This is a genomic window from Xenophilus sp. Marseille-Q4582, from assembly GCF_916700565.1.
Classification (GTDB): domain Bacteria; phylum Pseudomonadota; class Gammaproteobacteria; order Burkholderiales; family Burkholderiaceae_C; genus Xenophilus.
The window spans coordinates 1-56,257 of the sequence record NZ_CAKAKO010000006.1 but is presented as its reverse complement, the minus strand read 5'-3'; the positions used below and the strand labels follow the sequence as shown (position 1 = coordinate 56,257).

The 56,257-nt window shown below is 63.4% G+C and carries 55 protein-coding genes and 7 pseudogenes (1 of these 62 cut by a window edge); 38 read left to right on the top strand and 24 right to left on the bottom strand.

Annotation, left to right across the window (positions count from 1 at the left end; all coding sequences use genetic code 11):
- From LG388_RS20150 to LG388_RS20045, 22 genes are all read left to right on the top strand, one after another.
- Nucleotides 1–1,824, top strand: partial view of a hypothetical protein gene (locus tag LG388_RS20150; RefSeq protein ID WP_225784467.1) — the 3' portion only. 327 nt of this gene lie to the left of the window's left edge; 1,824 of the gene's 2,151 nt are visible here — the last part of the coding sequence; its start codon lies beyond the left edge, outside the window; it ends in the stop codon at nt 1,822–1,824.
- Complete coding sequence (locus LG388_RS20145) at nt 1,821–2,030, top strand: hypothetical protein (RefSeq protein WP_225784466.1); 210 nt, start codon at nt 1,821–1,823, stop codon at nt 2,028–2,030. Before LG388_RS20150 ends, LG388_RS20145 begins: the two co-directional genes overlap by 4 nt.
- A 30-nt stretch (nt 2,031–2,060) precedes the next feature.
- Nucleotides 2,061–2,873 (top strand): hypothetical protein, encoded by an 813-nt coding sequence (locus LG388_RS20140; RefSeq protein ID WP_225784465.1) that lies wholly within the window; start codon nt 2,061–2,063, stop codon nt 2,871–2,873.
- Between the two features lie 16 nt (nt 2,874–2,889).
- Nucleotides 2,890–3,927, top strand: a complete 1,038-nt coding sequence (locus LG388_RS20135) for a N4-gp56 family major capsid protein (RefSeq protein ID WP_225784464.1) — start codon at nt 2,890–2,892, stop codon at nt 3,925–3,927.
- Between the two features lie 43 nt (nt 3,928–3,970).
- A complete protein-coding gene (locus LG388_RS20130; RefSeq protein WP_225784463.1) occupies nt 3,971–4,327 on the top strand; it encodes a hypothetical protein in 357 nt (118 codons plus the stop codon).
- A 65-nt stretch (nt 4,328–4,392) separates the two neighbouring features.
- Entirely contained in the window at nt 4,393–4,845 is a 453-nt protein-coding gene (locus tag LG388_RS20125; protein ID WP_225784462.1) for a hypothetical protein, read from the top strand.
- A gap of 1 nt (nt 4,846) precedes the next feature.
- Nucleotides 4,847–5,527, top strand: coding sequence for a DUF6682 family protein (locus LG388_RS20120; protein ID WP_225784461.1), 681 nt, complete (start codon nt 4,847–4,849; stop codon nt 5,525–5,527).
- Nucleotides 5,528–5,767: 240 nt separating this feature from the next.
- Nucleotides 5,768–6,979, top strand: a complete 1,212-nt coding sequence (locus LG388_RS20115; protein WP_225784460.1) for a hypothetical protein — start codon at nt 5,768–5,770, stop codon at nt 6,977–6,979.
- On the top strand, nt 6,979–7,389 hold the full coding sequence (locus LG388_RS20110; RefSeq protein ID WP_225784459.1) for a hypothetical protein: 411 nt from the start codon (nt 6,979–6,981) through the stop codon (nt 7,387–7,389). The genes LG388_RS20115 and LG388_RS20110 overlap by 1 nt, the downstream gene beginning before the upstream one ends.
- 10 nt (nt 7,390–7,399) lie before the next feature.
- Nucleotides 7,400–7,843 (top strand): hypothetical protein, encoded by a 444-nt coding sequence (locus LG388_RS20105; protein WP_225784458.1) that lies wholly within the window; start codon nt 7,400–7,402, stop codon nt 7,841–7,843.
- 101 nt (nt 7,844–7,944) lie between these two features.
- Nucleotides 7,945–8,484 carry a hypothetical protein gene (locus LG388_RS20100; protein ID WP_225784457.1) on the top strand — a complete coding sequence of 180 codons (540 nt, stop codon included), beginning with the start codon at nt 7,945–7,947 and terminating at the stop codon, nt 8,482–8,484.
- On the top strand, nt 8,471–10,300 hold the full coding sequence (locus tag LG388_RS20095; protein ID WP_225784456.1) for a hypothetical protein: 1,830 nt from the start codon (nt 8,471–8,473) through the stop codon (nt 10,298–10,300). The genes LG388_RS20100 and LG388_RS20095 overlap by 14 nt, the downstream gene beginning before the upstream one ends.
- 2 nt (nt 10,301–10,302) lie before the next feature.
- Entirely contained in the window at nt 10,303–10,800 is a 498-nt protein-coding gene (locus LG388_RS20090) for a hypothetical protein (RefSeq protein WP_225784455.1), read from the top strand.
- A 2-nt stretch (nt 10,801–10,802) separates the two neighbouring features.
- Nucleotides 10,803–12,488 carry a hypothetical protein gene (locus tag LG388_RS20085; protein WP_225784454.1) on the top strand — a complete coding sequence of 562 codons (1,686 nt, stop codon included), beginning with the start codon at nt 10,803–10,805 and terminating at the stop codon, nt 12,486–12,488.
- Nucleotide 12,489: 1 nt separating this feature from the next.
- Nucleotides 12,490–13,860, top strand: a complete 1,371-nt coding sequence (locus LG388_RS20080) for a hypothetical protein (protein ID WP_225784453.1) — start codon at nt 12,490–12,492, stop codon at nt 13,858–13,860.
- A 68-nt stretch (nt 13,861–13,928) separates the two neighbouring features.
- The gene (locus LG388_RS20075) at nt 13,929–14,336 is read left to right on the top strand and encodes a hypothetical protein (RefSeq protein ID WP_225784452.1); all 408 of its coding nucleotides are present in this window, start codon (nt 13,929–13,931) and stop codon (nt 14,334–14,336) included.
- 8 nt (nt 14,337–14,344) lie between these two features.
- Nucleotides 14,345–15,001, top strand: a complete 657-nt coding sequence (locus LG388_RS20070) for a hypothetical protein (RefSeq protein ID WP_225784451.1) — start codon at nt 14,345–14,347, stop codon at nt 14,999–15,001.
- A 729-nt stretch (nt 15,002–15,730) separates the two neighbouring features.
- Nucleotides 15,731–16,504: a hypothetical protein gene (locus LG388_RS20065; protein ID WP_225784450.1), complete on the top strand. Its 774-nt coding sequence runs from the start codon at nt 15,731–15,733 to the stop codon at nt 16,502–16,504.
- A 9-nt stretch (nt 16,505–16,513) separates the two neighbouring features.
- Nucleotides 16,514–16,828 carry a hypothetical protein gene (locus LG388_RS20060; RefSeq protein ID WP_225784449.1) on the top strand — a complete coding sequence of 105 codons (315 nt, stop codon included), beginning with the start codon at nt 16,514–16,516 and terminating at the stop codon, nt 16,826–16,828.
- 50 nt (nt 16,829–16,878) lie between these two features.
- Nucleotides 16,879–17,214: a hypothetical protein gene (locus LG388_RS20055; protein WP_225784448.1), complete on the top strand. Its 336-nt coding sequence runs from the start codon at nt 16,879–16,881 to the stop codon at nt 17,212–17,214.
- Nucleotides 17,211–17,720 carry a lysozyme gene (locus LG388_RS20050; RefSeq protein ID WP_225784447.1) on the top strand — a complete coding sequence of 170 codons (510 nt, stop codon included), beginning with the start codon at nt 17,211–17,213 and terminating at the stop codon, nt 17,718–17,720. Before LG388_RS20055 ends, LG388_RS20050 begins: the two co-directional genes overlap by 4 nt.
- A complete protein-coding gene (locus tag LG388_RS20045) occupies nt 17,717–18,211 on the top strand; it encodes a DUF2514 family protein (protein WP_225784446.1) in 495 nt (164 codons plus the stop codon). Before LG388_RS20050 ends, LG388_RS20045 begins: the two co-directional genes overlap by 4 nt.
- Nucleotides 18,212–18,406: 195 nt before the next feature.
- Here the strand turns inward: LG388_RS20045 and LG388_RS20040 are convergent, their stop codons facing one another.
- Entirely contained in the window at nt 18,407–19,495 is a 1,089-nt protein-coding gene (locus LG388_RS20040) for an IS5-like element ISCte5 family transposase (protein ID WP_225781276.1), read from the bottom strand.
- Between the two features lie 248 nt (nt 19,496–19,743).
- On the opposite strand from LG388_RS20040, the gene LG388_RS20035 reads away from it, so the two are divergent.
- Together LG388_RS20035 and LG388_RS20030 are read left to right on the top strand one after the other, a co-directional pair.
- On the top strand, nt 19,744–20,778 hold the full coding sequence (locus LG388_RS20035) for an IS630 family transposase (RefSeq protein WP_225781239.1): 1,035 nt from the start codon (nt 19,744–19,746) through the stop codon (nt 20,776–20,778).
- Between the two features lie 24 nt (nt 20,779–20,802).
- A pseudogene (locus tag LG388_RS20030) lies at nt 20,803–21,666 on the top strand (class I SAM-dependent DNA methyltransferase); the annotation flags it as partial.
- A gap of 410 nt (nt 21,667–22,076) precedes the next feature.
- Here LG388_RS20030 and istB read toward each other — a convergent pair.
- From istB to LG388_RS20015, 3 genes and pseudogenes are all read right to left on the bottom strand, one after another.
- Nucleotides 22,077–22,892, bottom strand: coding sequence for an IS21-like element helper ATPase IstB (gene istB, locus LG388_RS20025; RefSeq protein ID WP_225782451.1), 816 nt, complete (start codon nt 22,890–22,892; stop codon nt 22,077–22,079).
- Nucleotides 22,885–24,411, bottom strand: a complete 1,527-nt coding sequence (gene istA, locus LG388_RS20020) for an IS21 family transposase (RefSeq protein WP_225782461.1) — start codon at nt 24,409–24,411, stop codon at nt 22,885–22,887. The genes istB and istA overlap by 8 nt, the downstream gene beginning before the upstream one ends.
- 159 nt (nt 24,412–24,570) lie before the next feature.
- Nucleotides 24,571–26,268, bottom strand: a pseudogene (locus tag LG388_RS20015) (Tn3-like element IS1071 family transposase); the annotation flags it as partial.
- Between the two features lie 82 nt (nt 26,269–26,350).
- Between LG388_RS20015 and LG388_RS20010 the strand changes: the two are divergent.
- Nucleotides 26,351–27,439 carry an IS5-like element ISCte5 family transposase gene (locus LG388_RS20010; protein WP_225781276.1) on the top strand — a complete coding sequence of 363 codons (1,089 nt, stop codon included), beginning with the start codon at nt 26,351–26,353 and terminating at the stop codon, nt 27,437–27,439.
- A 151-nt stretch (nt 27,440–27,590) separates the two neighbouring features.
- Here LG388_RS20010 and LG388_RS20005 read toward each other — a convergent pair.
- From LG388_RS20005 to LG388_RS19960, 10 genes and pseudogenes are all read right to left on the bottom strand, one after another.
- Nucleotides 27,591–28,811 (bottom strand): annotated as a pseudogene (locus LG388_RS20005) (Tn3-like element IS1071 family transposase); the annotation flags it as partial.
- A gap of 294 nt (nt 28,812–29,105) precedes the next feature.
- Entirely contained in the window at nt 29,106–29,255 is a 150-nt protein-coding gene (locus tag LG388_RS20000) for a hypothetical protein (RefSeq protein ID WP_225782783.1), read from the bottom strand.
- A gap of 323 nt (nt 29,256–29,578) precedes the next feature.
- Nucleotides 29,579–30,502: a hypothetical protein gene (locus LG388_RS19995; RefSeq protein ID WP_225782490.1), complete on the bottom strand. Its 924-nt coding sequence runs from the start codon at nt 30,500–30,502 to the stop codon at nt 29,579–29,581.
- Complete coding sequence (locus LG388_RS19990) at nt 30,499–31,329, bottom strand: hypothetical protein (RefSeq protein ID WP_225782489.1); 831 nt, start codon at nt 31,327–31,329, stop codon at nt 30,499–30,501. The genes LG388_RS19995 and LG388_RS19990 overlap by 4 nt, the downstream gene beginning before the upstream one ends.
- Before the next feature lie 551 nt (nt 31,330–31,880).
- The gene (locus LG388_RS19985) at nt 31,881–33,203 is read right to left on the bottom strand and encodes a TRAP transporter large permease (RefSeq protein ID WP_225782488.1); all 1,323 of its coding nucleotides are present in this window, start codon (nt 33,201–33,203) and stop codon (nt 31,881–31,883) included.
- A 1-nt stretch (nt 33,204) separates the two neighbouring features.
- Nucleotides 33,205–33,651, bottom strand: a complete 447-nt coding sequence (locus LG388_RS19980) for a TRAP transporter small permease (RefSeq protein WP_225782487.1) — start codon at nt 33,649–33,651, stop codon at nt 33,205–33,207.
- Between the two features lie 135 nt (nt 33,652–33,786).
- On the bottom strand, nt 33,787–34,359 hold the full coding sequence (locus tag LG388_RS19975; protein WP_225782486.1) for a hypothetical protein: 573 nt from the start codon (nt 34,357–34,359) through the stop codon (nt 33,787–33,789).
- A 66-nt stretch (nt 34,360–34,425) separates the two neighbouring features.
- Complete coding sequence (gene pcaF / locus LG388_RS19970; protein WP_225782485.1) at nt 34,426–35,628, bottom strand: 3-oxoadipyl-CoA thiolase; 1,203 nt, start codon at nt 35,626–35,628, stop codon at nt 34,426–34,428.
- Between the two features lie 21 nt (nt 35,629–35,649).
- Nucleotides 35,650–36,294, bottom strand: coding sequence for a 3-oxoacid CoA-transferase subunit B (locus LG388_RS19965; RefSeq protein WP_225782484.1), 645 nt, complete (start codon nt 36,292–36,294; stop codon nt 35,650–35,652).
- Between the two features lie 14 nt (nt 36,295–36,308).
- The gene (locus tag LG388_RS19960) at nt 36,309–37,025 is read right to left on the bottom strand and encodes a 3-oxoacid CoA-transferase subunit A (protein WP_225782483.1); all 717 of its coding nucleotides are present in this window, start codon (nt 37,023–37,025) and stop codon (nt 36,309–36,311) included.
- A gap of 98 nt (nt 37,026–37,123) precedes the next feature.
- Here LG388_RS19960 and LG388_RS19955 point away from each other — a divergent pair, with 98 nt between their 5' ends.
- Nucleotides 37,124–38,212, top strand: a complete 1,089-nt coding sequence (locus LG388_RS19955) for an IS5-like element ISCte5 family transposase (RefSeq protein ID WP_225781276.1) — start codon at nt 37,124–37,126, stop codon at nt 38,210–38,212.
- Nucleotides 38,213–38,449: 237 nt separating this feature from the next.
- On the opposite strand, the gene LG388_RS19950 is transcribed toward LG388_RS19955, so the two are convergent.
- From LG388_RS19950 to LG388_RS19935, 4 genes are read right to left on the bottom strand one after another with little or no spacing between them, the layout of a single operon-like run.
- Complete coding sequence (locus LG388_RS19950; RefSeq protein WP_225782482.1) at nt 38,450–39,526, bottom strand: maleylacetate reductase; 1,077 nt, start codon at nt 39,524–39,526, stop codon at nt 38,450–38,452.
- On the bottom strand, nt 39,523–39,912 hold the full coding sequence (locus LG388_RS19945; RefSeq protein ID WP_225782481.1) for a Dabb family protein: 390 nt from the start codon (nt 39,910–39,912) through the stop codon (nt 39,523–39,525). Before LG388_RS19945 ends, LG388_RS19950 begins: the two co-directional genes overlap by 4 nt.
- Nucleotides 39,866–40,165 (bottom strand): YciI family protein, encoded by a 300-nt coding sequence (locus tag LG388_RS19940; RefSeq protein WP_225782480.1) that lies wholly within the window; start codon nt 40,163–40,165, stop codon nt 39,866–39,868. Before LG388_RS19940 ends, LG388_RS19945 begins: the two co-directional genes overlap by 47 nt.
- A gap of 4 nt (nt 40,166–40,169) precedes the next feature.
- Entirely contained in the window at nt 40,170–41,006 is an 837-nt protein-coding gene (locus tag LG388_RS19935; protein ID WP_225782479.1) for an intradiol ring-cleavage dioxygenase, read from the bottom strand.
- Nucleotides 41,007–41,114: 108 nt separating this feature from the next.
- Here LG388_RS19935 and LG388_RS19930 point away from each other — a divergent pair, with 108 nt between their 5' ends.
- Complete coding sequence (locus LG388_RS19930) at nt 41,115–42,035, top strand: LysR family transcriptional regulator (RefSeq protein ID WP_225782478.1); 921 nt, start codon at nt 41,115–41,117, stop codon at nt 42,033–42,035.
- Here the strand turns inward: LG388_RS19930 and LG388_RS19925 are convergent.
- Nucleotides 42,028–43,533: an FAD-dependent monooxygenase gene (locus LG388_RS19925; RefSeq protein ID WP_225782477.1), complete on the bottom strand. Its 1,506-nt coding sequence runs from the start codon at nt 43,531–43,533 to the stop codon at nt 42,028–42,030. The two genes, LG388_RS19930 and LG388_RS19925, sit on opposite strands and share 8 nt — an antisense overlap.
- A gap of 296 nt (nt 43,534–43,829) precedes the next feature.
- Between LG388_RS19925 and LG388_RS19920 the strand changes: the two genes are divergently transcribed.
- From LG388_RS19920 to LG388_RS19910, 3 genes and pseudogenes are all read left to right on the top strand, one after another.
- Nucleotides 43,830–46,745, top strand: a complete 2,916-nt coding sequence (locus LG388_RS19920; RefSeq protein ID WP_003049965.1) for a Tn3-like element IS1071 family transposase — start codon at nt 43,830–43,832, stop codon at nt 46,743–46,745.
- A gap of 296 nt (nt 46,746–47,041) precedes the next feature.
- A pseudogene (locus LG388_RS19915) lies at nt 47,042–47,218 on the top strand (transposase domain-containing protein); the annotation flags it as partial.
- 57 nt (nt 47,219–47,275) lie between these two features.
- Nucleotides 47,276–47,476 (top strand): annotated as a pseudogene (locus tag LG388_RS19910) (IS3 family transposase); the annotation flags it as partial.
- Between the two features lie 161 nt (nt 47,477–47,637).
- Here LG388_RS19910 and LG388_RS19905 read toward each other — a convergent pair.
- The 4 genes and pseudogenes from LG388_RS19905 to LG388_RS19890 form a co-directional block, all read right to left on the bottom strand.
- Nucleotides 47,638–48,696 (bottom strand): YeiH family protein, encoded by a 1,059-nt coding sequence (locus LG388_RS19905; RefSeq protein ID WP_225782476.1) that lies wholly within the window; start codon nt 48,694–48,696, stop codon nt 47,638–47,640.
- A 206-nt stretch (nt 48,697–48,902) separates the two neighbouring features.
- Nucleotides 48,903–49,241, bottom strand: a complete 339-nt coding sequence (locus tag LG388_RS19900; RefSeq protein ID WP_225782475.1) for a transposase — start codon at nt 49,239–49,241, stop codon at nt 48,903–48,905.
- 149 nt (nt 49,242–49,390) lie between these two features.
- A pseudogene (locus LG388_RS19895) lies at nt 49,391–49,840 on the bottom strand (Bug family tripartite tricarboxylate transporter substrate binding protein); the annotation flags it as partial.
- A 104-nt stretch (nt 49,841–49,944) separates the two neighbouring features.
- A complete protein-coding gene (locus tag LG388_RS19890; protein ID WP_225782474.1) occupies nt 49,945–50,085 on the bottom strand; it encodes a hypothetical protein in 141 nt (46 codons plus the stop codon).
- Between the two features lie 125 nt (nt 50,086–50,210).
- Here LG388_RS19890 and LG388_RS19885 point away from each other — a divergent pair, with 125 nt between their 5' ends.
- From LG388_RS19885 to LG388_RS19855, 7 genes are all read left to right on the top strand, one after another.
- Nucleotides 50,211–50,666 (top strand): transposase, encoded by a 456-nt coding sequence (locus tag LG388_RS19885; protein WP_225782473.1) that lies wholly within the window; start codon nt 50,211–50,213, stop codon nt 50,664–50,666.
- 15 nt (nt 50,667–50,681) lie between these two features.
- Nucleotides 50,682–51,092, top strand: coding sequence for a transposase (locus LG388_RS19880; RefSeq protein ID WP_225782472.1), 411 nt, complete (start codon nt 50,682–50,684; stop codon nt 51,090–51,092).
- 201 nt (nt 51,093–51,293) lie between these two features.
- Nucleotides 51,294–51,704 carry a transposase gene (locus LG388_RS19875; protein ID WP_225782472.1) on the top strand — a complete coding sequence of 137 codons (411 nt, stop codon included), beginning with the start codon at nt 51,294–51,296 and terminating at the stop codon, nt 51,702–51,704.
- The gene (gene tnpB, locus LG388_RS19870) at nt 51,701–52,033 is read left to right on the top strand and encodes an IS66 family insertion sequence element accessory protein TnpB (RefSeq protein WP_225782471.1); all 333 of its coding nucleotides are present in this window, start codon (nt 51,701–51,703) and stop codon (nt 52,031–52,033) included. Before LG388_RS19875 ends, tnpB (LG388_RS19870) begins: the two co-directional genes overlap by 4 nt.
- Nucleotides 52,034–52,099: 66 nt before the next feature.
- Complete coding sequence (locus LG388_RS19865) at nt 52,100–53,683, top strand: IS66 family transposase (RefSeq protein WP_370630124.1); 1,584 nt, start codon at nt 52,100–52,102, stop codon at nt 53,681–53,683.
- Nucleotides 53,574–53,951, top strand: coding sequence for an IS66 family insertion sequence element accessory protein TnpB (gene tnpB / locus LG388_RS19860; protein ID WP_225782470.1), 378 nt, complete (start codon nt 53,574–53,576; stop codon nt 53,949–53,951). The genes LG388_RS19865 and tnpB (LG388_RS19860) overlap by 110 nt, the downstream gene beginning before the upstream one ends.
- Before the next feature lie 66 nt (nt 53,952–54,017).
- Nucleotides 54,018–55,601 (top strand): IS66 family transposase, encoded by a 1,584-nt coding sequence (locus tag LG388_RS19855; RefSeq protein WP_370630124.1) that lies wholly within the window; start codon nt 54,018–54,020, stop codon nt 55,599–55,601.
- A 27-nt stretch (nt 55,602–55,628) separates the two neighbouring features.
- Here LG388_RS19855 and LG388_RS19850 read toward each other — a convergent pair.
- Nucleotides 55,629–55,730 (bottom strand): annotated as a pseudogene (locus tag LG388_RS19850) (MerR family DNA-binding protein); the annotation flags it as partial.
- 154 nt (nt 55,731–55,884) lie between these two features.
- Between LG388_RS19850 and LG388_RS19845 the strand changes: the two are divergent.
- On the top strand, nt 55,885–56,257 hold a 373-nt coding region (locus LG388_RS19845; protein WP_225784445.1), incomplete at its 3' end, for a DUF4158 domain-containing protein.

Below are 56,257 nucleotides of genomic sequence, written 5' to 3'. Positions count from 1 at the left end.
CCGACCGATGACCGGGCCTGGGAGATCAAGCCCACGCCTCTGCCGGAACTGGACAGCACCATCGTGCAGGCGTTGGGGGGGCCAGAAGCCGCCGCCGACGTGCTGGAACAGACCATAGAGCAGGCAAAGGCTGCAGCCGCCGGCATGCAGGAAGAGATCGACGACTGCCTGGTCGAGGCCAACTGGCACGGCGAGGTGCGCAAGATGATCGAGGACGCTGCGCGCCTGGGCTCGGGTGTGCTCAAGGGCCCGTACCCCGTCAAGCGCAGCGGGAAGCTGGTCAAGCGCGACGCCATGGGCGTGGTGCAGCAGATCAACATCAGCGAGATCAAGCCGGGCTCACGCCGCATCGACCCCTGGAACTTCTTCCCCGACGGGGCCTGCGGTGAGGACATCCATCAGGGCAGTGGCACGTGGGAGCGCGAGTACCTGAGCCGCCGCCAACTGCTGGAAATGGCAGCGATGCCGGGCTACGACCGCGAGCAGGTGCTTCTGGCGCTCAAGGAAGGCCCCAGCAGCATGGGCGCGCGCGAGGCCCAGGACGGCGCCGTGCAGCGCCACGAGGACCAATGGGCCATGTGGATCTTCCACGGCTACTGCGACGCCGAGCAGATGCGCGCCGTGGGCGTGAAGGACATGGAAGAGGTCACCGACGAGAAGGTGCCGGCGATGGCCGTCCTGATCAACGACCGCTTGGTGAAGGTCACGCTGTCGGCGCTGGACTCGGGCGACTTCCCCTATGACGTGCTGGCCTGGCAGACCCGGCCGGGCCTCCCGTGGGGCATGGGCATCAGCCGGCAGATGCGCAACGTGCAGCGCATGCTGAACGGCGCCGTGCGCAACATGATGGACAACGCGGCGCTGTCGTCGGCCCCGCAGATCGTGATCGGCAACGGCGTGACGCCGGCCGACGGCGCGGCCGACCTGAGCCTGCGCCGCGGACGAGTGTGGCGCCTGGACCCGAGCTCCGATGCGTCGGACGTGCGCGCCGCCTTCAATGCGTTCGTGGTGCCATCGGTGCAGAACGAGCTGATGAACATCGTGGAGTTCGCCTTGCGCATGGCCGAGGACACCACGGGCATGCCGGCCATGCTGCAGGGCATCCGCGGTGACGCGCCCAAGACGCTGGGCGGCATGCAGATGCAGAACAACAACGCTTCGAGTGTGCTGCGGCGCCTGGCCAAGCGCTTCGACGACTACATCACGCGCCCGCACATCCGCCGGTACTACGACTGGATGATGCAGCACAGCGACAAGGACGAGATCAAGGGCGACATGGAGATCGACGTGCGTGCGTCCTCGGCTCTGGTCGAGCGCGACGCGCAGCAGCAGTTCCTGCTGGGCTTGGTCAATGTCGTGGGCGATCCGCGCTACGAGGTTCATCCCGGCCGCTTCATGGGCGAACTGCTCAAGGGCCAGCGCATCGACCCGAAGCGCATCCAGTACACGGCCGAAGAGAAGGCCCAGCAGTCGCAGCAGCAGCCCGACCCGCTGAACGAGGCCAAGGCCGCCGTGGAGACAGCGCGCGTGGACCTGATCGCCGCTCAGACCGCCGAGACGCAGGCCAAGACCGCGACCAAGAACGTCGAGGGCATGTTCAGCGCCACGCAGGCCGCCGCGAACGTGGCCATGTCGCCCGGCATCGCGCCGGCGGCTGACGCGATGTGGATGGCCGGAGGCGGGACCGACCAGACACCGCAAGACCCGGCCATCCCGAACGTGGACGTGCCCGACGCGCTGCCGCCCGAGACGAACACCAACCCGCTGACGCCGGCCAATCCTGCCACCGGCATGAACACGGGCATTGAAGGGGGCCAGCCGTGAAGCCGGAACTCGATTTCCGCTCGCCCACGTGGCGCGCCATCGAGACCCACGCCACCGAGCGCCTGGCGGCCCTGCGCCTGTCCAACGACCGGAGCGCCCCCATCGAGGCAACCGAGAACACCCGAGGCCAGATCAAGGCCTGGAAAGAACTGCTGGCTCTGGCCAAGAAGCCGGACCCGGCGCAACCCGCTGGCGATCAGCCATGACCCCCAGCGAATCCCCGGAGAAGAGCGCACATGGATGAACAGCTTGAGCAGCAACAGCAGGAAGACGCGGCCTTTGAAGCGAGCTTCAACGCTGCCGCCGGCATTGCAGAGCCCCCCGCCGTCCCCGCCCAGGAAAAGCCTGCGGCCGAGGCGAAGGATGTGGCCGAGCAGCCGGCAGCAGAAGAAAAGCCCGTCGAAGCCGCTGCAGCTCCCGCCGCGGAGGAACCTCGCTTCGCAGGGTTCACCGAGTCGGAGCTGAAGAACCTGCTCAGCCGCGCCGCGAAGGTCGATGACCTGGAAGCGCAGCTGCGCAAGGTGCACGGGAAGCTGGGTGAGCACGGTGGCGTGCTCCAGGAACTGCGGAAGGCCCCGGCGCCCAAGGCGCTGACGCCCGAGCGCATCCAGGAGATCGAAGCCGCGTTCCCCGACGCCGCCCACCTCATCCGCGAGCGACAGGAACAGCAGCAACAGCAAGCCGCCGAGACGGCCCCGCAGCGCGAGCAGGCGCAGCCGAGCCCGACGGACACGCAGCTGGAGCTGATGGACCACTTCCACGAGGGCTGGCGCGAAAAGATCCAGGGGCAGGACTTCCGCCTGTGGATCGCAGCCCAGCCGGAGGATGTCCGCACGACGTTCGAGACCACCGAAAAGGCCAAGGACTTGCACGCGGTCATCTCCAAGTTTGACGCCTGGAGTGCTGCCCAGCAGACACGCCAGGCTAAGAGCAGCTCGCGGCTGCAGAACGCTCTGACGCCCACCGGCACCGCCGGGAAGCCGAAGACTGCACCGACCGAGAACGATGCATTCGAGGCCGCTTTCAACGCGACCATTCGGGGCCACTGAGCCCTAGGAGATCCACATGGCTGGAGCAACCTACGACACCCCCGCACAGCGGATTGGCAAGATCAAGGGCGAGATCCTCGCCCATGCCGTCGCAACCGAAGTGCTGGGCATCACCGGCATGCAGCGCTCGCTGCCGAAGAACCAGGGGCAGGAGATCATCTTCCGCCGCTGGCTGCCCTACGGCGCCACCGCGACCGACTTCAACACGCAGAACCGCCCCCAGGCCGATCCCGTGGGCCATCTGCTGGTGGAGGGCGTCACGCCGTCGCCCGACAGCCTGGTGCCCCAGGACATCCCGGCGCGCGTGCATCAGTACGGCTGCCTGTACCAGTTGACCGACTGGGTGTCCGACACCTACGAGGACGACGTGCCGGCCGAGATGAAGAAGCAGTGTGGCGAGCGCATCGCACTGGTGCGCGAGATGATCCGGTACGGCGCCCTCAAGGCCTGCACCAATCGCTTCTACTCGGGCGGCTCCGACCGCACGGGCGTGAACGCGAAGATCAGCCTGAACCTGCTGCGCCGCATCAGCCGCAACCTGCAGGCGAACCACGCCGAGCGCGTCACGGGCATCCTGTCGCCGTCGATCAACATCAAGACCTCGCCGGTCGAAGCCTCCTACCTGGTGTTCGTGCACACGGACGCCGAGTCGGACGTGCGCGACCTGACGGGCTTCGTGAAGGTCGCCGAGTACGGCAGCCGCAAGGTGGTGAGCCCCTACGAGATCGGCAGCGTGGAGAACTTCCGGTTCATCACGTCGCCCGAACTGGCCCCGTACCTGGGTGCCGGCGCTGCCATCGGCTCCACCGGCCTGCTGGGCGGCACGAACGTGGACGTGTACCCCTTCATCGTGGTGGGCGAGAACGCATGGGGCCAGCTCGCACTGCGCGGCGCCGACTCCATCGACCCGACGTACATCCCGCCGGGCACTAAGGACAAGAGCGACCCGCTGGGCCAGCGCGGCTACATCGGCGCGAAGTTCTGGATGACCTGCGTGCTGCTGAACGAGGGCTGGATGGCCGTCGCCGAGGCGGGCGTCTCGTCCCTGGCCTGATCAACCGCGGGGGCTTCGGCCCCTGCACACGAAAGGAATCACCATGGCTGACAACACCGCGGGCCAGACCCGCACCACCAGCGTCGACCGCGCCATCCCGGGCGTGGCCATCGGCAAGATCGTGCTGGACGCGACCACCATCGTGGCCGGCAACGACCTGTACATCAACTGCGGCTTCACGCCGCGCTACGTCCGCGTGCAGAACAGCAGCGGCGTAGCCATCGAGTGGTATGCCGGCATGACCGAGAACAGCGCGTTCAAGGCCGCGGCCGATGGCGCACGCACGCTGTCCGGCTCGGCTGGCATCAAGACCGACCCGCGCGGCTTCCGCATCTCGCAGAACGCCACGCTGGCCGCCGTGACCGCCTCCAGCACGGTCTACTTCTTCGCGCAGTCCTGATCGCGCGTTGAACCTTCCCGCCCTGGCAGCCGCTGGGGCGGGCCCATCACCGGAGAAACATGCACATGGCCACCAAGCGCAGCATCGACGCAGGTTCGGAATACCTCGGCGCGGACACCACCCTGGAGATCGGCGAGCGTCCCGCTCCCTCAGAGATCATCGACATGCCCGTGCCCACGGACGCCGCCGCTTACGAGGCGTTCATGAGCGAGATGCTGACGATCATGATCCCCGAGTCGCGGAACGAGAACGACACGCCGCTGGTGGAAGTGGGCGTGAACGGCCGCAAGCTCTACATCCGCCGCGGCATCGAGCAGCAGGTGCGGCGCAAGTACGTGGCCGCCCTGGCGCGCTGCAAGTCCGCCGACTACAGCCAGGTCACGCTGGACCCCCGCGACGGCGAGCGCGTCAACCGCCTGTCTCGCCGGCAGTCGCTGCGCTACCCCTTCACCGTGATCGCCGACCCGAACCGCAACGGCCATGCCTGGCTGCGTGGCGTCCTGGCCGAGGTGAACTGAGATGAACCTCGGCGAACTGATCGAAGCGTTCCGCGACGAGTCGGACGACAAGGCGCGCAGCCTGAACGGCGCCCGCAATGACGTGTTCGCGACGGATGACACGCTGATCCGGTTCGCCAATGAGGCCCAGGTCGAAGCGTGCCGGCGCGCGTTCCTGCTGAGCGATTCCACGGCGCCGATGTGCTCCATCACCTATGCGGCGAACGACGCCAGCGTGCCGCTCGATGGCAAGATCCTGGAGATCCGCTGGGCGCTGGACGGCAGGGGAGAAAAGGTTCACGTCCTCAAGCCTGGCGGATGCTTGTATCCGCCGCTTGGCTGGCAGAACGACACCGTGACCGGCGACCCCAAGAGCCTGATTCTGGGCATCGACACCGGCCGCGCGCACCTGTACCCGCGCCCCCAGGACGCCGGCACGCTGCACCTGACCGTCTACCGCCTGCCGCTGGAGCGCATGGCAGTCGATGATGACGTGCCCGAGATCCGTGAGGAATGGCACCGCGGCCTGGTGGACTGGATGCTGTACCGCGCCTACAGCCGCCGCGACGGCGACCGCCACGACCCGCGCCTGGCCGCTGAGGCCCTCTCACGCTTCGAAGCCGAGTTCGGGCGCGGGCACGGCGCGCGCAATGAAGAGTGGTCGCGCAACGCGCCTGTGCACTCGCTGCCCCCCATCGCCTGAACCCCCCGTAGCGTTCGCCCCTCTCGCGCGCGGCGGGTTGAGCGAAGCGGTGGGTTCGCATACCATCACCTCGTGGTGAATGCGCAGGCTGATGCGCAACACGTACGTGGGCCGCGACCTTTCTACGGGCGGGTCAAAGCCGTAGCCCATATGCCGGAGATCAGCGCCGGCCACCACTCTCATAAAGGCAACCCCCTGTAGGGTTCGCGCACGGCGATTGAGGCGGGCACAGTGCCTGCCATGCGCACCATCAAGACCGGCATCCTGCTCGGCCTGTCCAACAGGCGAGAGGCTCCGCGTCTGCGCACGAAGATCGACGGGCGCATCGACGCCACGTACCTGCATGCAGCGCAGAACGTTGACCTGACGGATGACGGCTACCTGCGCCGGCGCCACGGATTCCAACTCGCACTGGCGTCCGGCCTCGCGCACTCCCTATTCGAAGATGGCGCGGGCGGCGCGTTCTGCGCCTTCGACTCGGACCTGATCCACTTGGACGAGCGGCTGAACCGCACGACGCTGCGCGGCGGACTGCCAGCGCAGCCGAAGCTGAGCTACGCACTCGCCCCGGACGGTGACACCTACTGGTCCAACGGCCTGGAGATCGGCCGCATCCACGCCGGCGAGGCCCGGCCCATCATCACCCCCACGCCGACGCCGCCGGCCGTGACCGCGACCTCTGGAGGTCTGCCTGCTGGGCGCTACCAGGTGGCGTTCACGAGCATGAGCCGAGACGGCGAGAGTCCCGCCACGTTCCCTGTGGCACTGGACCTGCCTGCAGACAGCGGCATCGCACTGGGCCCGCTCGAAGGCTGGACGCGCGTCTACATGACGGGCCCCGACGGCGAGGTGTTCACGCGCGTGCCCGGCGCTGCTGGAGTGATCGCCACCCTGGCCAACCCCGGCGAGCGCCTGCAGACCCTGCTGACGGCCGAGATGCCGCCTGGGCAGATCGTGCGGCACTACGCCGGCCGGCTGCTGAGCGCTGCGGGCGCCGTGCTGTGGCTGTCCGAGCCCTACCAGTACGGCCTGATGAACCCGGCGCGCAACTGGCTGCCGTTCCCCGCGCCGATCACCGTGGTCGAGCCGTGCGAAGACGGCGTGTTCGTCTGCGCGGACGCCACCTACTGGCTGCCCGGCGACCTGCTGGACACGTCGCCCGTCAAGGTGCTGCCCTACGGTGGCCTGGATGGATCGGGCGGCGTGTCTCCCGATCAGCGCACGGTGTTCTGGGGCTCGGATCAGGGCATCGTCATCGGCGCGCCCGGCGGCCAAGTCACCACGCCGCAGTCCGGCGAAATCAGCTTCGGCCATGCCCCTGCCGGCGCCACAGCCTGGCGCGAGCAGGACGGCCAGACCCACCTCATCGCCGTGCGCACCGACGCGGCACCCGCAACCAACGTGGCGCGCTCCTTCACGGCCGCCGAGAACCGCCGAAAGGAGAACGCCTGATGGCTTCCATCATCACCACAGAGGGCCTGGACTTCGCCGCCCGCAAGGTCCTCAAGGACCAGACTTGGTATGTCGCCCCCTTCGAGGGCGACTACACGCCCACGCCCGGCCTCACAGCGGCCAACTTCCCGAGCACGGCTACCGAGTGCATCGCATACGAGGGTGCGAGCCGGCCCGAGTTCGTCGAGTCCGATCCGGTGGCCGGCTCCGTCAACAACAACGACGCCGTGATCGAGTTCGTGATGACGGCCAACAAGACCATCTACGGCTTCGCGCTGCTGTCGTCGCCGGCCAAGGGCGGCACGGGCGGCGCATGCCTGGGCGCCATCCGCTTGTCGGCTCCACTGACCAAGGTGGCGGGCGACATGGTGCGCGTGCGCCTGTCGGGCTTCTTCGTCTCCGCTTCGTGAGGATCTACCCATGACCGTCAAGTCTTCCACCGGCCTGCGCAACGCGATGCTGGCCACCAGCAGCTTCCGCGCGCTCTTCCATGGAGCGTCGCAGCTGCGCATCTACGCCGGCCCCATCCCGGCGAACGCGGATGCCGCCACCACTGGCGCCACCCTGCTGGTCACGATCCGCAAGGACGACACCGACCCGCTGGGCTTCGAAACGACGCCCGCCGACGGCGTGCTGCAGAAGGCGGCAGCCGAGACCTGGGAGGGCACAGTGGCCGCCAGCGGCACGGCAGCATTCTTCCGGCTCGTGCTGACGGCCGACGATGACGCGGCGTCGACCACCGCGCCGCGCTTGCAGGGCACCGTGGGCCTGGCCGGCGCTGACCTGGTGATGACCAGCACCGCCTTGGTGGCCACCGCGCTGCAGAGCTTCAACAACGCCGCGTTCACGCTGCCACCGGGCTGAGCGAAATGGTCCAGTGGGTTGACGACTTCGACGGCGCTGCCGGCCCGCTGAATGGGCGCACTGTCGCGGGCGTCACTTGGGCCACTTTCTTCGGGGCACCCATGCTGGATGGCGCCGGAGCCGTGTTCAGCTCGGTGCCTTTCGTAAACAGCGCGACCACCACCGCGCTCGGCGTGTCCGTGTACTCGGTGGAGGCTGAGTTCGGGTTCAGCGCATCGTCGGTGGGGAGTTCCACTGCTGAGCTGTCATTCGACGACGGCGAGGGGGGGCAGCTCAGCATCAGTCTGACTATCACCGGCGGCGGCTCGACCATCCAGATCAACGGCGGCGGGATGGTGCACACCCGCCCCAGAGATGGAGCGACATCAGCCGTCGTGCGCCTGGACATGGTCAACATCGCTGGTGGGGTGGGCGACCTGCGGCTGATCGTCGATGGCGTCGAAGTTGATGCGACCGAGGGCTTCACGGTGCCTGTCGGGACCATCGAAGAGGCAACGGCCTATATTTTCATGAGCGCCGCAGATCCGGCGACGGTGTACTCACCTTCCATCAAGCGCGTCGGTTTCGGCGTTCCTGAGACCCCCACTGAGCGCCCCCCCGCCTTCTGGACCAACTTCCGCCGGACGTATGAAATCCGATGACTGGAAGTTCCCGAACTGGCCGAAGAACCGCGGTGGCTTCGATGGCCTCGGGCGGGCCAAGGCGCAGACGCTGGACGACATCGGCCTGCCGTATGCCAAGAAGCGCCCGCGCCCGGGCGTGCTGGCCGAGAAGAAGGGCGACTTCCTGTACGTGACCCTGGAGCAGCAACCGGCCGCGCCGGTGACGCTGCGCCTGCTGACGGTGGGCCGCATCAACCTGGACCCGCGCACACCCGCGCTGCGCGTTTGGGGCGCCGACTCGATCACGGGCGCATGGACCGACCGGGGCCCGGCGCCGGCCATCAAGATCGACACCGGAACCTCGCAGCCCAATGGCGGCTGGCGCTCGCGCACAAACCCGCCCGGCTACCCCGAGTACTGGGAACTGCTCTACGACAACAACTACACCATCGGCGACCAGCACATGTCGCAGCTGAACGGCGTGCACCTGCCGCTGCAACTGCATGCCTACGGCCGCGGGCGCGCGATGTTCACGGCCTACAAGCAGACCCAGTACCACTTCATCAACGTGTTCCTGGGCTCGCAGACCGTCGAGATGACGCGCACGGCGCACCTGACCACGGACGGGCGCGCCTTCGAGGCCCTGCGCGACGTGAGCTATGCGCGCGCGGCGTTCAACCCGAGCACGGGCAGCTTCGGCCAGGACGGCACCGACGCCTGGTACACCCCCGGAACGCGCGTGGGCGAGGATGGCCAGTGGCTGAACCTCACCGGCGTGATCGGCTACGCCGGCACGCGCTTCGCCCGCTGCCTGCGCGACGACGGCGAGACGGTCACGGCGCACCCCATCGTCGGCACGAACTACGAGACGCGCAACACGGTGCTGCTGGGCTTTTTCCGCATCGGACCGGCCTGGCTGATCGCCATCGTGGGCGTGCATCGCCACGTCGACGCCATGCCCACAATTGCGGCCGAGATCGTCATTCGTCACTCGGTGGATGCTGGCGTGACATGGCTGACGGTAAACGCAGCCGATGCGCCCATGTTCGCCCCGGCATTCGGCGCCATCGCAGGCATCAGCACCGGCACGGCCAACAACCGCTTCCTGGGGTTCACCTTCCAGGCCGTACCGCTGAGCGCCACCAAGGCCGTGATCCTGGCCAACCTCCCCACCAAGGGCGTGGGCGGCGCCGCCTCGTACAACGAGGTCCATGTCGGCATCTTCGACCGCACGGCCGGCACGATCACGTCCATCTCCAAGCTGGCCACCACCGACCCCTCCGACCCCGACCTGACCATCTCGGTCAGCCGCTCCGTGCTGGTGCGCGCGCTGCAGCCTGGCCTGGTGGCGATGGGGCCCGGGGTGGCCCTGTTCACCTCCAAGCCGCGCGGCGCCACGGAAAGCGGGTGGGACTTCTACTACGAGCCCTCGCGCGTGCTGTTCATCGAGCGCAGCAATCCCGGAGTCCTGGTGGACCTGGGCAGCATGCCTCTTGCGCCGCACCTGACGGGTATCCCCACTGCTACCGGGCCCAACACGCTCGCGTGCACGATGTACACGGGCGGCGCCTACCGTGTCTTCCAAGGCACGCTGCAGCGCGATCCCATCACCGGCGCCGTGACCGGCCTGGAGTGGGCAGAGCGAGGCGTGATCACGGCCGACGCACCGCCGCCCGAGGACATCAACGGCATGGCCTACAACGCGGCCCGCTACGGCACGCCGGCCCTGTACGGCAACGATCCCGTCTTCAACGTGCTGCCCGAGTTCACCACGCTGCTGCCCCTGCGCAGCGACGGCAACACCACGCCCGGCGTGCCCTGGGCCAGCGACAGCCGCATCGCGGCGCCGGAGTGACCATGACCCCTGACATCCGAGTGCCGCCGGCCTGGGACGAGACCCAGTTCAACGCGCTGTTCTACCTGCCGCCGCCGTACCTGCCGGTGCCAGCGACGCCTCCCGTGGTGCCACCGGTGTACGAGGAAGACGTCGACGCGCCGCCGCCGGCGAGCACAGAGCGCCCGCCAGCGGGCCCGGCCTTGAGCGAGTTGCCGCCGCGCGCTGCGCCCATGGCCGTGCCGTACCTCGTCTGGGTGGAGTTCCCGCCGGTCAACTGGGTGACGCTGCAGGGCCTCTACATGCAGATGGTGCAGGCCTACGTGCGCAGCGGCAACGGGTGGTCGTCCGTGGCGTCTGCGCCTGCGGCGGTGGGCTACGCCACCAGCATGGGCGAGTGGTATGCCACCGCCGCGCAGATCATGGGCGGCGACTTCCTGGCCAACGTCGTGACCGATGGCGTCAACGCCTGGGGCCGCCTGCCTGTACAGGTCATCGTCACCTACCTGCCCAACATCTGACCATGGCCGACTACAGTCTCACCGCACAAGGTCGCTCGCTAGACAACGTCGTCGGCGCCGGCGCCGCAACCTTCTTCATCCCACGAACCACCCACCAGGTCGTCGTCGGCTTCTCGCGCGCCGACACGCCGCCTTACGGCGCCAACCACATCCTCTTCGGGGTTCATGCGCTGTCGGGCGCGCTGGCGTGGTTCATGGACGGTCAGCAGTACAGCGTCGACCATCCGCTGGGGAGCTACTCGGGCGAGGACGAGATCCGCATCGAGTTCAACGGCATCACGGTGCGCATCTACGTGTCCGGCTTCCTGCGCGGCGAGTTCGACTACCTGGTCGAGCCCACCGAAGAGCTGTACCTGGCCGCGGCGTTCGCTCGTCCCGATGACCTGATCCACACCCCGACGCTGTACGACCGCACGTCCGTGGCGCGCGTCGCGAAGCTGGACGCTACGCTGCCAGCCGTGGGCGCCTTCATCTCCGAGGCAGCCGGTGGCGCAGCGGTGAATGCGGTCATGGCCCCGCTGGCGGCATCCATCGCGCAGCGCGCGCCGGGCGCGTACGTCGACGCCGTCATGGCGCCGCTGACCGCCTCACTGTTCGCCACCGGCCCCAACAGCGGATCGCTCAATGCCGTGATGCAGCCGCTGGGCTTCTTCGGGGACGCTCGGTCGGGCCCGCCGCGGCCGGTGGTGCTCGACGCCACGCTGGCGCCGCTGGGCTTTGGCGGCTACTCCGTCACCGGCGGCCTGGGCAGCGTGCAGGGCTCGATGGCGCCGATGGCGGGATTCATCGCAGAGCGCGTGGGCGGCTACCTGTTCGCCGAGATGGCGCCCATGTCGGGCCACTTGTCGGCGCAGCCTGGACTGCCGACGGTCAGCGTCGCGCTCATCCTGCAGCTGGGCCTGTCGGTGGAGGTGGAGAGCATCAGCACGGTGGACGTGGCGTTCGGTTTGCAGCTGGGCCTGCAGGTCGACGTGGCAGAGGCCACAACGGTCGATGTGGAGTTTGGCCTGGAACTGGGCCTGGACTTCGAGGCCGTGGCCGCCGAGACGGTGGCCGTCGGTTTCGGGTTGTCGTTCGGCCTGGACGTCGAAGTCAGCACCGCGAGCGTGGTGGATCTCGCCCTGGGCCTGCAACTGAGCCTGGACTGGGAAGGCTCCAGCGTCAGCACCGTGGACGTGCAGCTGGGCATGCGCCTGGGCCTGCGGTTCAACGTGTCGGCGGCCGGCGATGACGGCACGGAGGTGTGGGTGCTGAACGTGAAGAGCGGCGGAAGCACGCGCTACACGAACTACCCGTTCAACAGCTTCGCGCGCATCGGCGACCAGTTCTACGGCGCAGGGCAGGGCGGCCTGTACCTGCTGGACGGCCCGGACGATGCCGGCGCAGAGATCGCCAGCGTGATCGACCTGGGCCGGCTGGACTTCGGCGGCAGCCAGAAGAAGACCGTTGCGCAGTGCTACATCAGCATGACCGCAGAGGCGCCGCTGCTGCTGTCTGTGGATGCCGAAGGCGCGACATACGTCTACCCGACGCGCAGCTACAGCGAGCATCTTCGCCAGGGCCGCGTGACGCCCGGCAAGGGCCTCAAGAGCAACTATGTGAACCTGCAACTGATGAACCAAGACGGCGCCGACTTCGAGGTCGACGGCGTGGAAATCATCGTGGCCGACCTGACCCGGAGAATCTGATATGGCAACTGGACCGACTGGCGGCGCACCCGCCGTACTGGCCGCGGTGGTGGAGCGCGCGTGGGAGTCGAGCGACGAGCTTTTCCGCCAGGCGCGCGAGCTGTTCGCCACGGCGATCACCTACCTGGACCGCATCGAGAACCAGTCGGTGGCGCCTTCGCTGATCGACCGCCGGCACGACTTCGCGCCGGTCGCAGTGCCGGCCAATGCACCGCAGGCGGCGAACATCGCCATCGACTCCGGCTACCAGAAGCCGACCGGGCCCGCGCCCGTGGTGCAGTCGGTGCCGCTCGACACCTCCTACCTCCCGCCGGCGCGGCCGGTGCTGCAGGTGGAAGACCCGAACGCCGGCTACCTGATGTACGACAGCACCCGGCAGCAGATCGAGGCCATGCTGACGGGCACGTTCCTGGACTTCCTGACCCGCTTCTTCCCCAGCAGCTACTTCGACGCGGCAATGGGCTGGCTGGACCGGGCCATCACGCAGGGCGGCACGGGCGTCAATGCCGACGTGGAGCGCGCGCTGTGGGAACGCGACCGGGCCCGCATCATGGGCGAGCAGGCGCGCGCGGAGATGGAGGCCGACACCCTGGCGGCGAACCGCCGCTGGCCGCTACCGACCGGCGCACTGATGGGCATGCGCCAGGCCATCGCCCTGGACTCGCGCAACAAGCTGGCGGACCAGAGCCGGACCATCGCCATCGAGTCGTGGAAGGTGGAGCTGGAGAACACCCGGTTCGCCGTGGGCCAGGTGATCGACCTGCGCATCAAGTCCATCGCTGCGGCCGGCGACTACATCCGCACGCTGATCCTGGGCCCGCAGACGGCCATGCAGCTGACCACGTCGCTGGCCGGCCTGCGCACGCAGTTCAACCAGAGCATGGTCGCGCTCTACAGCGCCGAGGCCGCAGCGCTGGAGCCGCGCGTGCGCCTAAACATCGCGGACGCCGACCTGCGCATGCGTGGCGAGCTGGCGAACCAAGCCAGCCAGATGGACCTGCGCCGCCTGCAGAAAGAGGCCGAGGACATCCGCGCGCGCCTGCAGATCGATCGGGGCAACCTGGAAGTGAACCAGGAACAGGCGAACCTGCGCGCCCGCGTGGAGCACTTCACGAAGCGCCTGGACACACTGCTGGCCAACAACACGCTGCTGGCCCAGGTGCAGGACGGCTACAACCGCGTGAGCGCGCAGCAGGCAGAGCTGAACCAGCGCGCGGCCGAGGGCAACCAGCGTACCGCCGCGGCCGTGGGCGACTCCAAGGCGAACGTGGCCACGCGCAATGCGCAGATGGTGGGCACGGCGGCCAGCGCAGCCCTGAACGGCGTGAACGCCAGCGTCAGCATCAGCGGCAGCGACAGCAGCAGCGTGTGAACCCCCTATAGGGTTTCGCGCCGCGCGCGCCAGCGCGGACCATGACGGCACTTCATCGAGGGCCGACCATGACCGTTCAGAACTCCACCGCCGTGCGCAATGCAATGGCCGACGCCTGGGAAACGGCCATCGGCACGTCTGCGAAAGTCCAGTTCCGCACTGGCGCTGCACCCGCCAACTGCGCGGCGGCGAGCACGGGCACGCTGCTGGTCGAATTCAGCCTGGGCAGCGACTGGTCGCCCGCGGCCTCCGGCGGCGTCAAGCAACTGGGCAGCGTGCCCATCGCGGGCACGGCCACCGGCACCGGGACGGCCGGGCATTACCGCATCTTCGACAGCGCCGGCACCACGTGCCACGAGCAGGGCTCCATCACGGCGACCGGCGGCGGCGGCGATGTGACCATCGACAACACCAGCATCGCCAGCGGGCAGGGCGTGAACATCACCGGCTGGACCAAGACCATGCCCGGCGCGTGAGGTGAGGCATGGCGCACGTCATCGCTGATCGCGTCCTGGAGACGACGACCACCACCGGCACGGGCACATACACCCTGGCCGGCGCCGTCACAGGCTTCCGCGCTTTCTCGGCGGCCTGCGCGAACGGCGACACCGTGGACGCGTTCGTCGAGGCCGTGGACAGCAACGGCGTGCCAACGGGGGATTGGGAGGTTGGGACCTACACCTGGGGCACTGGCGGCACGCTGACGCGCACGTCCGTGGCCGCGAGCAGCAATGCGGGGTCGGCGGTGAACTGGCCGGCCGGCACGAAGCGGGTGGGCCTTGGTGTGCCGGCCGGCCTGCTGGCGCAATTGCGCGGGGCAGATGCTGTCAACGCTCTGGCCATCGCCTCGGGGGTGGTCAACATCGACCTTAGCCTGGGCAACTACTTCACCCTCGCGCTGACGGCCAACGTGACCAACATCACGTTCACCAACGCGCCGTCGGCGGGCCGGGCGCGCAGCCTCATGCTTCGCATCACGCAGGACAGCACGGCCCGCACTGTGGCGTGGCCGTCGTCGTTCCGCTGGGAGGGCTCGGCGCCGGCGGTGTCGACCGGCTCGGGAGCGGTGGACCTGCTCGCGTTGACCAGCTTCGACCAAGGCACGAAGTGGGACGCCACGCTCAGCAAGGGACGCGTGTGAGCGGGCTGATTGGTCATCGCGGGTTGCTCCTTGGGCGCGCCCTTGCTCAGGTCGCCCTCGACTCTTCCGCAAAGGCGTCGAACGTCGCGCTGAGCAACGGTGACAAGTCTGCGTCTCCCACGGAAGACAACGCGGGATTCGCCCTGTCGAAGGCCGCAAAAACGACCGGCAAGTACTACGTTGAATTCGTGTTGGACACCCGGGGCGGGACGAATCAGGCGTGTGCTGCCGGCATCTATGTTGGGACGCCCGGCAGCTACACGGCCTATTTGGGCAGCGACGCATCGGGATTCGCGTCATGGGTCGATAGCACGAACGGGATTGGTCGCAGTTCGTACACAGGCGGCGTGCGCACGAACGCCTCCACGACCTCGCCTGTCGCCGCGGGGGATCGGATGCGCATGGCCGTCGACGTCGGTGCAGGGCGTGTATGGCTTGGACGATGGAGCGACACAGGGTGGATGGGTGGCGGAGATCCCGCCGCCGGTACATCGCCCACGTACACATTCGCGGCGGGCGCGAGTTGCAGAATTGCAGTCAACCCGCGAGGTGTTGGTGCACGCATGAGCCTCGTAGACCCGGCGTCGTGGGCGATTACTGCCCCACCTGGGTTCGGCATTTGGTCTGCCGAGTAGCATGCTCGGACGCCCCTACTCATCCTCTCCGCTGAGCACGGCCGCGCGCCCGGTTGCTTCAACTGGGCGCAATGCGTCTGCCGCGCAGACCGCATTGCAGGCCGCCCAGTCGGCACTGGCCGTGGTGCTGGTGGCGGCGGTGGCGGCACAGTCGGTGCCCGCGCCCGTGCAGGTGGCCACGGCCCAGGTCGTGGTGTCGGCGAGCGCGGCGCAGTCCGTGACCACTGCTGTACAGGATGCTACCGCTGTTGTCCTGGCCACGCGCTCGGCCGAGGCTGCGCAGGCGGTCCCGGCACCAGCGCAGGCCGCGACAGCGCAAACGCTCATTGCTGCGGCTGCAGCACAGGTCGCCGGCCAGGCCGCGCAAGTCGCAGTCGCGCAGGCTGTCGTGCTGGCCGAGGCCTCGCAGAGCGTGCCGCAGGCAGTGCAGGCCGCCACCGCCGCCGTGGTGGGCGAGACGCTGCAGGCCCAGGCCGCCCAGCTCGTTCCTGCTCCGCTACAGACGGCCGCCGCCGCTGTTCTCGCGCGGGCTGGGGCTGCGCAACTGGTCCCGGCTGCCGCCCAGGTCGCAACGGCGCTCGTGCCGGTGGCTGCAGCCGCACAGCAACAACAGGCCGGCGAGCAGGAGGCGACGGCCGCAGTCATCGTTTCCGCCTTCGCCGCGCAGGTCCAACCGGCGGCGCTGCAGGTCGCCACCGTCCGGCACGACTACACCTTCGAGCGCACCCCGCGCACATGGGTGGTGACGGCCGAGTCTCGCGGCTACGCGATCACCCCCGAGTCCCGCCGCTGGACGCCCGGCGCCGAGTCCAGATCCATCACCATTGCCGGCGAGCGGCGCGCGCTGGTCATTCCGCCTGCGGGCTGAGGAAACGACATGGCCACCATCAAGCCGACCACGTACCGCGATGACGGCAAGGGCCCGACCATCGACAAGGACCCGGATGCGGTCCTCGACTACTCGCAGGACTGGGGGCCATGGCTGCAGAACGTCAGCGACACCATCGTGTCGCACGAGATCGTGGCCGAGGACGGGCTGACGGTCGAAAGCAGCGCGAACGACGCCACCACCGTGACGGCCTGGGTGTCTGGCGGAATCGCAGGCAAGACGCAGCGCCTCACGTTCCGCGTCACTACTGCCGACGGCCGCACCGATGACCGGTCGGTGTTCCTCAAGATCCTGGAGCGCTGACACCCCACAAGGGTTCGCGCGCGCGGGTGCCGGCCGGGAAGATGCCGGCCATGCACAACTCAGCAACCGACATCAGCATGCCAGTGGCGAAGGCGGCGACAGCGATTGCTGCAGCCGTCACAGCCAAGGCGGACGTGGCCGATCAGGTCGTGCAGTCCGCCACCGCTGGCGCAAGCTACGCCACCTGGTCGGCGATCAACGCCATCCCCTGGGGCACCATCGCGTCGATCCTGGCCGGCCTGTACACCGCGCTCCTGATGGGCGAGTGGTTCTGGAAAAAGTTCTGGCGCCCGATGCTGGAGCGGCTGGGCTGGATCAAGCCGAAGAAGCGCTACGTGTACACCGCCAGCGAATGGGCCGAGTTGCGGCCCGGGGCCGACGAATGACCCCGAAGGCCAAGGCCGCCACGGGCGCGCTCACCCTGGCCAGCGCCGCGATCCTGGGCGCAATGCACCTGTGGGAAGGCCAGCGCCTGACCGTCTACGCCGACAAGCTGGCTGGCGGCCTCCCGACATACTGCAGCGGTCGCACGCAGCCCCCGCGCCCGGTGGGCTCGACGCTCACGCAAGCCGAGTGCGACGCCATTGACCGGCAGACCGCCACCGAGTACGGCCGCGCGATCCTGGCCTGCATCCCTGCCGAGCGCATGGACCAGAACAGCTTCGACGCGATGACGCTGTTCGCGATCAACGTGGGCAAGACGGCCGCGTGCAACTCACGAGCGGCGCACCTGATGCGGGACGGCCAGCGCGAGAACGCATGCCGCGCGCTGGCCTACGGACCCGATGGCCGGCCGGTGTGGAGCTACGCGCGCGGCGTCTACGTGCAGGGCCTGCAGAACCGGCGCCGGTACGAGATGAACTGGTGCTTGAAGCTGGCCACTGCGGCATGACCGCGCTGCTCGACCTCCGCCTCTGGCTTGCCCTGGCTCTGGCAGGCGCGCTCGCCTGGGGCGGCGTGGAGCGCATGCGCGGCAACAACGCGCGCACCGCGCTGGCCGAGTTCCGGCTGACCGCTGAGAAGGCGAGGGCGGACGCCGAGGCTCGCGAACGCCAGATTGAAGCGAAGCGCACGCGCGACGTGCAGGAGGTGGCCAATGCCGCGCAGACCGAAATCAACGCCCTGGAGGGCCAGCTTGCCGATGCTCGCGCTGCTCGTGACAGCCTGCGCGCAGCAGCCGCCAGTGCCGCCCGTCGAGCCTGCCCGCGTCCCGCCGCTGCCGGCACAGGCCCGGCCCAGCCTGATTCGGCCTCCCTCGACGTGCTTGTTGACGTGCTCGGTCGGGCTGACCAGCGAGCGGGAGAACTGGCGGAATTCGCTGACCGCCTCCGAATCGCCGGCCTCGCCTGCGAGCGCGCCTACCTCTCCCTGAGCCCCCCGTAGGGTTTCCCGCGCGCGAGGGCGGGGCGGAAGATGCGGGCAACCTAACAGGCCGTTGAAAAAATGCTCATCGAACGCGCCAGGGTCGTGGATTTCGAAGAAACGGATCGCCCAAACTGGCCTGCGCAGCGATTGGAGCGGCCATTTCGGCCTGTTTGCAGGCCGTTTTGCCCGTTCCGGGCGCACGTATCCCATGGTTCACGCATGATGCGCGTCCCACCAGCCGCCCAGACTGCCCATGCGCACCAGGTTGTAGGTGGCAAAGCACAGCAGCGCCTGGCCCGCGAGCTTGGCCTGACCGATCAATTTGGTCTTGGCCAGACCACCCACTGTCTTGATCCAGCCAAAGGCCTCCTCGATGCGCTTGCGCACTTTGAGGCTGGTCTTGTAGCCCTCGTGGCGCCGGATGCGGCCATCGACCGCCGAGTGCTTGTCCTTGGCCGCCACGTGTGGCGTGACTTTGAGCTTTCGGCAGCCCTTGATGAAGGCCTGGCTGTCGTAACCTTTGTCGGCCCCGACCGTGGCCCGCTTGTTCTTGTTTCCCCGGCGTTTGAGCATCGCCAGCGCCGCCTCGCGCTCGGCGGTGCCACTGGCATGTGTGATCTCCACATCCACGATCAGCCCGTTGCGGTTCTCCATGAGGATGTGCCCCATGTGGCACAGGCGAGATTTGTCGCCCGCGCTCTTCTTGAACAGCCGGGCATCGGCATCGGTGGTGCTGGCGTGGGTGTCGTTGCAGCGCTCCTGCCCTTTGAAGTTCACCTCGGGGTTGCGTCCGGGTGGCGTGCCGCTGTCGTCGTCTTTGCGTTTGAAACTCTTGTGCGAGGCCCAGGCCTCAATCAGCGTGCCGTCCACGCTGAAGTGTTCGTCGCTGGCAAGCCGGCCCCACTGGGCGCTGAGCTTGACGCGCTCGAAGAAGGCGCGCGCCAGGTCTTCGTTGAAGAGGCGTTCGCGGTTGGCGCTGAAGGTGGAGTGGTCCCAGACCTTGTCTTCAATGTTCAGGCCCACGAACCAGCGGTACAGCAGGTTGTAGTTGACCGCCTCGACCAGCTGGCGTTCGCTGCGGATGGAGAACAGGATTTGCAGCAGCAAGGCCTTGAGCAGCATCTCCGGCGGCACCGAGGGGCGGCCACGGCGGGCGTACACCGCTTCGAACTCGCTGTTCATGCTCGACAGCAGCGCATCCACCACGGCGCGCAACTTGCGCAGCGGGTGTGCCGCTGGCACTCTTTCTTCAAGGCTGATGTAGCTAAACATCGCCCCCTGGAAGTCTTGGTTGCCTCTCATCTTTCTTGTCGCAGTTGTTCCGGGATGGCTTCAGATCGTAGCGGCCGACGCGGACGCTCGCAGGGGATTTTTCAACGGCCTGCTAAAGGACCGCGCGCATGAACCAGCAACCGCAGCAGCCCGGCGTTCTCGTGAGCGGGCCCGGCACTTCCACTAGCGATTCCATCCCTGCCGCCCTGAGCGACGGCGAGCTATTGATTCGGCCCTTGTGCACTTGAATTTATCTGCACCGCCCCCAACTCGGATTCATGCAAGCAACTGACATGAGATCGTTGAGCCACGAAGCGCGGCATGAGCGCCGGGTTCAGGTCATCCGGCTACGCAAGGCCGGCAACACCTACGACAAGATCGCCGCGCTCACCGGCCTGAGTCGCACAGGCGTCTTCAACATCTGCAAACGCCATGAGGCGCTCGGTGCCAAGGCGCTGCACGACGCCATTGGCGGGCGCAAGCTCGGCGAAAACCGCTTGCTCGACCCCGCCCAGGAGGCCCTGGTGCGCAAGCTCATCGCCGACAAGACGCCCGATCAGCTCAAGATGCCCTACGCGCTGTGGACCCGCGCCGCTGTGGCCCAACTCATCGAACAGCGCTTTGGGCTGCGACTGCAAGTGCGCACCATGGGCAAGTACCTGGCGCGCTGGGGCTTCACGCCGCAAAAGCCGATGAAGAAGGCCTACGAGCAGTCACCGGCGGCGGTCAAGAAGTGGCTCGACGAGGACTACCCCGCCATTGCCGCGCGGGCCAAGGCCGAGGGAGCCGAAATTCACTGGGGCGACGAGAGTGGACTGCGCAGCGACGATGTACGCGGCCGTGGTTTTGCGCCCAAGGGCCAGACGCCGGTGGTGCGGGTCAACAACAAGCGCCACAACCTGTCGGTCATCTCCACCGTGACCAACAAAGGGCAGATGCGCTGGCGCATCTTTGACGGGGCGCTCAACACCACAATCCTGATCGACTTCCTGCGCCGGCTGATCAAGGGACAGACCAAGAAGGTGTTCCTGATCCTGGACAACCTGCGGGTGCATCATGCCAAACCGGTCAAGGCCTGGCTGGCCGAGCATGCCGATGCCATCGAGGTGTTCTACCTACCGAGCTATAGCCCGGAGTTGAACCCGGATGAGATGGCCAATGCGGATATCAAGCAGGCGGTCACGAAGCTGGCACCGGCGCGAACGAAGCTGCAACTGGCCAAAGCCACAGCCAAGCACCTTCGCAGCGTGCAACGCCAGCCCGAGCGCATCCGCAAGTACTTCGAGCACGCCACGGTACGCTATGCGGCTTGAGTCAAGTTCATTGAGGCCGGATCAATAGCCAAGATGCGCCCCGCGCAGGAAGGCGGCAGCCGCTTCGGCATCGTGCTCAACGGCTCGCCCTTGTTCACGGGCGGCGCGGGCAGTGGCGAAAGCGAAATCCGCCGCTACGTGCTGGAGAACGACCTGGTGGAGGCCATCGTGGGCTTGCCCACCGACATGTTCTACAACACCGGCATTGCCACCTATGTGTGGATCCTGTCGAACAAGAAGCCGGCCGTGCGCAAGGGCAAGGTGCAACTCATCGACGCCAGCAGCTACTGGCAGAAGATGCGCAAGAGCCTGGGCAGCAAACGCAAGGAGATGAGCGATGCGCACATCGCCACCGTCACGCAGTTGTTTGGCAGCTTTGCCGAAGCCGAGCAGGTCAGCGTGTTCGACGCGCAAGGGCAGCCGATGGGCGAGCCACAACTGATCGTGGCCGGCGCCGCGTGGCCCGCCGAGTTCCAGAATCTGCCCGAAGGTGGCCGCCTCAAGCGCGTGCCCATCTCGCGCATCTTCAAAAACCAGGACTTCGGCTACACCACCCTGACCGTCGAACGCCCCCTGCGTGATGAGGCAGGCGCCGTGGTGCTGGGGCAGAAGGGCAAGCAGAAGGGCAAGCCGCAACCCGACAGCGCACTGCGCGACACCGAGAACGTGCCGCTGACGGAAGACATCGACGCCTACTTCCAGCGCGAAGTGCTGCCCCATGCACCCGACGCGTGGATCGACACGGAGAAAAGCAAGGTCGGCTATGAGATTCCCTTCAACCGCCACTTCTACGTCTTCGAGCCGCCGCGCAGCCTGCAGGCCATCGACGAGGAGCTGAAGACAGTAACGGCCCGCATCATGAAGATGTTGGGGGAGTTGGCGGAATGACGTTGCCGAGGTATGACGAGTATCGAGACAGTGGGGTGCCTTGGCTTGGGGCTCTGCCATCGCATTGGCAAGTTGGCCGCCTCAAGTTCTTGCTGTCGGGCATGGGCTCTGGAGGAACCCCGGATACCGACCAAGCGGACTATTGGTCGGACGATGACAGTGGGACGCCATGGGTCGCGATTGGCGACTTGTCTGATCGAACTCATGTGCGCTTTACCGCAAAGCGTCTTACGAGTTCGGGTATTGAGAGTAAGCGCCTGAAGGTTTGGCCCGAAGGCACTCTGTTGTTCTCCATGTATGCGAGCCTCGGCCATGCGGCGCTGCTCTCTGTGCCCGCTTGTTGATTCATCAGCACAACTGAGCCAGTGATCACGTTGAATATTGAGCCACTGGGTTGATGGATTCTTTGACTATTCGGTTGTGGATAAGTCTATCGGGTCTGCTGTTTTTCGATCTCCTTTCTGGCTCTTTGGGCGTTGCTTTGGGGGAGCCGCGCCAGCGGCACTGGAGTGCTTGAATCGCCAGCTCTCGTTGCCCGTCTCGACGATGTGGCAATGGTGCGTGAGCCGGTCAAGCAAGGCCGTGGTCATCTTGGCGTCTCCAAAGACGCTGCTCCACTCCGAGAAGGTGAGGTTGGTGGTGATCACCACGCTCGTTCGCTCATAGAGTTTGGAGAGCAGGTGGAACAGCATCGCGCCGCCCGACTGCGTGAATGGCAGGTAGCCCAGTTCATCCAGGATCACCAGATCGACGTACATCAGGCGGTGCGCCATTTGCCCGGCCTTGTTCTGCGCCTTCTCCAGCTCCAGGGCGTTGACCAGCTCCACCGTTGAGAAGAAGCGCACCCGCTTGCCATGCATGCGAATGGCCTCGATCCCCAGGCTCGTGGCCAGGTGGGTTTTACCCGTGCCGGGGCCACCAACCAGCACCACGTTGTGCGCCGACTCCACGAAGCGAAGGGTGTGCAACTGGCGCACCAGTGCTTCGTCGAGCTGCGCGTGGGCGAAGTCAAAGCCGGCGAGGTCACGGTGCGAAGGGAAGCGCGCCACGCGCATCTGGTAAGCCATGGAACGCACCTCACGCTGAGCGGTCTCGGCCTTGATGAGCTGGTGCAGCACGGCCTCATGATCCAGCGACTTCATGCGGGCGGTGCCCAGTACCTCCGGCCAGGCACTGGCCATGCCGTGCAGGCCCAGCGCTTTGAGGGCATCAATGACGTCATGCATGGTCGGACTCCGGTGATGCCTCATGAGGCTGGACGTTGCGCAGTGCGTCGTAGCGCTGCAGGTTGGCCAGTGGCGGCGTGTTGAGCTTGAGCATCGTGGCCACCGGTGGCTCGGGCACGCGCTGCTCCTTCAGACGCGAGAGCACGTTGAGCACGTGCTCGGCACTCACCCGCCCGGACTGCAGCGCCAGCTCTACCGCCACCACCACGGCCTCCAGTCCATGCAGGCTCACCCCCATGAGCACCTGCGCCATCACCCTGTCGCCACCGCTGTGGCGCAGCAACTGGCGCTGCATTTCCTGCAGTGGCTCGGGCATGGTCTTGAAGGGCGCGCCGTTGCGCAGCGCGCCGGGCTTTCGCTCGATGAGCGCGATGTAATGCATCCAGTCGTAGAGCGTCTGATCACGTTCGAAGCTGCGCGCCAGGCGCACCTGTCGCCCATCGGGCCCGACCACCAGCAGGCCATCCGCGTAGGCCCGCAGACTGACCACCGCATGAATCCATTCACACGGCACGCTGTAGCGGTTGCGCTGGAAGTGGATCAGTGCGGTCGCAGAGACCCGTACCGGCTGCTCCACGTAGCCATCAAACGCACGGGGGTTGGGCATGAGACGAGCACGTTCGTCCTGCCAGACATCGGCCACCGTGAGCTGAGTCCATTCCGGGTGACTCATCTCAGCCCAGGCCTTCACGCAGGCCTGCTGCAACCAGTCGTTGAGTTCACCAAGCGTCCCCCAGCGCCGCTCGCTGGCCTCACGCCAGATGTCCTTGCGCCGATCCTGAACGTTCTTCTCCACGACCCCCTTCTCCCAGCCGGCGGCCCGGTTGCAGAACTCCGGCTCGAACAGGTAGTGCCCGGTCATCGCCTCGAAGCGTGCATTGACGCTGCGCTGTTTGCCATGGCCGACCTTGTCCACAGCGGTCTTCATGTTGTCGTAGATGCCCCGCCGGGGCACGCCACCGAAGAGGGCGAACGCCCGTGCGTGCGCATCGAACAGCATCTCGTGCGCTTGGCTGTAGTACGCCACCAGGCAGAAGGCGCGACTGGCCGCCAGCTTGGTGTGTGCCACTTCCAGGCGGCGGCGCAGCCCGCCGATGAACAGGTACTCGCAGCTCCAGTCGAACTGGAACGCCTCGCCCAACTCGAAGCTCAGCGGCACGAACCCCGCACCACGCGCAGCGTTGCCTTGCTCTTGCTGCCAGCGCTGGGCAAAGGCGTAGACCGGCCCTCGGCTGCCGCTGTAGCCCTGCGCGCGCAGCGCCTCAAACATGGCCTTGATCCCGCGTCGATCGCGTTTGCTGCGATGGCTATCGGCCTTGAGCCATTGGCTCAACTGCTCCTTGTACGGATCCAGGATGCTGGGGCCCGACACCCGCTGCGGGTATCGGGGTTCGGCCATCTGCCCGTCTTTGAGCCACTTGGTGGCTGTGTTGCGCGAGATGCCCAGGCGCCGGCTGGCCTCGCGCACCGACACGTCCTGCCTCAGCACGAGGCGGCGTAACTTGCTCAATGTGCTCACGTTGATCACTCCTGCTCCCCCGTGCTGAAAAATTCAGCAGGATAGAGCGGCAACGTGGCTCAAATTTCAACGTGAATGCGTCCCGAAATGGCCCAGCTTTGGAAATGAATCAACATCACTTTCAAATCTGCGATTCGTGGCGTCAAACCGTGGTCGGTTTCATCCATTGGTGCCAGTTATCGATGCATTTGGCCGCGAAGGCAGGATTTGGTCAGCATAGCGGTCAACCGGGAAGCGAAACACACCCCGCAAGTTGATGCTCTCCAGCCTGGTGGGCGCAATCTTCCCGATCAGTTCCGGTGGAATGACCTGGCGGCGGTTCGACCAGCGATCCAGGACCGCCTGCATCTGTGAGGTATTCCACGCCATCACGATGTTGGCCATCAGGCTCAACGCATCGGCCACAGCCTGCATTTCATCGACACGTTTGGCCTGCGCCGGGCTGATCCGGCCGGTATAAATGGCGCGCTTGAGGGCGTTAACAGCCTCGCCCCGATTGAGCACCCGGCGCAACTCGTTCCTGAAAGCGTCCTTGACAAAGTAGTCAGCCAAAAACGCCGTACGCAGCAACCGCCCCAATTGCACGCCAGCCTCATAGATTGGATCGCCCTGGGCGGCAGAACCGAACCGCGCAAGAGCTGCCACCGCACTGGCATGTCCGCTCATGACCGAGGCTGCCAGGTGCACCAGACTATCCCAATGCTTTTCGATCAAAGCGACGTCGACATTGGCTTCGCACACCGCAGCGATTTCTGCGGGCACTTTGGTGCCGCGTGGCACAAAGAGGTGGCGCTGTTTGAGTTCCTTCAACCGCGGGCAAAGATCAAAACCAAGCAAACGGGCATGTGACATGGCAAAGTCGGTGTAGCCATGGGTATCCACAGCAAGCTGGCTGGTCTCCAGCTTTTCTTGGCGGATGACACCTTCAATGGCCACGCCCGCCTGGCGCTCATTGAGCACAAAGGGCTGCGCATGGAAGATGCCCCACCGGTCTTTTACATGGGAGTAGATTCCAATGGAAGGTGTGTTGCGCCGAGGATCAAGCCGGGCTTGCCACACCCGTTTGGTGGTCTCCATGCTCATCATGTCAGAAGATGCCAAATCGGACCGCCCCCAGGTGGCGGCAATCGGGTGTCGCTGCATGAATTCCAGCACAGCCTGGCAGGCCTGGCTCAGACGCCGTTCGTCCCGCGCCCAGCGCATGGCCTGGCGAATGCTGGTGGCAGACAATTGCGGAATCATGCGCGCGCATTCGACCGCAGTCAGACTGGTGCCGTGGGCCATGATGCCGGCATAGACCATCAGCAGCTCGTCGGTAGAGCGCGGCTCACGTCCGAGCATGATCCAGCTAAAGCGCACCTGGGCGTCAACGGCCAGAATCACTTCCGGCAATTGAACCTCACCGATGCGGTGATCCAAAGCCGCGCGCAGCTTGGTCACTTCTGGGTCTTCGTCCTCTGCGGGCAATGGCGACAAATGGAGTTCATCATCCACGCGCAGTACGCCACTGCGGGCTGCAGCGGCCACCGCATCGACACCGGCAGTTACTCTGGCCAGCAAAGGCTTCAAGAAAGTGGCAGCCTTGCTGGGTAACGATAGACGGGCATAGTGTTTCTTGGACTCTGCCTGCCAACGCTCGTCCGTGAAGAACAAGCGCGCACGACCCCGAAAGCTCAGGCTGTGCTCAATCCAGACCGAGCCATTGCGCACCGCGCGGCGCAGGGCAAACAGGGTGGCCACCTCCAACGCCTGAAACGCCCGTTCCCGGTCTGGGCTGGAGATCGAAACCTGCCAGATCATTCCCAGACTTGGTGCCACCACTTCAACTGGCAGCTTTCTGGATCCTTTGAGATATAACAGGCCGTTGAAAAATCCCCTGCGAGCGTCCGCGTCGGCCGCTACGATCTGAAGCCATCCCGGAACAACTGCGACAAGAAAGATGAGAGGCAACCAAGACTTCCAGGGGGCGATGTTTAGCTACATCAGCCTTGAAGAAAGAGTGCCAGCGGCACACCCGCTGCGCAAGTTGCGCGCCGTGGTGGATGCGCTGCTGTCGAGCATGAACAGCGAGTTCGAAGCGGTGTACGCCCGCCGTGGCCGCCCCTCGGTGCCGCCGGAGATGCTGCTCAAGGCCTTGCTGCTGCAAATCCTGTTCTCCATCCGCAGCGAACGCCAGCTGGTCGAGGCGGTCAACTACAACCTGCTGTACCGCTGGTTCGTGGGCCTGAACATTGAAGACAAGGTCTGGGACCACTCCACCTTCAGCGCCAACCGCGAACGCCTCTTCAACGAAGACCTGGCGCGCGCCTTCTTCGAGCGCGTCAAGCTCAGCGCCCAGTGGGGCCGGCTTGCCAGCGACGAACACTTCAGCGTGGACGGCACGCTGATTGAGGCCTGGGCCTCGCACAAGAGTTTCAAACGCAAAGACGACGACAGCGGCACGCCACCCGGACGCAACCCCGAGGTGAACTTCAAAGGGCAGGAGCGCTGCAACGACACCCACGCCAGCACCACCGATGCCGATGCCCGGCTGTTCAAGAAGAGCGCGGGCGACAAATCTCGCCTGTGCCACATGGGGCACATCCTCATGGAGAACCGCAACGGGCTGATCGTGGATGTGGAGATCACACATGCCAGTGGCACCGCCGAGCGCGAGGCGGCGCTGGCGATGCTCAAACGCCGGGGAAACAAGAACAAGCGGGCCACGGTCGGGGCCGACAAAGGTTACGACAGCCAGGCCTTCATCAAGGGCTGCCGAAAGCTCAAAGTCACGCCACACGTGGCGGCCAAGGACAAGCACTCGGCGGTCGATGGCCGCATCCGGCGCCACGAGGGCTACAAGACCAGCCTCAAAGTGCGCAAGCGCATCGAGGAGGCCTTTGGCTGGATCAAGACAGTGGGTGGTCTGGCCAAGACCAAATTGATCGGTCAGGCCAAGCTCGCGGGCCAGGCGCTGCTGTGCTTTGCCACCTACAACCTGGTGCGCATGGGCAGTCTGGGCGGCTGGTGGGACGCGCATCATGCGTGAACCATGGGATACGTGCGCCCGGAACGGGCAAAACGGCCTGCAAACAGGCCGAAATGGCCGCTCCAATCGCTGCGCAGGCCAGTTTGGGCGATCCGTTTCTTCGAAATCCACGACCCTGGCGCGTTCGATGAGCATTTTTTCAACGGCCTGATAAAGCTTGCAGCTTGGCAAGGTACTCGATGGCAGGATGCTCGCCGGTGGCCTGCCAGGGCAGCTTTGCAATGGCGACGAGCAACGACCGCACGGGGCGAATTCCATCAATCAATCCCTCGCGGACCAGGGAGGCCCTGCTCGGTGGTTTGCGTTTCTGGGTTTCGGTGATCAAGGCTTCAAGACGGGCACGCAACTCAGCATCTGGCACCGCACCTTGCGCGCTCAAGGCAACAAGTTCGCCGAGCAGCGTTTTGTACATTGCGGCCCAATTGACGGTAGCGGGGACATCGGCGGCAGCCTGACGCCACAGATCGGCGATCCGGCGCTGCACCATAAGGATCAACTGGTCTGTGGTGGTGAACAGGCAATACCGAAGAAAGCATGCGACCTCCACGGTGCGCGCTGGCTCTTTGATCTTGGCTCCGGCTGAGGGCGGCCTGGAGACAAGTCGGCGCGCGTAGCGGCGCAAGATGAGATCGGGGATGTCTGCCAGGTGCTTATGAACGTCCAGCGTGTAAAGCAGGTCGATGCGCTCCAGTACCTCGCTGATTTGGCGGGTTGAGTGTTTCGCCGGTGCAGCCCATAGCCAACTCTGCTGGGTTTGTCCATCTGGGCGCAGCTCTGAAACTGAGGCTCGCCAGCGATCAAGTGTTGCTGGATCAACGCTGGCGGCGATGGCGGTGCCTGTTTCAACTTCAAGCTGGGCAAGTGCCGCCGCAATCAGTGTCCGAATTGCCCGCTCGTGCACGATCACCAGCTTGTTCTTGTACAGCCATTGACGCGCCCGCACGAGTAGCTGATCGCGGTCGGCGCAGCGCGCCACTTCGTCGCGCAGTTCACGTACCAGTGAGCGGCGCTGGTGCTCGCTCATCCACTGGAATCCAAGGACCGTGCAGGCTACTTGTTGGTGATCGAATAGCGTGCGCCCGCGTTCATACATGGCTCTCAGCGAGGCGACTTCTGGTGCTGCAATGCCAAGCTCGTTGCCAAGGTGGCGCCACAAGGCTACTGGAATTACCCGAAAGGCACCGAGCAAACGCCCACTCATGCGCAGGAAACCAATATGGAGCGCCAGACCAAGCTTGTGGGAATCACCTCGGCGTGCATTGATTGCGTCGCGCTCGGCACCATCGAAGGTGAAAAATGCCTTCATCTCGAAGTCGCTGATATCGCGGGGGAGCCCACGCATCCCCAAAAACGTTGTGTGCCAACCCTGCATCGTGAACCTCAAAAGTGGGAGGCCACCATACCCGTTTACAAAGCGAACAGGAAAGTCAATGAAATCAACGGTCTACCCAGACCACCCCCGCGCCAGTGCTAGCTTTGCGTACCGTCACTTATTGCACTGAAAACGAGGAGACCCCTTGGCACGCGGCCACAAGTTCAGCTTTGAATTGCGGGGTGTAGGTGCGGTGCGTGCGCCGCACGGTGTAACGAGGGGTTTGAGGTTCTTTGAGCATAGTGTCCACGCAAGGTTGCGTGCACACGATCTTGCTCAGACCCCCACCTCCCTTCAAGATGGGTTCGCCGTTTGCTTACGGTCCAACTCATTGATGAAGGCATCCACGATTCGAACCGTGTTGTCCTCTGCGATGAAGTCATCCAGGCACTCCGGCAGCAATGTGACTTGCTGCCTGTCCTGACCTTCGATGAATCTGGACATATTGACCTCGCTGCTCAATATGTCCACAGACTCTACCAGCTGGGTCGCAGAGGTGAGAGAGGGTTTTCACACAGCCTCCAGCGAGTGCTGTCAGTCGCTCTGGCATAGTCGGCTCAAGCTGAGGGTCGCAAAGCTGACCTTCAACCAAGCGACCGATACTTCGATGTGCGATACCGACGGGTGGAATTGCCGAGACAGTTGGCACCCTGCCGCCTCGCGCTGTGAATGATTGATTCCCATCAGAGCGGCGGACTCGAATCGCCGCACAGCTGTCCCAGCTATGCGACACTGCGCGAAAGTAAGGTTGGAATCGCCCCGGCCGTTCAAGCCAACGCAGGCTTGGCCCAGTCATAGATTTCGCGGGCAAGATCGGCGGGCTCTTGCATGCTCACGAATCGGAAACCGTCACGTTCGAGCTTCCATTCATGTTCGCCTATCGTCTCTTCGATTCGACGGAATTCGCGAGGTTCCATTGAGCTTGGATCGGGAGTCAAGAGGAACAACCCTGCGGATTCGAGGTTCTTAACCTTTCTGCATGTTTTCAGGTCAAGACCGGCTTTCAACAGGTTCAGTTCCACAGACTGCTGCGACTTGTAGACGGCAGACGCAACTGCGCCACAGCTCTTGGGAGTCATCAGATTCAAGTCGAGGTAGTGGCGATCGTTGCCATCTCCTGGGACGAGCAGACCAGGATGGTCGACCATCACAAAGCGCTCGAAATCCATGGCGGCGATTTCCTTGAGTTTCTCGTTGACGAGCTTTCTGGCTGCTGCTGTGTCGATACTCGCGAACTCTCGGACCTTCTTCACGTTCGATGGGACCATGGCGACCACATCGCTGAAAAGTCGCTCTACAGCAGCTTCCCGATCACTGCCTGAGGTGTGGACTGGCCGGGAGAGCGAAAGTACGTGGCTGTCGAATAGGATTTGACTCAAGGGAGTCTTCTCCTTGATGGCGGCTTGAAGCACACCATAGGCATAGGCCATCAATGCCTTGGCGGAACTGTGAGGGAACCCCTCCGGATAGACACAATCGAACTTCTTGAAGTCATCAAGCAGTTTGAAGTAGAGCCTTTCGTCGTCCGCCTGCACGACCACGCCAATTGGGAAGCGCTGCGGCGAAAAGATGTCGGGTTGAAACTCGATGTAGGACCACCATCCCGAGAAGCCAGGCTTGGGAGTCGCCTTTGCTGATCGCAGCAAGGCGGAGTAGTCCAGTCTTGGCCGACTCCTTGTTGTTTCGCTCATGGCGTGTTCCCCTTTGTGGCCATATCTAGAACGCCCAACTCGCTTGCCAGCCATCCTCTTTGCGAGCGTGCAGCCAGAAAGTTCATGGCGGCTGAATGCTCCGCTGCTGCTCCCGGCAGTAAGAGGTTCAGAAGGGCATTGAGCTCTGCTTGCGCGCTGGCAAGTGCTTCAGCATGACCGGCGGCGGCCCGCGTCATATCGGCCTTAAATGCCCTGACCCGCTTGTGGTCCAAGGTCTTCTCAGCATGCTTGACAAGGCAGTTGTGGTTGAAGTCCGAGGAAACCCAGAGTATGTCGTGAAGCATCGTCTCATGGTCGATGGATGCGTAACCGCCAGCCTTGTGCCGAATTACGTTGCCCATGTTTCGGTCGCGAAGCCCCGTCCACTGATCGAAAGCCGCGAACTTGCGGGCATCGTTCGAGTTCATGAAGGTCTTGTGCTCGGTGATGAACTGCATGCCCGGCCTAGATGGCGACTTCGCGTGTGAGAGCACAGAGTTGCCCGGAATGGCTTCGCTGCACCAGGCTGGGATGAAGTCGCCTTGGAAAGCGGCGCATTCGAGAGTAAGCGGCTGGCTTTTAGCAAGCCTAGCCTTGTTCACAAGAATGATGGCTCCGAATTCGGATCGGCGCAACCCCGCGTGGCCGGCAAGAACCCAGCCGAGTGCTTCGCAGAGCAGTGTCGGCTTGTCGAGCCTGGGCGCAAGTTTTACAAAACATATGCGCTCCACACCCGCATCGTCTGCCACCACTGCGATGTGAGTGGAGTTGGCCGTCGCCTTACCTGGCTGGCCGCGATATTCACGCCATGCCGATGCGTCAAGCATGGGCACTTCTACGGGGAAAGCGTGAACAGGCGCTGAAGTCTCAATGGCGGTCGCGGGCGGTGGGGCTGCAGACTGGGTATCTGGCATGGGCTTCTCCTTGAACGGGGGCTGCGCCCTTCTATTTCTCAATGTTCTATTTTTACCGCAAATGTTTACCGCAAAGTTACCCTTTTCTGATGGGCAGCATGCGGCGTGATTTACCCGCTAACGACCGCGCGGCGCGGCTCTAGGCGACTGTGAGGCTTATGCCTAGACTCGGAGTGTCGACGATTTGGGGCAATTCAGCGGCAGGTTTCGGCCATCGCCGACAGTTGCCGACCCAAAGCGTCCGACCGCAACCAGCCTTGTAGCGACACCCGTGTCTTGACCGGCAAGTCTGCAGCGAGTGCGGTCAGTCACCTGTCCCGCACGACAGTACGGTCTGCGACTTATTCCCGCCGCCCAGGACCGTGGATTTCGGTGTCGCAAGCGGCGCCGTGAACCGCTTCCTTCAAGTTAAAACACACCTGAACATATCCGAGTCATTTGATCTGTCGGGTTGACCTTCAGACTCAGGACGTCATGCGCAGCGCAATGAGCGTGATGGCCGGGAACGCCGCCAGGATGGCCGTGCGCACCAGATCACTCACCACGAAGGGCGTGACACCTCGGTAGGTCTGGGTGATGGGCGTGTCCTTGGCCATGCTGTTGATGACGAACAGGTTCATGCCCACGGGCGGTGTGATCAGACCCACCTCCACCACGATCAACACCAGAATGCCGAACCAGATGGCCGTTTCTTCCGGGTTCATGCCAAAGTCCAGGCCCATGATCATCGGGAAAAAGATCGGGATGGTCAGCAGGATCATGGACAGCGAGTCCATCACGCAGCCCAGCAGCAGGTACACCACCAGCACCGTGGTCAGCACCAGCCAGGGGCTCATGCCCAGGCCAATGACCCACTGCGCCAGTTCCTGCGGCAGTTGCGACAGCGCCAGGAAGGTGTTGTACAGGCCCGCGCCCAGCACGATCATGAAGATCATGCCCGTGGCAATGGCCGTGCCGTAGATGGAGTTTCGCAGCGTCTTGGCGTTGATGCCGCCTGCTGCCCAGGCTGCCACACCAGTGCCGAACGCGCCGACGGCCGCGCCTTCGGTGGGGGTGAAGATACCGGTGTAGATGCCGCCGACCACCGCCAGGAAGATGACCAGCACCGGCCACACCTTGAACGTGGCCTTCCAGCGTTCAGCCATGGGCATGGGGGGCATGCTGCCAGCGCTGCCGGGCTTGAGGCGAACGTACAGCGAGATCACGATGATGTAGCCCACCGCCGCTAGAATGCCCGGGATGAACGCCGCCAGGAAAAGCTTGGCAATGTTCTGTTCGGTCAGGATGGCGTAGATGACCAGAACCACGGAAGGCGGAATCAGGATGCCCAGCGTACCGCCAGCAGCCAGCGTGGCCGTGGACAGCGCACCGGAATAACCCGCGCGCTTGAGCTCCGGCAGGGCCACCTGGCCCATGGTGGCAGCCGTGGCCAGCGACGAGCCGCAGATGGCACCGAAACCGGCGCAAGCGCCGATGGCTGCCATGGCCACACCGCCCTTGCGGTGGCCCACCCAGGCTTCAGCCGCCTTGAACAGCGCCTGCGACAAGCCGCCGAGCGCGGCAAACTGCCCCATCAGCAAGAACAGCGGGATCACCGACAGGTTGTAGTTGGAGAACGTGCTGTAGGTGACCTGCTTGAGCTGGTTGAGGATGGGTGCGTGCGAGCCGTAGATGAAGTACGCCCCCACCAGGCCGCAGACCGCCATGGCCAGGCCAATGGGCACGCGAATGAAAATCAGAGCCAGCAGGACCGGAAAGGACCAGGAGGCGAGTTCAATACCAGTCATGTCAATGTCCTCCGGTGGATTCAACCGTCCAGCCTGGCGGGTACTTGGCCAGGCCAAACTGGATCAGGGTCTTGGCGATGTACGACAGGCAACCGATGACGGCGCCCACCATGCACAGCGCATACGCCCACCACACCGGCATCTGCAGGATGAAGGTGGTTTCAAAGTATTCACGCTTTTCCAGCATGCCCTCCCACAGCATCCATGTCAGTGCCAGCCACAGCACCAGCATGATCACGTCGCTGAAGGTGTCCACCAGCCATTTCATCGACTTGGGCAGGTGCATGTAGAACAGGTCCACCGTGGCATGCCCGCCTTTGAGGTAGCACCAAGGCAGAAAGAAGAACACCGCCAAGGCCGTGCCCACTTCGACCATTTCAAAGTCGCCCGGCACAGGGCCCAGCCCCACGCCAATGAGCGCACGGCCGGTGATGCTCGCCACGCTCATGAGGGTGATGGCACACAGCACCAACCCGCCCACAATGGCAGACCACTTCGCGCTCCGGAATATCCAGGCCATCATGTCGTCGTCCTTAAAAGAACGCGCATGGCCACCATGGCCATGCGCGATTTCGGTAATCGCTTATCGGTTGTATTTGGCGATCAGCGCGCGAGCCTCGCTGGCCAGCTTTTTGCCATCAATGCCTTTCTTGGCCACTTCCGTCACCCAGTCGCTTTCCACGGAGCTGGCGGTGCGCAGCCAGCGCTGCGTCTCGGCCGCGTCCAGAGTTACCAGATTGTTGCCAGCCTTGGCCGCGATGTCACGGCCAGCCTTGTCGCCCTCGTCCATGGCACGGCCGAACATGGCAGCGGCTTCCAGGCCGGAGTTGTTGTCGATCACCTTCTTCAGGTCGGGCGGCAGCTTGTCGTAGGTGGCCTTGTTCATGCTGAAGGCGAAGGCCACGCCGTCCTTGGCCTGGTCGAACAGTTGCGCGGGCGAGCCGCCCATTTGCATGGCGTGGAACATCTGCACCTTGATCTTGCCGCCAGACTCTTTTTCGACCTTCTGCGCCCAAGGAATGATGGCCTTGGCCGGAATGGTGGCCTGCGGCGGGAGGAACTGGTGCAGACGCAGGGTGACCTGCTGCGCCATCGCGCTGCCTGCAAAGAGTGTTGCGCACACCAGACCGATGGCGCGGAACTTGAGCTTTTTCATGGGGAAGTCTCCTTAAAGATATAAGTCAATAACGCAGAAAGCTTTCAGCAGATCAAAATTTCAACCTCATACCCGCTCGATGACGATTGCAATTCCCTGCCCCACGCCAATGCACATGGTGCACAGCGCGTAGCGGCCACCGGTGGTGTGCAACCGGTTGATAGCAGTGGTGGCCAGCCGCGCGCCCGAGGCCCCCAGCGGATGGCCCAGCGCAATGGCGCCGCCCCAGGCATTGACGCGCGGGTCATCGTCTTGCAAGCCCAGCAGGCGCAGCACCGCCAGGCCCTGCGCAGCAAAAGCTTCGTTGAGCTCGATCACGTCCATCTGGGCCAGCGTCAACCCGGTCTGGGCCAGCACCTTCTGCGTGGCCGGGGCCGGGCCAATGCCCATGATGCGTGGCGCCACCCCTGCAGTGGCCATACCCACAACGCGGGCCTTCGGCGTCAGGCCGTTCCTGGCAGCAGTGGCTTCGTCGGCCAGGATCAGTGCACAGGCGCCATCGTTCACGCCCGAGGCGTTACCGGCGGTCACCGTGCCGTCAGTGCGCACCACACCCTTGAGCTTGGCCAGCGCTTCCAGGCTGGTCTTGCGCGGGTGCTCGTCCGTATCCACCACGATGGCGTCGCCCTTCTTCTGCGGGATGGTGACGGCGCAGATCTCGCGCGCCAGGTGGCCTGCCTCGATGGCAGCCACCGCACGCAACTGGCTGTTGAGCGCCATCAGGTCCTGCGCTTCACGCTCGATGTTGAAGTCCACCGCCACGTTCTCGGCAGTCTCGGGCATGGAGTCCACGCCGTACTTGTCTTTCATCAGCTTGTTGATGAAGCGCCAGCCGATGGTGGTGTCATAGACCGCGTTCGCGCGGCTGAAGGCCGATTCGGCTTTGGGCATGACGAAGGGCGCACGGCTCATGCTCTCCACACCGCCTGCGATCATCAGGCCCGACTCACCGGCCTTGATGGCACGCGCCGCAGTGCCAATAGCGTCCAGCCCCGAGCCGCACAGGCGGTTGACGGTAGCGCCTGGCACCTCCAGCGGCAAGCCAGCGAGCAGGCTGCTCATGCGCGCAACGTTGCGGTTGTCTTCGCCCGCCTGGTTGGCACAGCCGTAGATCACATCGGTCACAGCAGCCCAATCGACGTTGGGGTTGCGGGCCATCAGTGCCCGCAGCGGTACGGCGCCAAGGTCGTCGGCCCGTACCGAAGACAAGGCACCACCGTAGCGGCCGAAGGGGGTGCGGATGGCGTCACAGATAAAAGCTTGATTCATGGCAGTCATGTCGTGTGTCTGTCAGGCCTGTACCGGCAGGCCAATGAGGTGTTCCAGCTCGGTGTGTTCAAGCCCTTCGACCTTGTCAATGAGCCTGAGGCCAGACGGTGTGCACTCCAGCGTCGCCAGATCGGCATAGATGCGCTTGACACAGCCGATACCGGTCAGCGGATAAGTACAGGACTGAACCACCTTGCTCTGCCCCTGTTTGGTCAGCAGGTCCATCATGACCCACGTCTCCTTGGCCCCCACGGCCAGGTCCATGGCGCCACCCACGGCGGGGATGGCACCGGCTTCGCCCGTGCTCCAGTTGGCCAGGTCACCGGTGGCCGACACCTGGAAAGCACCGAGCACGCTGATGTCCAGGTGGCCGCCGCGCATCATGGCAAAGCTGTCGGCGTGGTGAAAGTACGCGCCACCGGGCAGCAGGGTCACGGGCTGTTTGCCTGCGTTGATCAGGTCGTAGTCTTCATCGCCTGCGGCAGGCGCCGGGCCCATGCCCAGGATGCCGTTCTCGCTGTGCAGCACGACCTCCATGCCTTCGGGCAGGTAGTTGGCCACCAACGTGGGCTGGCCGATGCCGAGGTTCACATAGGCACCGTCGAATATGTCCTGCGCCACGCGCTGGGCCAGTTCCTGTTTGCTGCGTTTGGTGTAGTTGCTCATGGAAAAGACTCCTCTCAGGCTGCTCGCTTGAAGCCACCGGCCTGTGTGGCGACACGCTCGATCTTGACGATCCTGGACACGAAGATGCCCGGGGTGACGATGGCTTCGGGGTCGAGCTGGCCAAGCTCCAGGACCTCGTGCACGGTGGCAACGGTTCGCTTGGCGGCGGTGGCCATGACGGGGCCAAAGTTGCGCGCGGCCTTGCGGTAGGTCAGGTTGCCCCAGCGGTCACCCGTCTCGGCCTTGATGAGCGCCAAGTCTCCGTGAATAGGGTACTCCAGCACGTAGTCGCGGCCGTTGATGCGCCGGGTTTCCTTTGGCGTGCCGTCCGCGTTGAGCGCGAGTTCGGTGCCAAAGCCGGTTGGTGTGAAGAATGCACCCACACCTGCGCCTGCGGCGCGAAGACGTTCGGCCAGGTTGCCCTGGGGTACAAGCTCTAGTTCAATCTTTCCGCTGCGGTACAGCTCGTCAAACACCCAGGAGTCGGTCTGGCGTGGGAACGAGCAGATGATCTTGCGCACGCGCCCTGCCTTGAGCAGCGCCGCCAGCCCGCTGTCGCCATTGCCCGCGTTGTTGTTGACCACCGTGAGCTCGCGCGCGCCTTGCTCAATCAGGCCTTCGATGAGTTCGTTGGGGATGCCCGCCGTGCCAAAGCCGCCGATCAATACGGTTGAGCCATCGGCAACCCCAGTGAGCGCCTCGGCAATGGAAGGTGAGATTTTGTTGATCATGGGAGTCCATCTCTAGCAGGCCGTTGAAAAATCCCCTGCGAGCGTCCGCGTCGGCCGCTACGATCTGAAGCCATCCCGGAACAACTGCGACAAGAAAGATGAGAGGCAACCAAGACTTCCAGGGGGCGATGTTTAGCTACATCAGCCTTGAAGAAAGAGTGCCAGCGGCACACCCGCTGCGCAAGTTGCGCGCCGTGGTGGATGCGCTGCTGTCGAGCATGAACAGCGAGTTCGAAGCGGTGTACGCCCGCCGTGGCCGCCCCTCGGTGCCGCCGGAGATGCTGCTCAAGGCCTTGCTGCTGCAAATCCTGTTCTCCATCCGCAGCGAACGCCAGCTGGTCGAGGCGGTCAACTACAACCTGCTGTACCGCTGGTTCGTGGGCCTGAACATTGAAGACAAGGTCTGGGACCACTCCACCTTCAGCGCCAACCGCGAACGCCTCTTCAACGAAGACCTGGCGCGCGCCTTCTTCGAGCGCGTCAAGCTCAGCGCCCAGTGGGGCCGGCTTGCCAGCGACGAACACTTCAGCGTGGACGGCACGCTGATTGAGGCCTGGGCCTCGCACAAGAGTTTCAAACGCAAAGACGACGACAGCGGCACGCCACCCGGACGCAACCCCGAGGTGAACTTCAAAGGGCAGGAGCGCTGCAACGACACCCACGCCAGCACCACCGATGCCGATGCCCGGCTGTTCAAGAAGAGCGCGGGCGACAAATCTCGCCTGTGCCACATGGGGCACATCCTCATGGAGAACCGCAACGGGCTGATCGTGGATGTGGAGATCACACATGCCAGTGGCACCGCCGAGCGCGAGGCGGCGCTGGCGATGCTCAAACGCCGGGGAAACAAGAACAAGCGGGCCACGGTCGGGGCCGACAAAGGTTACGACAGCCAGGCCTTCATCAAGGGCTGCCGAAAGCTCAAAGTCACGCCACACGTGGCGGCCAAGGACAAGCACTCGGCGGTCGATGGCCGCATCCGGCGCCACGAGGGCTACAAGACCAGCCTCAAAGTGCGCAAGCGCATCGAGGAGGCCTTTGGCTGGATCAAGACAGTGGGTGGTCTGGCCAAGACCAAATTGATCGGTCAGGCCAAGCTCGCGGGCCAGGCGCTGCTGTGCTTTGCCACCTACAACCTGGTGCGCATGGGCAGTCTGGGCGGCTGGTGGGACGCGCATCATGCGTGAACCATGGGATACGTGCGCCCGGAACGGGCAAAACGGCCTGCAAACAGGCCGAAATGGCCGCTCCAATCGCTGCGCAGGCCAGTTTGGGCGATCCGTTTCTTCGAAATCCACGACCCTGGCGCGTTCGATGAGCATTTTTTCAACGGCCTGCTAGAAAAACAGGTGCACTTCCCCTTGGCGTTCGCGAACGAACACCCTGTAAGGGGGCGTGCCTAGGCCCTCGTGGGCCGAAGGCCGTCAGTCCGGCCGGATGCCTTCGTAAGCGCGTTGGAGCAGGTCGCGTATCTCGCCACGCTGTGCTGCTCCGAACGGGCGAGGGTTCCAGTACGGGTTGCTCACAGCAATCTCGGCTGCCCGGTCCAGGTCAGCCTCGTTCATGCCGATGTCCTTGAGTGCTACGGGAGCCCCGTTGGTGTGGGCCAGGTCAAAAAGGCCCGCTGCGGCACTGGCTCGGCCAGTTGCGCCCAAGGCGCGTTCGATGCGCCGCATTGCCTCGGGTGCGGCCGCTGCGTTGAATGCCATCGCCTGTGGCAGCACGACGGTGTGAACCTCCGCGTGCGGAAGGTTGAAGCTGCCTCCAAGGGTGTGACACAGCTTGTGGTGCAGCGCCATGCCCACGTTACCCAGCACCGAGCCGCAGAGCCAGGCGCCGTAAAGTGCATCGCCGCGTGCAGCCACGTCATCAGCGCGCTGGTGAATCACTGGGAGCGCCTGCGCAATGGCGCGGATACCTTCTTCGGCCATCAGATCCATCACCGGATTGCTGTCCTGGGCATACAGGCCTTCGGCTGCATGTGCAATAGCGTTCATGCCGCTGGTCACGCTCATGGCCACCGGTAGGGTCAGGGTCAGTTCAGGGTCGTAGATGACGGTGCGCGGCAGCACGCGTGGGTCTTTACCGGTCTTCTTGAGACCCGCCTCAGTGATGCCGTAGATCGGCGTCATTTCGCTGCCTGCGTAAGTAGTGGGAATGGCCAGAATGGGCAATCCTGAATCCAGGGCAATCGCCTTGCCAAGCCCAGTGGTGGAACCGCCACCAATTGCGATGGCACAGTCGGCACCAAGTCGGCGTGCCTCGTCCCGCGCTTCCCGGGCGGTTTCGATGGGGACATGCATCACCGCTCGCGGGAAGATTCCTGTAGCCCGGTTGCCCAGGCGATCGGCCACCATCTGAGCCTGCGCCGCCTGTTCCGGGGTGGACAGCACCAAGGCCCGCTTGGCACCCAACAGCTCGATCTCTCGCTCCAGGTGAGCCAGCGAACCTGGGCCGAACACCACACGCGAGGGTTGGCCGTTGTAAACAAAATCTTTCATGTCAATTCCTTTGCGCGCACATCGGATGGGACCACGGCGTAGTCCACTTGGTGGCGGGCGATGCGCATGTCGCCAATTTCTGCTTTTACCCTGAGATGTTCTGGATGGATGGCGTAGTCGTCGAGAGCGGATTGCGACTCGAACTCGCTGTAGAGAACTACATCGCAGGCGTAGTCCACGCCGCTGCTGTCCACGCCAATCTCCAAGTGCAGCAGTCCTGGGATGCGGCCCCGCAGGCTGAGGAAGCTCTGCGTCAGTCGTTCGACGTTGCGTTGTTTGGATAGGGGCGTGTCGCCTGCCAGCTTCCACATGACGATGTGCCTGATCACATTTCTTCCTTCATGTGGGAAATCCCGCCTTTTGGGGCCACAGGTTGACAAAGGCATGTACCGATGTGCTTGCAAAGATGCCCGCTTTCAGAAAAGGCTCTTGTGCCAACCAGTCTTGAGCTGTCTGTCGATCGGGGAAGTCAATCACCAGCAAACTGCCCAGCATGGTGCTGCCGTCATCTGTTACCAGCGGCCCTGCAAAGGCAATGTGTTCTTGCACTTTAGCCAAGTAGGTTTTGTGGACCGGGCGAATTTGCTGACGCAACTCGGCGGTCCCAGGCTTGTCCATCAGTGTGAAGGCATACAACATGGTGTCACCGGGTTCTCGTCGGGTTCAACACGAAGTCGTACTCCATTAGGTAGCTTCCATCCGTCTGCTGTACCCAGTCGCACACCAGCGACTGGCGAACGCCAAACACCGCATCGGAGTCGAGGTAGTCGCTGTGGTCGCGAAAGACATGAGTGATCAGCGTTTCGTAGCCGGGTGCTTTCACCATGAAGTGCAGATGCGCAGGGCGCCAGGGGTGGCGTCCCGTAGCTTCCAACATCTGACCCACAGGTCCGTCGTGGGGAATTGCGTACGGGACCGCCACGATGGAACGGAAGTGGTATTTGCCCTCTGCATCCGCTGTCACGATGCCGCGCGCCTGTGCATGACCAAGATCCGCGTGCTGTACGTCATACAGTCCGTCATCATCCGACTGCCAGACGTCCATGACGGCGCCGGGGATGGGCTGGCCGTCGATCCCTTTCACCGTGCCACGCACCGTGCAGGGCGTACCTTTGGCGCCGTTGGCAATGTCGTCACCCAGCTCGTAGTGGGGGGCGCCCTCCACATGGAAGGGGCCAAACACAGTGGCTTCGGTACAACCCGCAGGCTTGTCGTTGTTCATCGCGACGGTCAGCATTGACAAGCCGAGAACGTCTGACAGCAGTATGAACTCCTGGCGTTTGTCGTCTGTGATATGGCCACACCTTGTCAGGAAGTCAATGCCCTGGAACCATTCTTCCTCGGTCAGCTTCACGTCCCGGGCAAAGGCGTGCAGGTGCTGGACCAGGCTCGTCATGATTTCTTTGAGCCGAGCGTCAGGCGTTTTGGCGAAGCTGGCAATGACTGCCTGTGTGATGTTGTCTTGGTTGAGGTTGCGCATGGCTTGTTTGCAGTTGGCAGTGTTGAGTTGCCATGACCTGAACTCTATAATTTCAAAAAGATTTCTCAAATATCAAAATGGGAAATTACTTTTCCGAAAGATGGAAAAATGGATCGGTTCACAGAAATGGCGCTCTTTGTGGAGGTTGCCGATCGAGGCAGTCTCGGTGCGGCTGCAGAGGCCTTGGGACTGTCCAATCCAGCGGCCACTCGTTACTTGGCTTCGCTGGAAGAGCGCCTGCAGGTCCGTCTAGTCGAGCGCAACACGCGTCGGCTCTACCTGACCAGTGAGGGGCAGGATTTCTTGGAGCGGGCTCGTCACGTCCTAACTGAGTTGCGCGACGCAGAGGCGGCAATACATCAAACCACGCTGAACCCGTCGGGGGTGTTACGTGTGAGTGCTTCGCTGTCGTTCGCCATGCAACTCATCGCCCCGCGATTGCCGAAGTACCATCAGCGGTATTCACAAGTAAGAGTGCATGTTGAAACTGCGAACCGCTACTTGGACATCATTGACAACGGTATTGACGTAGCCATACGGACGCGTGAGTATGAGCCTGACAGCACCATAACCATTAGGCGTCTAGCTTCGACGCGCCGCATATTGGCGGCGTCTCCCGCTTATCTGGCCCAAAGGGGGCGTCCACAGTTCCCATCAGACCTGACTGACCACAATGTTCTTGTCTACTTGCACGCCAACCACCCCAACGAACTGAAGTTCAGTCGTGGAGGCGAAAGTCAGACGGTGAATGTCCAGGGGGTGTTGGAGTCCAACGACGGGCAGGTATTGCGTGCTGCTGCACTTAGTGGCTTGGGTATCCTCGTGCAACCTAGTTATATCGTCTATGAGGATATCGTCGCCGGACGCCTCGTACCCGTACTCGGTGACTGGGATCTGCCACGTTTGCAAATCAACATCGCATATCCCAGCCGAAAGCACCTGTCAGCGAAAGTCCGATCCTTCATTGACTTCATGGTGGATGAGTTCGCGACCCACGAGTACGAAAGAAAGTGGACTGGTCTTATGTGATTCGATGTATTCCCAGGGCAAGGGACAGAACCTGCTGGCCATCTTCATCGGAGGCCCCTCGCCAGGCGACGATCTGATCAGGGCGTATCAATACCAGTGGTGATTCGTATAGCTCCAGTAACTGCTGGGCGGGCAAACGGACCACCTTCAGGTCGATGCCCATAGACTGGGCCGCGTTCTTGAAGCCATCGGTTGCCGGGTCGGTTGCACCGAGGGCGAGCAATGTCCACTCGGTGTGGAATGTGTCGTACAGGGAACGGCCATCTTCCAGCCATGCATGGGGCGGGCGCCCCCCAGGACTGGCGGTGGGCACGTAGTCATTGGGTTCGTCGGGAGGTAGGTCCACACCGTCCTGCGCGATGATGGGCGAGTCGCCGTAGCGACCTCCAAAAGTCACGCCGGGGATGTTGAATTCAAGCCGGGCATGGCGGTTGAGGTACTCAGAGGCCTTGGCTCGCTCTTCGTTACCTTGTGCGGAGTCATCGTCCAGCTCAGGCTTCGCAGAGAAAAGACCGACGGAGTCAGCAAAGTGCCGGGCGTAGCCTGTGTTGCGCTGCGCGAGCGGTCGACGCTCTGCCTCATAAGTGTCTAGTAGCGTCAGCGTTGCATGCCCCCGGATTACGCTGGCCAGCTTCCAGGCGAGATTGACCGCGTCTTCCACCGCTGTGTTGTAGCCCAAGCCCCCTGTGGGCGTGAACAAATGGGCTGCATCACCGGCAATGAACACTCGTCCGCGCTGGAATTTTTCTGCAACCAAGGCATGCCCTGCCAGCCAAGTGCCCATGGACAGAATTTCGATCGGAATGTCAGCGCCCATTGCTTCTGAGAATACCCGTTTCGCATCCTTTTCCGTCCATGTGTCTGCGTCTTCTCCCGGTTTGATTGCTGCATGGAACGCATATTCGGCCACGCCGTCCACCGACGCCATGAACGAGCGTCGTTGGTAGTTGACCGCGACGTACATCCAGGCTTTAGGGTAACGTAGCAAGGACAGGAACTGGGGCGCGCGCAAATACAACGCGAACATTTTCCCGCCCATGAACTCCCTCTGGATCCCGGTTTCTCCTCCCCAGGGGATGCCCAGTTGGTTCCTCACGAGGCTTCGCGCACCGTCTGCGCCAACGAGGAACTTGGCTGTAACCCTTGCAGGTGTTCCGCCCGCCGTTGGGCGTACGGATGCGCTTACACAGTCGCCTTGGTCTTCAAAGTCCTCTAGCGTCCAGCCATACCGAACGTCATTGCAGTCAGGGGCCTCGGCATGTCGGCGAAGCACCTGCTCAACGAACTTCTGGGACACGCGGTGTGGCAGCTCAGCCGCACTCCAAGAGCCCGACATTGTCTTGATTTTTTTCACTGCTTGCGCGGCGGTAGGTAGACTGATACGAGCCAGTTCGTGATGGGCATACCGTGTGAAATAAGCGATGTCAGTCGGATGATCTGGAGGCAAACCCATGGCTCGGATCTCGTGTGCAAAGCCCAGTCGACGGAAGTGCTCCATGGGGTCTCCTCGTTTTCAGTGCAATAAGTGACGGTACGAAAAGCTAGCACTGGCGCGGAGGTGGTGTTGGTAGATCGTTGATTTCATTGACTTTCCTGTTCACTTTCAAATCTGCGATTCGTGGCGTCAAACCGTGGTCGGTTTCATCCATGGGGTCTCCTCGTTTTCAGTGCAATAAGTGACGGTACGCAAAGCTAGCACTGGCGCGGGGGTGGTCTGGGTAGACCGTTGATTTCATTGACTTTCCTGTTCGCTTTGTAAACGGGTATGGTGGCCTCCCACTTTTGAGGTTCACGATGCAGGGTTGGCACACAACGTTTTTGGGGATGCGTGGGCTCCCCCGCGATATCAGCGACTTCGAGATGAAGGCATTTTTCACCTTCGATGGTGCCGAGCGCGACGCAATCAATGCACGCCGAGGTGATTCCCACAAGCTTGGTCTGGCGCTCCATATTGGTTTCCTGCGCATGAGTGGGCGTTTGCTCGGTGCCTTTCGGGTAATTCCAGTAGCCTTGTGGCGCCACCTTGGCAACGAGCTTGGCATTGCAGCACCAGAAGTCGCCTCGCTGAGAGCCATGTATGAACGCGGGCGCACGCTATTCGATCACCAACAAGTAGCCTGCACGGTCCTTGGATTCCAGTGGATGAGCGAGCACCAGCGCCGCTCACTGGTACGTGAACTGCGCGACGAAGTGGCGCGCTGCGCCGACCGCGATCAGCTACTCGTGCGGGCGCGTCAATGGCTGTACAAGAACAAGCTGGTGATCGTGCACGAGCGGGCAATTCGGACACTGATTGCGGCGGCACTTGCCCAGCTTGAAGTTGAAACAGGCACCGCCATCGCCGCCAGCGTTGATCCAGCAACACTTGATCGCTGGCGAGCCTCAGTTTCAGAGCTGCGCCCAGATGGACAAACCCAGCAGAGTTGGCTATGGGCTGCACCGGCGAAACACTCAACCCGCCAAATCAGCGAGGTACTGGAGCGCATCGACCTGCTTTACACGCTGGACGTTCATAAGCACCTGGCAGACATCCCCGATCTCATCTTGCGCCGCTACGCGCGCCGACTTGTCTCCAGGCCGCCCTCAGCCGGAGCCAAGATCAAAGAGCCAGCGCGCACCGTGGAGGTCGCATGCTTTCTTCGGTATTGCCTGTTCACCACCACAGACCAGTTGATCCTTATGGTGCAGCGCCGGATCGCCGATCTGTGGCGTCAGGCTGCCGCCGATGTCCCCGCTACCGTCAATTGGGCCGCAATGTACAAAACGCTGCTCGGCGAACTTGTTGCCTTGAGCGCGCAAGGTGCGGTGCCAGATGCTGAGTTGCGTGCCCGTCTTGAAGCCTTGATCACCGAAACCCAGAAACGCAAACCACCGAGCAGGGCCTCCCTGGTCCGCGAGGGATTGATTGATGGAATTCGCCCCGTGCGGTCGTTGCTCGTCGCCATTGCAAAGCTGCCCTGGCAGGCCACCGGCGAGCATCCTGCCATCGAGTACCTTGCCAAGCTGCAAGCTTTATATCTCAAAGGATCCAGAAAGCTGCCAGTTGAAGTGGTGGCACCAAGTCTGGGAATGATCTGGCAGGTTTCGATCTCCAGCCCAGACCGGGAACGGGCGTTTCAGGCGTTGGAGGTGGCCACCCTGTTTGCCCTGCGCCGCGCGGTGCGCAATGGCTCGGTCTGGATTGAGCACAGCCTGAGCTTTCGGGGTCGTGCGCGCTTGTTCTTCACGGACGAGCGTTGGCAGGCAGAGTCCAAGAAACACTATGCCCGTCTATCGTTACCCAGCAAGGCTGCCACTTTCTTGAAGCCTTTGCTGGCCAGAGTAACTGCCGGTGTCGATGCGGTGGCCGCTGCAGCCCGCAGTGGCGTACTGCGCGTGGATGATGAACTCCATTTGTCGCCATTGCCCGCAGAGGACGAAGACCCAGAAGTGACCAAGCTGCGCGCGGCTTTGGATCACCGCATCGGTGAGGTTCAATTGCCGGAAGTGATTCTGGCCGTTGACGCCCAGGTGCGCTTTAGCTGGATCATGCTCGGACGTGAGCCGCGCTCTACCGACGAGCTGCTGATGGTCTATGCCGGCATCATGGCCCACGGCACCAGTCTGACTGCGGTCGAATGCGCGCGCATGATTCCGCAATTGTCTGCCACCAGCATTCGCCAGGCCATGCGCTGGGCGCGGGACGAACGGCGTCTGAGCCAGGCCTGCCAGGCTGTGCTGGAATTCATGCAGCGACACCCGATTGCCGCCACCTGGGGGCGGTCCGATTTGGCATCTTCTGACATGATGAGCATGGAGACCACCAAACGGGTGTGGCAAGCCCGGCTTGATCCTCGGCGCAACACACCTTCCATTGGAATCTACTCCCATGTAAAAGACCGGTGGGGCATCTTCCATGCGCAGCCCTTTGTGCTCAATGAGCGCCAGGCGGGCGTGGCCATTGAAGGTGTCATCCGCCAAGAAAAGCTGGAGACCAGCCAGCTTGCTGTGGATACCCATGGCTACACCGACTTTGCCATGTCACATGCCCGTTTGCTTGGTTTTGATCTTTGCCCGCGGTTGAAGGAACTCAAACAGCGCCACCTCTTTGTGCCACGCGGCACCAAAGTGCCCGCAGAAATCGCTGCGGTGTGCGAAGCCAATGTCGACGTCGCTTTGATCGAAAAGCATTGGGATAGTCTGGTGCACCTGGCAGCCTCGGTCATGAGCGGACATGCCAGTGCGGTGGCAGCTCTTGCGCGGTTCGGTTCTGCCGCCCAGGGCGATCCAATCTATGAGGCTGGCGTGCAATTGGGGCGGTTGCTGCGTACGGCGTTTTTGGCTGACTACTTTGTCAAGGACGCTTTCAGGAACGAGTTGCGCCGGGTGCTCAATCGGGGCGAGGCTGTTAACGCCCTCAAGCGCGCCATTTATACCGGCCGGATCAGCCCGGCGCAGGCCAAACGTGTCGATGAAATGCAGGCTGTGGCCGATGCGTTGAGCCTGATGGCCAACATCGTGATGGCGTGGAATACCTCACAGATGCAGGCGGTCCTGGATCGCTGGTCGAACCGCCGCCAGGTCATTCCACCGGAACTGATCGGGAAGATTGCGCCCACCAGGCTGGAGAGCATCAACTTGCGGGGTGTGTTTCGCTTCCCGGTTGACCGCTATGCTGACCAAATCCTGCCTTCGCGGCCAAATGCATCGATAACTGGCACCAATGGATGAAACCGACCACGGTTTGACGCCACGAATCGCAGATTTGAAAGTGAACAGGAAAGTCAATGAAATCAACGATCTACCAACACCACCTCCGCGCCAGTGCTAGCTTTTCGTACCGTCACTTATTGCACTGAAAACGAGGAGACCCCAACTGGCACCAATGGATGAAACCGACCACGGTTTGACGCCACGAATCGCAGATTTGAAAGTGAACAGGAAAGTCAATGAAATCAACGATCTACCAACACCACCTCCGCGCCAGTGCTAGCTTTTCGTACCGTCACTTATTGCACTGAAAACGAGGAGACCCCAGAGCTGGCCAGCGTGCGGCTGCGGTCATGAGCCTGATTCAGAGTGCCAAGCTCAATGGGCATGACCCGTATGCCTATCTGAAAGATGTGCTGCAGCGCCTGCCCACGCACAAGAACAATCAGATCACAGAACTACTGCCTCATCGCTGGCAGCCACTTCCCTCGTAACTGCAGTTCAGTACCGCCACGTCGACCGCGTCAAGGTGTATTCGCCGGGTGCTTACCTTCTTTCTGAATTTGAAGACAGAGCGCGTTTGGCAAAAAGATTACGCCAACCATGCCGAGGCCACACAAGACGTGGCGGACTACATTGTGAATTTTTACAACGCACAGCGCTTGCATTCAACACTGGGTAACTTGTCACCCATTGCTTTCGAGCATCAATCGGCAATTAAAAAACCTATTGAAGTGTCTGAAAAGACTTGACCGCCACAACGTGTCGTTGAAGCGCTCAATGTGGCCGAGCCACCTTGCAAGGCTTTAGCGCGAATCTGGCGCACGAAGGCGTTCGGCTTCAGCGCCAAGACCAAAAGTATCGCGAGGGAAGTTGCTCCCAAGCGCTCGCCCCGATTTGAGCGAGTGACCCTTCAGAAATGCCCCTGCTCGCGAGCGTAGATCGCCAGCAGCACAAAGGCTGCCATCCAGACAGTTTCAACCACCAACAGGGTAAACGGTTTCCAGCCGGATTTGGCCAGTTCCTGGAATGAGGTCTTGATGCCCAGCGCGGAAATAGCCACCACCAGACACAGGCGTGAGAGATCGTTCATCCCCTTGCCCACCTCGGTCGGTACGAAACCAAGCGAGTTGATCCCCACCAAGAAAACGAACACCCAGAGGAACCACGGCACCAGAGGCTGCTTTTTGATGGCAGTCAGACCGCCGGCTGCTGACCTGTCATGCTCAAGCTGCTCTCGCTCAGTCTTGAACATGGTCGAGACCACCACCACCACCACCGCCAACATGGCGACGCGGAACAGCTTGACGATGGTCGCGTAGTCACCGGTTGGATGGTCGATGGTGTAGCCCGCGCCGACCACCTGGGCCACGTCGTGGATGGTGCCACCCAGGAACAGACCCGCCAGTTCGGGCGGCAGTTTGAGTGCGACTGCAATCAGCGGGTAGAAAACCATGGCCACGGTGGACAGCACCGTCACCGTCACCACCACGGTCAGGGTGAAGCGTTCGCTTTCCTTGTTATGCGGCAACACCGACGAGATCGCTAAGGCCGCCGAGGCGCCGCATATTGCCACCGAACCACCAGAGAGCACGCCTCGGGCTGGGTTCAGTCCCAGACGTTTGCCCAGAAAATACCCCAGCAGCATAGTGGAGGCCACCGCAACGATCACGATCGCCGCAGTCGACCAGCCCAGACCAGCGATCTGCGTGGCGGTGATGCGCGCGCCGAGCAAGCCCACGCCTAGACGCAACACGTTGCGCGAGCAGAACTCAATGCCGGGCTTGGCTTTGGGGTCTGCGCTCAGGTAATGAAAAGCGACGCCGAAAAACAGTGCGTAGAGCAGCTGCGGACCACCGTGCAGGGTCGAAACCAGGGTGGCGGCCATGGCCACCACGCCGGCCAGCATTGTGCCGGGCAGCACATTCATGGCGAACTTCATCGGTTGAAACACGTTGTCAACGGCGCTCATGCTTTGGCTCCTCTACCGTCTATGCTCACCAGGTCAGCCCACGAGCCGTCGAGCACCGCGAAGGTGATTTGACTGTTGCCGTGCCTATGAGACCCATTCGGAACGGTGGTGCGCGGTTGATCGGCTCAGTAGCCAGCCACACAGCATCGATGCGGATCAACGCAGCCACTCGCGCAGCCAGGACGAGGCCGACTCAATTGGCCAGTTTACCACTGCAGTGGTGCCGCCCTCTTTAGTTCGATGCGGATGTCGCGCGCCGGGCTCTCGGCTTCGTGCTGCACGTCCAGCGCGATGAAGGCTGGGGTCGGCAACGCAGGGACTTCGGCCGCATTCGGCAAAGCCGCCTTGCGCGCGTCTGCGCGCCACCGATGCACAACATTCGCGTTCAGGTTGTACAGCCTGGCGATCGCCGCGGCAGAGGCATCGGGTTGCCGGCATGCCTCCAAGACCTCAGCCTTGAAACGCGCACTGTGCTTGCGACGGGTTGCCCGCTTAACCACACCATCCATCGTGTCCACACCATCCATCGTGTCCACATCATTCATCGTGAACACGATGCCTGCCGACTCTCACGCAATCAAGATGACTTCACCGCGCGCTTACACATCACCTACAAGATCGATCGTACGGAAGGCCACATGTTTATTCCGAGAGCACGCCGCTTGCCAGCCTGGGGGGCACCCACGGCACACCGTCAATCAAGCTGCAAATTTAGCGCGCTCACAAGAGCGGAATAGCGGGTCGTGTCCGCATTCATCGCGGCCGACATTTCCGCCGGCCCGCCAGCTCGTACTGTCAAGCCCGCGCCAATGAGCTTGGTACGTAGCTCCGGCAAGTTTGCCGCTACAGCGAACGCGGACGCGATTGCCTGAATTCGCTTGGCTGGCGTCCCGCGCTTGGCGGCGACGCCAATCCAACTCTCCCCGGTAGCGGAGGCGTATCCCGAAGAGGCCAGCGTAGGAACCTCAGGCAGCTGTATCGCAGATTGCGCGCTCGTAACTGCAAGCACCCGAATTTTGCCGGCGCGGTGCGGCTGAATCAGGTTCGGGAGTGCATCGAAAACCATGGGAATGTGCCCGGCCATCAAGTCCTGAGCCATCGGCGCGCCACCTTTGTAGGGGACGAAGTTCAGCTGAATGCCCGCTTCACGAGCGAAGGAGTAGGGGTCGTCTCAGAATTCGGAAAATAAAGCACGGTAAGCAGTTTGCAGCGCCCGTGCGCGTCGTTACCAGCACCTCAACTGCCCGCTCAATCCTTGGCCAGCACGTCGATGATCGGACAAGTCGTATGGCCGTCCCTCGCGTCGCACTGCTGTACCAGTTCCTCCAGCACCCGCTGCATGGCCACGAGGTCAGCCATCTTCTGCTCGATCAGACCCAGCTTGCGCACGGCCAATTCCTGAGTCTCGCCGCAGGCGCACGCCGCATCCAAGGTCGTATCCGTCCGGCAAAGTCATCTTGAGCCCGAGCGGGATACCAAGGATGCTCGTGTCCGCGTAACTTCATTGCGGACACATGAACACTTTGGGAATCGAGTTGCCAAGCAGGCGGACACGGCGGCGGCATGCGCCGGAGTTCAGGGAAAGAGTGGTGCAGGCATGCCGTCAGCCTGGCGTGTCGATTGCGGCCGTCGCGCTGGCCAACGGCCTGAACGCGAACATGGTTCGCAAGTGGGTGATTGAAGCCGAGGCGCGCACAGGCACGCCGCCGGTGTCAAAGACAGACATCCCCGCCGCTTGCAGTGACATGCCAGCGGCGCGCGTGCCACTGCACTTCTTGCCCTTGGCCGTGCCCGCACCGCTGGCGTCAGCGCCTGCCGATGAGATCCGTATCGAGCTGCAGCACGGCACCACCGCGATCAAGGTGTCTTGGCCGACAGCGGCTGCTGCCGAGTGTGCAGCCTGGCTGTATCCGTCCGGCAAAGTCATCTTGAGCCCGAGCGGGATACCAAGGATGCTCGTGTCCGCGTAACTTCATTGCGGACACATGAACACTTTGGGAATCGAGTTGCCAAGCAGGCGGACACGGCGGCGGCATGCGCCGGAGTTCAGGGAAAGAGTGGTGCAGGCATGCCGTCAGCCTGGCGTGTCGATTGCGGCCGTCGCGCTGGCCAACGGCCTGAACGCGAACATGGTTCGCAAGTGGGTGATTGAAGCCGAGGCGCGCACAGGCACGCCGCCGGTGTCAAAGACAGACATCCCCGCCGCTTGCAGTGACATGCCAGCGGCGCGCGTGCCACTGCACTTCTTGCCCTTGGCCGTGCCCGCACCGCTGGCGTCAGCGCCTGCCGATGAGATCCGTATCGAGCTGCAGCACGGCACCACCGCGATCAAGGTGTCTTGGCCGACAGCGGCTGCTGCCGAGTGTGCAGCCTGGCTGCGAGAGTTGCTTCGATGATCCGCGTGGACGCCTGGTGGCTGGCGGTACAACCGCTGGACATGCGCGTGGGCACCGAGGCCGCACTGGCTCGCGTGGTGCAGGTCTTTGGTCAGGCGCACCCACACCATGCCTACCTGTTCGTATCCGTCCGGCAAAGTCATCTTGAGCCCGAGCGGGATACCAAGGATGCTCGTGTCCGCGTAACTTCATTGCGGACACATGAACACTTTGGGAATCGAGTTGCCAAGCAGGCGGACACGGCGGCGGCATGCGCCGGAGTTCAGGGAAAGAGTGGTGCAGGCATGCCGTCAGCCTGGCGTGTCGATTGCGGCCGTCGCGCTGGCCAACGGCCTGAACGCGAACATGGTTCGCAAGTGGGTGATTGAAGCCGAGGCGCGCACAGGCACGCCGCCGGTGTCAAAGACAGACATCCCCGCCGCTTGCAGTGACATGCCAGCGGCGCGCGTGCCACTGCACTTCTTGCCCTTGGCCGTGCCCGCACCGCTGGCGTCAGCGCCTGCCGATGAGATCCGTATCGAGCTGCAGCACGGCACCACCGCGATCAAGGTGTCTTGGCCGACAGCGGCTGCTGCCGAGTGTGCAGCCTGGCTGCGAGAGTTGCTTCGATGATCCGCGTGGACGCCTGGTGGCTGGCGGTACAACCGCTGGACATGCGCGTGGGCACCGAGGCCGCACTGGCTCGCGTGGTGCAGGTCTTTGGTCAGGCGCACCCACACCATGCCTACCTGTTCGCCAACCGGCGAGCCAATCGCATGAAGGTGCTGGTGCACGACGGCATCGGGGTGTGGCTGGCAGCACGGCGCCTGAACATCGGCAAATTCGCCTGGGCCAACGATGTGGTCAGCACACTACCGCTATCTCGCACGCAGTTTGACGCGTTGGTGTTGGGCTTGCCGTGGCAACGGCTGGGCGATGCAGGGATCATCCGGGTGATTTGATCGGTCACTGGCAATTGCCGGATGTACCGATGCGTGCAACGCTGGAGCGCGGCACGATAGCCACCCATGATCAGCGCACAGCAACTGCACGCCCTGGATCCGCAGACGCGGCAGGTGATGCTGTCGCTGCTCGAGCAGATCCGCGCCAAGGATGCCCTGATCGCGCAGCGCGAGCAAGAAGCTGCGTTCAAGCAGGCCCTGATCGACAAGCTCACGCACGAGATGGCGGTTCTCAAGCGGCTGAAGTTCGCGGCGACCAGCGAGCGTTTTGCCAGCACCCTGGCACCCGAGCAGAAGAGCCTGCTGGAGGAGACGCTGGAGACTGATCTGGCCGAACTCGACCGGGAGCTCGATCACGAGCGTGGCCAGGGCAAGGACAAGGCCGAGAAGAAGGCACCCAAGCGTGCCCCGCTGCCGCCAAACCTGCCGCGCCGGGATGTAGCGCACGAGCCGGCCGACACCCGCTGCGGCTGTGGCCAACCCATGCAGCGCATCGGCCAGGACGTGGCCGAGAAGCTGGACTACCAACCGGGCGTGTTTACTGTGGAGCGCCATGTGCGCGGCAAGTGGGCATGCCGCTGCTGCCAGAAGTTGGTGCAGGCGCCAGTCCCGCCGCACGTCATCGACAAGGGGATCCCGACGGCTGGTTTGCTGGCACACCTGCTGGTGGCCAAGTTCATGGACCACCTTCCGCTGTACCGGCAGGAACATATCTTCGAGCGCGCCGGCCACTTGATCGCACGCTCGACCCTGGCGCAGTGGGTGGGCGAGTGCGGCGCACAACTGCAGCCACTGGTGCAGGCGCTGGCCGACGAACTGCGCCGCCATGTGGTGCTGCACGCCGACGAGACGCCGGTGGCGATGCTCAAGCCCAAGCACCTGAGCGACGGCAAGACACACAGGGCCTACATCTGGTCGTACTGCACGACCAGCGCCAACCCGACGAAGGCCGTGGTGTTCGAGTTCTGCGAGACGCGCAGCGGCGAGAACGTGCGCGAGTTTCTCAAGCTGGACACGCCCCGCGCGTGGCAGGGCACGTTGGTAACCGATGGCTTCAGCGGCTACACCGCCACCACGACCAAGGGCGTGACCTCGGCGCAGTGCATGGCGCACGCCAGGCGAAAGTTCAACGATCTGTGGGCCAACCACGGTAGCGAGGTGGGCCGCAAGGCACTGCTTTATCACCAGAGCCTGTTCAGGATCGAGCGCGAGATCGAGGAACTGCCCAGCGATGAGCGACGACGGATACGCCAGCGCAAGTCACGGCGGGTACTGGCTGTCTTCCATCGTTGGCTGCTGGCTCAACGGCAACTGGTGCCGCCTGGATCGGCGACGATGAAGGCCATCGACTACAGCCTCAAGCGCTGGAGAGAGCTCACCCGTTTCGTCGATGACGCTGACGTACCGATCTCCAACAACTGGGTGGAGAACCACATCAGGCCGATTGCCCTCGGACGAGCGAACTGGCTGTTCGCCGGTAGCCTGCGTGCAGGCAAACGGGCTGCGGCCATCATGAGTCTGCTGCACTCAGCACGCATCAATGGGCACGAGCCTTACGCGTACCTCAAGGACGTGCTTGAGCGCTTGCCAACCCATCCGGCCAGCCGTATCGAAGAACTGCTACCGCATCGTTGGTCGCCGGCCATCTGAGGGGCGACGACGGCATCGTGCAGGCGGTCAAGATGACTTTGCCGGACGGATACACCTGTTCGCCAACCGGCGAGCCAATCGCATGAAGGTGCTGGTGCACGACGGCATCGGGGTGTGGCTGGCAGCACGGCGCCTGAACATCGGCAAATTCGCCTGGGCCAACGATGTGGTCAGCACACTACCGCTATCTCGCACGCAGTTTGACGCGTTGGTGTTGGGCTTGCCGTGGCAACGGCTGGGCGATGCAGGGATCATCCGGGTGATTTGATCGGTCACTGGCAATTGCCGGATGTACCGATGCGTGCAACGCTGGAGCGCGGCACGATAGCCACCCATGATCAGCGCACAGCAACTGCACGCCCTGGATCCGCAGACGCGGCAGGTGATGCTGTCGCTGCTCGAGCAGATCCGCGCCAAGGATGCCCTGATCGCGCAGCGCGAGCAAGAAGCTGCGTTCAAGCAGGCCCTGATCGACAAGCTCACGCACGAGATGGCGGTTCTCAAGCGGCTGAAGTTCGCGGCGACCAGCGAGCGTTTTGCCAGCACCCTGGCACCCGAGCAGAAGAGCCTGCTGGAGGAGACGCTGGAGACTGATCTGGCCGAACTCGACCGGGAGCTCGATCACGAGCGTGGCCAGGGCAAGGACAAGGCCGAGAAGAAGGCACCCAAGCGTGCCCCGCTGCCGCCAAACCTGCCGCGCCGGGATGTAGCGCACGAGCCGGCCGACACCCGCTGCGGCTGTGGCCAACCCATGCAGCGCATCGGCCAGGACGTGGCCGAGAAGCTGGACTACCAACCGGGCGTGTTTACTGTGGAGCGCCATGTGCGCGGCAAGTGGGCATGCCGCTGCTGCCAGAAGTTGGTGCAGGCGCCAGTCCCGCCGCACGTCATCGACAAGGGGATCCCGACGGCTGGTTTGCTGGCACACCTGCTGGTGGCCAAGTTCATGGACCACCTTCCGCTGTACCGGCAGGAACATATCTTCGAGCGCGCCGGCCACTTGATCGCACGCTCGACCCTGGCGCAGTGGGTGGGCGAGTGCGGCGCACAACTGCAGCCACTGGTGCAGGCGCTGGCCGACGAACTGCGCCGCCATGTGGTGCTGCACGCCGACGAGACGCCGGTGGCGATGCTCAAGCCCAAGCACCTGAGCGACGGCAAGACACACAGGGCCTACATCTGGTCGTACTGCACGACCAGCGCCAACCCGACGAAGGCCGTGGTGTTCGAGTTCTGCGAGACGCGCAGCGGCGAGAACGTGCGCGAGTTTCTCAAGCTGGACACGCCCCGCGCGTGGCAGGGCACGTTGGTAACCGATGGCTTCAGCGGCTACACCGCCACCACGACCAAGGGCGTGACCTCGGCGCAGTGCATGGCGCACGCCAGGCGAAAGTTCAACGATCTGTGGGCCAACCACGGTAGCGAGGTGGGCCGCAAGGCACTGCTTTATCACCAGAGCCTGTTCAGGATCGAGCGCGAGATCGAGGAACTGCCCAGCGATGAGCGACGACGGATACGCCAGCGCAAGTCACGGCGGGTACTGGCTGTCTTCCATCGTTGGCTGCTGGCTCAACGGCAACTGGTGCCGCCTGGATCGGCGACGATGAAGGCCATCGACTACAGCCTCAAGCGCTGGAGAGAGCTCACCCGTTTCGTCGATGACGCTGACGTACCGATCTCCAACAACTGGGTGGAGAACCACATCAGGCCGATTGCCCTCGGACGAGCGAACTGGCTGTTCGCCGGTAGCCTGCGTGCAGGCAAACGGGCTGCGGCCATCATGAGTCTGCTGCACTCAGCACGCATCAATGGGCACGAGCCTTACGCGTACCTCAAGGACGTGCTTGAGCGCTTGCCAACCCATCCGGCCAGCCGTATCGAAGAACTGCTACCGCATCGTTGGTCGCCGGCCATCTGAGGGGCGACGACGGCATCGTGCAGGCGGTCAAGATGACTTTGCCGGACGGATACCCAAGGTCAGCAGTGCGGCCACCTCATCGAGTGTGAAGCCGAGCGCCTGTCCCCGCTTGATGAATCGCACACGCTTGGCCTGCTCGGGGTCTCCTCGTTTTCAGTGCAATAAGTGACGGTACGCAAAGCTAGCACTGGCGCGGGGGTGGTCTGGGTAGACCGTTGATTTCATTGACTTTCCTGTTCGCTTTGTAAACGGGTATGGTGGCCTCCCACTTTTGAGGTTCACGATGCAGGGTTGGCACACAACGTTTTTGGGGATGCGTGGGCTCCCCCGCGATATCAGCGACTTCGAGATGAAGGCATTTTTCACCTTCGATGGTGCCGAGCGCGACGCAATCAATGCACGCCGAGGTGATTCCCACAAGCTTGGTCTGGCGCTCCATATTGGTTTCCTGCGCATGAGTGGGCGTTTGCTCGGTGCCTTTCGGGTAATTCCAGTAGCCTTGTGGCGCCACCTTGGCAACGAGCTTGGCATTGCAGCACCAGAAGTCGCCTCGCTGAGAGCCATGTATGAACGCGGGCGCACGCTATTCGATCACCAACAAGTAGCCTGCACGGTCCTTGGATTCCAGTGGATGAGCGAGCACCAGCGCCGCTCAC

Coding starts and splice junctions, on each gene's coding strand:
- LG388_RS19965 (WP_225782484.1), bottom strand. CDS start 36,294: ATGAGCAACTACACCAAACGCAGCAAACAGGAACTGGCCCAGCGCGTG.
- LG388_RS20085 (WP_225784454.1), top strand. CDS start 10,803: ATGGCCGACTACAGTCTCACCGCACAAGGTCGCTCGCTAGACAACGTC.
- LG388_RS20130 (WP_225784463.1), top strand. CDS start 3,971: ATGGCTGACAACACCGCGGGCCAGACCCGCACCACCAGCGTCGACCGC.
- LG388_RS20070 (WP_225784451.1), top strand. CDS start 14,345: ATGGCGCACGTCATCGCTGATCGCGTCCTGGAGACGACGACCACCACC.
- LG388_RS20045 (WP_225784446.1), top strand. CDS start 17,717: ATGACCGCGCTGCTCGACCTCCGCCTCTGGCTTGCCCTGGCTCTGGCA.
- LG388_RS20050 (WP_225784447.1), top strand. CDS start 17,211: ATGACCCCGAAGGCCAAGGCCGCCACGGGCGCGCTCACCCTGGCCAGC.
- LG388_RS19955 (WP_225781276.1), top strand. CDS start 37,124: ATGAGAGGCAACCAAGACTTCCAGGGGGCGATGTTTAGCTACATCAGC.
- LG388_RS19920 (WP_003049965.1), top strand. CDS start 43,830: ATGCAGGGTTGGCACACAACGTTTTTGGGGATGCGTGGGCTCCCCCGC.
- LG388_RS19855 (WP_370630124.1), top strand. CDS start 54,018: ATGATCAGCGCACAGCAACTGCACGCCCTGGATCCGCAGACGCGGCAG.
- LG388_RS20055 (WP_225784448.1), top strand. CDS start 16,879: ATGCACAACTCAGCAACCGACATCAGCATGCCAGTGGCGAAGGCGGCG.
- LG388_RS20010 (WP_225781276.1), top strand. CDS start 26,351: ATGAGAGGCAACCAAGACTTCCAGGGGGCGATGTTTAGCTACATCAGC.
- LG388_RS19945 (WP_225782481.1), bottom strand. CDS start 39,912: ATGCCTTTGTCAACCTGTGGCCCCAAAAGGCGGGATTTCCCACATGAA.
- LG388_RS20100 (WP_225784457.1), top strand. CDS start 7,945: ATGCTGGATGGCGCCGGAGCCGTGTTCAGCTCGGTGCCTTTCGTAAAC.
- LG388_RS20060 (WP_225784449.1), top strand. CDS start 16,514: ATGGCCACCATCAAGCCGACCACGTACCGCGATGACGGCAAGGGCCCG.
- LG388_RS20115 (WP_225784460.1), top strand. CDS start 5,768: ATGCGCACCATCAAGACCGGCATCCTGCTCGGCCTGTCCAACAGGCGA.
- istB (WP_225782451.1), bottom strand. CDS start 22,892: ATGCATGACGTCATTGATGCCCTCAAAGCGCTGGGCCTGCACGGCATG.
- LG388_RS20000 (WP_225782783.1), bottom strand. CDS start 29,255: ATGTCCAGATTCATCGAAGGTCAGGACAGGCAGCAAGTCACATTGCTG.
- LG388_RS20040 (WP_225781276.1), bottom strand. CDS start 19,495: ATGAGAGGCAACCAAGACTTCCAGGGGGCGATGTTTAGCTACATCAGC.
- LG388_RS19875 (WP_225782472.1), top strand. CDS start 51,294: ATGAACACTTTGGGAATCGAGTTGCCAAGCAGGCGGACACGGCGGCGG.
- LG388_RS19930 (WP_225782478.1), top strand. CDS start 41,115: ATGGATCGGTTCACAGAAATGGCGCTCTTTGTGGAGGTTGCCGATCGA.
- LG388_RS20135 (WP_225784464.1), top strand. CDS start 2,890: ATGGCTGGAGCAACCTACGACACCCCCGCACAGCGGATTGGCAAGATC.
- tnpB (WP_225782471.1), top strand. CDS start 51,701: ATGATCCGCGTGGACGCCTGGTGGCTGGCGGTACAACCGCTGGACATG.
- LG388_RS20125 (WP_225784462.1), top strand. CDS start 4,393: ATGGCCACCAAGCGCAGCATCGACGCAGGTTCGGAATACCTCGGCGCG.
- LG388_RS19990 (WP_225782489.1), bottom strand. CDS start 31,329: ATGCTTGACGCATCGGCATGGCGTGAATATCGCGGCCAGCCAGGTAAG.
- LG388_RS19865 (WP_370630124.1), top strand. CDS start 52,100: ATGATCAGCGCACAGCAACTGCACGCCCTGGATCCGCAGACGCGGCAG.
- LG388_RS20095 (WP_225784456.1), top strand. CDS start 8,471: ATGAAATCCGATGACTGGAAGTTCCCGAACTGGCCGAAGAACCGCGGT.
- LG388_RS19960 (WP_225782483.1), bottom strand. CDS start 37,025: ATGATCAACAAAATCTCACCTTCCATTGCCGAGGCGCTCACTGGGGTT.
- LG388_RS19935 (WP_225782479.1), bottom strand. CDS start 41,006: ATGCGCAACCTCAACCAAGACAACATCACACAGGCAGTCATTGCCAGC.
- LG388_RS20090 (WP_225784455.1), top strand. CDS start 10,303: ATGACCCCTGACATCCGAGTGCCGCCGGCCTGGGACGAGACCCAGTTC.
- LG388_RS19905 (WP_225782476.1), bottom strand. CDS start 48,696: ATGAGCGCCGTTGACAACGTGTTTCAACCGATGAAGTTCGCCATGAAT.
- LG388_RS20110 (WP_225784459.1), top strand. CDS start 6,979: ATGGCTTCCATCATCACCACAGAGGGCCTGGACTTCGCCGCCCGCAAG.
- LG388_RS20105 (WP_225784458.1), top strand. CDS start 7,400: ATGACCGTCAAGTCTTCCACCGGCCTGCGCAACGCGATGCTGGCCACC.
- LG388_RS19975 (WP_225782486.1), bottom strand. CDS start 34,359: ATGAAAAAGCTCAAGTTCCGCGCCATCGGTCTGGTGTGCGCAACACTC.
- LG388_RS19980 (WP_225782487.1), bottom strand. CDS start 33,651: ATGAGCGTGGCGAGCATCACCGGCCGTGCGCTCATTGGCGTGGGGCTG.
- LG388_RS19880 (WP_225782472.1), top strand. CDS start 50,682: ATGAACACTTTGGGAATCGAGTTGCCAAGCAGGCGGACACGGCGGCGG.
- LG388_RS20035 (WP_225781239.1), top strand. CDS start 19,744: ATGCAAGCAACTGACATGAGATCGTTGAGCCACGAAGCGCGGCATGAG.
- LG388_RS19900 (WP_225782475.1), bottom strand. CDS start 49,241: ATGAATGATGTGGACACGATGGATGGTGTGGACACGATGGATGGTGTG.
- tnpB (WP_225782470.1), top strand. CDS start 53,574: ATGGGCACGAGCCTTACGCGTACCTCAAGGACGTGCTTGAGCGCTTGC.
- LG388_RS19885 (WP_225782473.1), top strand. CDS start 50,211: ATGAACACTTTGGGAATCGAGTTGCCAAGCAGGCGGACACGGCGGCGG.
- LG388_RS19985 (WP_225782488.1), bottom strand. CDS start 33,203: ATGACTGGTATTGAACTCGCCTCCTGGTCCTTTCCGGTCCTGCTGGCT.
- LG388_RS20120 (WP_225784461.1), top strand. CDS start 4,847: ATGAACCTCGGCGAACTGATCGAAGCGTTCCGCGACGAGTCGGACGAC.
- LG388_RS20140 (WP_225784465.1), top strand. CDS start 2,061: ATGGATGAACAGCTTGAGCAGCAACAGCAGGAAGACGCGGCCTTTGAA.
- LG388_RS20075 (WP_225784452.1), top strand. CDS start 13,929: ATGACCGTTCAGAACTCCACCGCCGTGCGCAATGCAATGGCCGACGCC.
- LG388_RS19925 (WP_225782477.1), bottom strand. CDS start 43,533: ATGGAGCACTTCCGTCGACTGGGCTTTGCACACGAGATCCGAGCCATG.
- LG388_RS19995 (WP_225782490.1), bottom strand. CDS start 30,502: ATGAGCGAAACAACAAGGAGTCGGCCAAGACTGGACTACTCCGCCTTG.
- pcaF (WP_225782485.1), bottom strand. CDS start 35,628: ATGAATCAAGCTTTTATCTGTGACGCCATCCGCACCCCCTTCGGCCGC.
- LG388_RS20080 (WP_225784453.1), top strand. CDS start 12,490: ATGGCAACTGGACCGACTGGCGGCGCACCCGCCGTACTGGCCGCGGTG.
- LG388_RS19940 (WP_225782480.1), bottom strand. CDS start 40,165: ATGTTGTATGCCTTCACACTGATGGACAAGCCTGGGACCGCCGAGTTG.
- LG388_RS19950 (WP_225782482.1), bottom strand. CDS start 39,526: ATGAAAGATTTTGTTTACAACGGCCAACCCTCGCGTGTGGTGTTCGGC.